Source organism: Pseudodonghicola flavimaris, assembly GCF_030164425.1.
GTDB classification, from domain to species: Bacteria; Pseudomonadota; Alphaproteobacteria; order Rhodobacterales; family Rhodobacteraceae; genus Pseudodonghicola; species Pseudodonghicola flavimaris.
This window is the reverse complement of sequence record NZ_JASNJD010000002.1, coordinates 110835-165157: the sequence shown is the minus strand read 5'-3', so window position 1 is coordinate 165157 and position 54323 is coordinate 110835. Positions and strand designations below refer to the sequence as shown.

59 protein-coding genes and 1 tRNA gene (2 of these 60 cut by a window edge) are annotated in these 54323 nt (G+C 66.1%); 36 read left to right on the top strand and 24 right to left on the bottom strand.

Going from position 1 to position 54323, the window contains the following annotated elements:
• Positions 1–183 carry the 5' portion of a response regulator transcription factor gene (locus QO033_RS03470; RefSeq protein WP_284479537.1) on the bottom strand. Its footprint begins 570 nt before the window's first position, so the window shows 183 of its 753 coding nt (coding positions 1–183); its start codon is at positions 181–183; its stop codon lies beyond the left edge, outside the window.
• Between the two features lie 249 nt (positions 184–432).
• Here QO033_RS03470 and QO033_RS03465 point away from each other — a divergent pair, with 249 nt between their 5' ends.
• The 4 genes from QO033_RS03465 (at position 433) to QO033_RS03450 (ending at position 3306) form a co-directional block, all read left to right on the top strand.
• The gene (locus QO033_RS03465; protein WP_284479742.1) at positions 433–1509 is read left to right on the top strand and encodes a flagellar basal body P-ring protein FlgI; all 1077 of its coding nucleotides are present in this window, start codon (positions 433–435) and stop codon (positions 1507–1509) included.
• On the top strand, positions 1509–1811 hold the full coding sequence (locus tag QO033_RS03460) for a rod-binding protein (RefSeq protein WP_284479536.1): 303 nt from the start codon (positions 1509–1511) through the stop codon (positions 1809–1811). Before QO033_RS03465 ends, QO033_RS03460 begins: the two co-directional genes overlap by 1 nt.
• Before the next feature lie 10 nt (positions 1812–1821).
• Positions 1822–2319, top strand: coding sequence for a flagellar biosynthesis protein FlgI (locus QO033_RS03455; RefSeq protein ID WP_284479535.1), 498 nt, complete (start codon positions 1822–1824; stop codon positions 2317–2319).
• Positions 2320–2484: 165 nt separating this feature from the next.
• Positions 2485–3306 (top strand): flagellin N-terminal helical domain-containing protein, encoded by an 822-nt coding sequence (locus QO033_RS03450; RefSeq protein WP_284479534.1) that lies wholly within the window; start codon positions 2485–2487, stop codon positions 3304–3306.
• Positions 3307–3364: 58 nt separating this feature from the next.
• Here the strand turns inward: QO033_RS03450 and QO033_RS03445 are convergent, their stop codons facing one another.
• Positions 3365–4789: a FliI/YscN family ATPase gene (locus tag QO033_RS03445; protein WP_284479533.1), complete on the bottom strand. Its 1425-nt coding sequence runs from the start codon at positions 4787–4789 to the stop codon at positions 3365–3367.
• 66 nt (positions 4790–4855) lie between these two features.
• On the opposite strand from QO033_RS03445, the gene QO033_RS03440 reads away from it, so the two are divergent.
• From QO033_RS03440 to flhB, 8 genes are read left to right on the top strand one after another with little or no spacing between them, the layout of a single operon-like run.
• Positions 4856–5209, top strand: a complete 354-nt coding sequence (locus QO033_RS03440; protein ID WP_284479532.1) for a flagellar basal body rod protein — start codon at positions 4856–4858, stop codon at positions 5207–5209.
• 11 nt (positions 5210–5220) lie between these two features.
• Positions 5221–5631, top strand: a complete 411-nt coding sequence (gene flgC / locus QO033_RS03435; RefSeq protein WP_284479531.1) for a flagellar basal body rod protein FlgC — start codon at positions 5221–5223, stop codon at positions 5629–5631.
• A 37-nt stretch (positions 5632–5668) separates the two neighbouring features.
• The gene (locus QO033_RS03430; protein ID WP_284479530.1) at positions 5669–5989 is read left to right on the top strand and encodes a flagellar hook-basal body complex protein FliE; all 321 of its coding nucleotides are present in this window, start codon (positions 5669–5671) and stop codon (positions 5987–5989) included.
• A gap of 51 nt (positions 5990–6040) precedes the next feature.
• Positions 6041–6310: a flagellar biosynthetic protein FliQ gene (locus tag QO033_RS03425; protein WP_284479529.1), complete on the top strand. Its 270-nt coding sequence runs from the start codon at positions 6041–6043 to the stop codon at positions 6308–6310.
• Between the two features lie 28 nt (positions 6311–6338).
• Complete coding sequence (locus QO033_RS03420) at positions 6339–7148, top strand: lytic transglycosylase domain-containing protein (RefSeq protein ID WP_284479528.1); 810 nt, start codon at positions 6339–6341, stop codon at positions 7146–7148.
• A gap of 7 nt (positions 7149–7155) precedes the next feature.
• Positions 7156–9255: a flagellar biosynthesis protein FlhA gene (gene flhA / locus QO033_RS03415; RefSeq protein ID WP_284479527.1), complete on the top strand. Its 2100-nt coding sequence runs from the start codon at positions 7156–7158 to the stop codon at positions 9253–9255.
• Position 9256: 1 nt separating this feature from the next.
• Entirely contained in the window at positions 9257–10012 is a 756-nt protein-coding gene (locus QO033_RS03410; protein ID WP_284479526.1) for a flagellar biosynthetic protein FliR, read from the top strand.
• Positions 10013–10015: 3 nt separating this feature from the next.
• The gene (gene flhB, locus QO033_RS03405; protein WP_284479525.1) at positions 10016–11143 is read left to right on the top strand and encodes a flagellar type III secretion system protein FlhB; all 1128 of its coding nucleotides are present in this window, start codon (positions 10016–10018) and stop codon (positions 11141–11143) included.
• Between the two features lie 107 nt (positions 11144–11250).
• On the opposite strand, the gene QO033_RS03400 is transcribed toward flhB, so the two are convergent.
• Genes QO033_RS03400 through QO033_RS03385 form a run of 4 tightly spaced genes read right to left on the bottom strand, consistent with a single transcriptional unit; the run spans position 11251 to position 13869 of the window.
• Entirely contained in the window at positions 11251–11913 is a 663-nt protein-coding gene (locus QO033_RS03400; protein WP_284479524.1) for a MotE family protein, read from the bottom strand.
• A gap of 2 nt (positions 11914–11915) precedes the next feature.
• On the bottom strand, positions 11916–12302 hold the full coding sequence (locus tag QO033_RS03395) for a flagellar motor switch protein (protein WP_284479523.1): 387 nt from the start codon (positions 12300–12302) through the stop codon (positions 11916–11918).
• Positions 12283–13236, bottom strand: coding sequence for a flagellar motor switch protein FliM (locus QO033_RS03390; protein ID WP_284479522.1), 954 nt, complete (start codon positions 13234–13236; stop codon positions 12283–12285). The genes QO033_RS03395 and QO033_RS03390 overlap by 20 nt, the downstream gene beginning before the upstream one ends.
• Positions 13237–13245: 9 nt before the next feature.
• Positions 13246–13869: a flagellar basal body-associated FliL family protein gene (locus tag QO033_RS03385; protein ID WP_284479521.1), complete on the bottom strand. Its 624-nt coding sequence runs from the start codon at positions 13867–13869 to the stop codon at positions 13246–13248.
• Between the two features lie 127 nt (positions 13870–13996).
• Between QO033_RS03385 and fliF the strand changes: the two genes are divergently transcribed.
• The 5 genes from fliF (at position 13997) to QO033_RS03360 (ending at position 18713) form a co-directional block, all read left to right on the top strand.
• Positions 13997–15688, top strand: coding sequence for a flagellar basal-body MS-ring/collar protein FliF (gene fliF / locus QO033_RS03380; protein ID WP_284479520.1), 1692 nt, complete (start codon positions 13997–13999; stop codon positions 15686–15688).
• A complete protein-coding gene (locus tag QO033_RS03375; RefSeq protein WP_284479519.1) occupies positions 15685–16359 on the top strand; it encodes a FliH/SctL family protein in 675 nt (224 codons plus the stop codon). The genes fliF and QO033_RS03375 overlap by 4 nt, the downstream gene beginning before the upstream one ends.
• The gene (gene fliN / locus QO033_RS03370) at positions 16360–16740 is read left to right on the top strand and encodes a flagellar motor switch protein FliN (RefSeq protein ID WP_284479518.1); all 381 of its coding nucleotides are present in this window, start codon (positions 16360–16362) and stop codon (positions 16738–16740) included.
• Between the two features lie 11 nt (positions 16741–16751).
• Positions 16752–17576, top strand: coding sequence for a flagellar type III secretion system pore protein FliP (gene fliP / locus QO033_RS03365; RefSeq protein WP_284479517.1), 825 nt, complete (start codon positions 16752–16754; stop codon positions 17574–17576).
• A gap of 114 nt (positions 17577–17690) precedes the next feature.
• Positions 17691–18713 carry a flagellar motor switch protein FliG gene (locus QO033_RS03360; protein ID WP_284479516.1) on the top strand — a complete coding sequence of 341 codons (1023 nt, stop codon included), beginning with the start codon at positions 17691–17693 and terminating at the stop codon, positions 18711–18713.
• Between the two features lie 30 nt (positions 18714–18743).
• Here QO033_RS03360 and QO033_RS03355 read toward each other — a convergent pair whose 3' ends face one another.
• From QO033_RS03355 to QO033_RS03340, 4 genes are all read right to left on the bottom strand, one after another.
• Positions 18744–19577: a DUF1217 domain-containing protein gene (locus tag QO033_RS03355; RefSeq protein WP_284479515.1), complete on the bottom strand. Its 834-nt coding sequence runs from the start codon at positions 19575–19577 to the stop codon at positions 18744–18746.
• 14 nt (positions 19578–19591) lie between these two features.
• Complete coding sequence (locus QO033_RS03350) at positions 19592–20020, bottom strand: flagellar biosynthesis repressor FlbT (RefSeq protein ID WP_284479514.1); 429 nt, start codon at positions 20018–20020, stop codon at positions 19592–19594.
• A 4-nt stretch (positions 20021–20024) separates the two neighbouring features.
• Positions 20025–20423 (bottom strand): flagellar biosynthesis regulator FlaF, encoded by a 399-nt coding sequence (gene flaF / locus QO033_RS03345; RefSeq protein ID WP_284479513.1) that lies wholly within the window; start codon positions 20421–20423, stop codon positions 20025–20027.
• Between the two features lie 251 nt (positions 20424–20674).
• The gene (locus QO033_RS03340; RefSeq protein WP_284479512.1) at positions 20675–21754 is read right to left on the bottom strand and encodes an alpha/beta hydrolase; all 1080 of its coding nucleotides are present in this window, start codon (positions 21752–21754) and stop codon (positions 20675–20677) included.
• 222 nt (positions 21755–21976) lie between these two features.
• Here QO033_RS03340 and QO033_RS03335 point away from each other — a divergent pair, with 222 nt between their 5' ends.
• Positions 21977–23170, top strand: coding sequence for an MFS transporter (locus tag QO033_RS03335; RefSeq protein WP_284479511.1), 1194 nt, complete (start codon positions 21977–21979; stop codon positions 23168–23170).
• Positions 23171–23172: 2 nt separating this feature from the next.
• Positions 23173–23628, top strand: a complete 456-nt coding sequence (locus QO033_RS03330; protein WP_284479510.1) for a cyclophilin-like fold protein — start codon at positions 23173–23175, stop codon at positions 23626–23628.
• Positions 23629–23633: 5 nt separating this feature from the next.
• On the opposite strand, the gene QO033_RS03325 is transcribed toward QO033_RS03330, so the two are convergent.
• Complete coding sequence (locus QO033_RS03325) at positions 23634–24401, bottom strand: SDR family oxidoreductase (RefSeq protein WP_284479509.1); 768 nt, start codon at positions 24399–24401, stop codon at positions 23634–23636.
• Between the two features lie 103 nt (positions 24402–24504).
• On the opposite strand from QO033_RS03325, the gene QO033_RS03320 reads away from it, so the two are divergent.
• A complete protein-coding gene (locus QO033_RS03320; protein WP_284479508.1) occupies positions 24505–25398 on the top strand; it encodes a LysR family transcriptional regulator in 894 nt (297 codons plus the stop codon).
• Positions 25399–25649: 251 nt separating this feature from the next.
• Here QO033_RS03320 and QO033_RS03315 read toward each other — a convergent pair whose 3' ends face one another.
• A complete protein-coding gene (locus tag QO033_RS03315) occupies positions 25650–26561 on the bottom strand; it encodes a LysR family transcriptional regulator (RefSeq protein ID WP_284479507.1) in 912 nt (303 codons plus the stop codon).
• Between the two features lie 120 nt (positions 26562–26681).
• Here QO033_RS03315 and QO033_RS03310 point away from each other — a divergent pair, with 120 nt between their 5' ends.
• Complete coding sequence (locus QO033_RS03310) at positions 26682–27677, top strand: hypothetical protein (protein WP_284479506.1); 996 nt, start codon at positions 26682–26684, stop codon at positions 27675–27677.
• 231 nt (positions 27678–27908) lie between these two features.
• Here QO033_RS03310 and QO033_RS03305 read toward each other — a convergent pair.
• Positions 27909–27985 (bottom strand) — tRNA-Pro (locus QO033_RS03305).
• A gap of 128 nt (positions 27986–28113) precedes the next feature.
• Here QO033_RS03305 and QO033_RS03300 point away from each other — a divergent pair.
• Positions 28114–29706, top strand: a complete 1593-nt coding sequence (locus tag QO033_RS03300; protein WP_284479505.1) for a Na/Pi cotransporter family protein — start codon at positions 28114–28116, stop codon at positions 29704–29706.
• A gap of 6 nt (positions 29707–29712) precedes the next feature.
• Here QO033_RS03300 and leuB read toward each other — a convergent pair whose 3' ends face one another.
• Positions 29713–30819, bottom strand: coding sequence for a 3-isopropylmalate dehydrogenase (gene leuB, locus QO033_RS03295; protein ID WP_284479504.1), 1107 nt, complete (start codon positions 30817–30819; stop codon positions 29713–29715).
• A 72-nt stretch (positions 30820–30891) separates the two neighbouring features.
• Entirely contained in the window at positions 30892–31791 is a 900-nt protein-coding gene (locus tag QO033_RS03290) for a LysR family transcriptional regulator (protein ID WP_284479503.1), read from the bottom strand.
• Positions 31792–31888: 97 nt separating this feature from the next.
• Here QO033_RS03290 and QO033_RS03285 point away from each other — a divergent pair, with 97 nt between their 5' ends.
• The gene (locus QO033_RS03285) at positions 31889–32758 is read left to right on the top strand and encodes an NAD-dependent epimerase/dehydratase family protein (protein WP_284479502.1); all 870 of its coding nucleotides are present in this window, start codon (positions 31889–31891) and stop codon (positions 32756–32758) included.
• On the opposite strand, the gene QO033_RS03280 is transcribed toward QO033_RS03285, so the two are convergent.
• The 6 genes from QO033_RS03280 to QO033_RS03255 form a co-directional block, all read right to left on the bottom strand.
• A complete protein-coding gene (locus QO033_RS03280; RefSeq protein WP_284479501.1) occupies positions 32741–33754 on the bottom strand; it encodes an endonuclease/exonuclease/phosphatase family protein in 1014 nt (337 codons plus the stop codon). The two genes, QO033_RS03285 and QO033_RS03280, sit on opposite strands and share 18 nt — an antisense overlap.
• Complete coding sequence (locus QO033_RS03275; protein WP_284479500.1) at positions 33751–34590, bottom strand: hypothetical protein; 840 nt, start codon at positions 34588–34590, stop codon at positions 33751–33753. Before QO033_RS03275 ends, QO033_RS03280 begins: the two co-directional genes overlap by 4 nt.
• 347 nt (positions 34591–34937) lie before the next feature.
• Positions 34938–35543, bottom strand: a complete 606-nt coding sequence (gene leuD / locus QO033_RS03270) for a 3-isopropylmalate dehydratase small subunit (protein ID WP_284479499.1) — start codon at positions 35541–35543, stop codon at positions 34938–34940.
• 134 nt (positions 35544–35677) lie between these two features.
• Entirely contained in the window at positions 35678–36196 is a 519-nt protein-coding gene (locus QO033_RS03265) for an HdeD family acid-resistance protein (protein WP_284479498.1), read from the bottom strand.
• A gap of 118 nt (positions 36197–36314) precedes the next feature.
• Positions 36315–37718 (bottom strand): 3-isopropylmalate dehydratase large subunit, encoded by a 1404-nt coding sequence (leuC, locus tag QO033_RS03260; RefSeq protein WP_284479497.1) that lies wholly within the window; start codon positions 37716–37718, stop codon positions 36315–36317.
• 60 nt (positions 37719–37778) lie between these two features.
• The gene (locus tag QO033_RS03255) at positions 37779–37877 is read right to left on the bottom strand and encodes an isopropylmalate isomerase (RefSeq protein ID WP_284479496.1); all 99 of its coding nucleotides are present in this window, start codon (positions 37875–37877) and stop codon (positions 37779–37781) included.
• Between the two features lie 120 nt (positions 37878–37997).
• Between QO033_RS03255 and QO033_RS03250 the strand changes: the two genes are divergently transcribed.
• The 3 genes from QO033_RS03250 (at position 37998) to rlmH (ending at position 40481) form a co-directional block, all read left to right on the top strand.
• The gene (locus tag QO033_RS03250) at positions 37998–39350 is read left to right on the top strand and encodes a mechanosensitive ion channel family protein (RefSeq protein ID WP_284479495.1); all 1353 of its coding nucleotides are present in this window, start codon (positions 37998–38000) and stop codon (positions 39348–39350) included.
• A gap of 167 nt (positions 39351–39517) precedes the next feature.
• Entirely contained in the window at positions 39518–39874 is a 357-nt protein-coding gene (gene rsfS / locus QO033_RS03245) for a ribosome silencing factor (protein WP_284479494.1), read from the top strand.
• A 136-nt stretch (positions 39875–40010) separates the two neighbouring features.
• Positions 40011–40481, top strand: a complete 471-nt coding sequence (gene rlmH / locus QO033_RS03240; protein WP_284479493.1) for a 23S rRNA (pseudouridine(1915)-N(3))-methyltransferase RlmH — start codon at positions 40011–40013, stop codon at positions 40479–40481.
• Between the two features lie 142 nt (positions 40482–40623).
• On the opposite strand, the gene QO033_RS03235 is transcribed toward rlmH, so the two are convergent.
• Complete coding sequence (locus QO033_RS03235; protein WP_284479492.1) at positions 40624–41355, bottom strand: DUF599 domain-containing protein; 732 nt, start codon at positions 41353–41355, stop codon at positions 40624–40626.
• A gap of 84 nt (positions 41356–41439) precedes the next feature.
• Between QO033_RS03235 and QO033_RS03230 the strand changes: the two genes are divergently transcribed.
• From QO033_RS03230 to QO033_RS03205, 6 genes are all read left to right on the top strand, one after another.
• On the top strand, positions 41440–42888 hold the full coding sequence (locus QO033_RS03230; RefSeq protein WP_284479491.1) for an FAD-linked oxidase C-terminal domain-containing protein: 1449 nt from the start codon (positions 41440–41442) through the stop codon (positions 42886–42888).
• 88 nt (positions 42889–42976) lie between these two features.
• Positions 42977–44089: an FAD-binding protein gene (locus tag QO033_RS03225; RefSeq protein ID WP_284479490.1), complete on the top strand. Its 1113-nt coding sequence runs from the start codon at positions 42977–42979 to the stop codon at positions 44087–44089.
• The gene (gene glcF, locus QO033_RS03220) at positions 44089–45420 is read left to right on the top strand and encodes a glycolate oxidase subunit GlcF (protein WP_284479489.1); all 1332 of its coding nucleotides are present in this window, start codon (positions 44089–44091) and stop codon (positions 45418–45420) included. Before QO033_RS03225 ends, glcF begins: the two co-directional genes overlap by 1 nt.
• A gap of 98 nt (positions 45421–45518) precedes the next feature.
• Positions 45519–46310, top strand: a complete 792-nt coding sequence (locus QO033_RS03215) for a trypsin-like serine peptidase (RefSeq protein WP_284479741.1) — start codon at positions 45519–45521, stop codon at positions 46308–46310.
• Positions 46311–46476: 166 nt separating this feature from the next.
• Positions 46477–46953, top strand: coding sequence for an Hsp20 family protein (locus tag QO033_RS03210; protein WP_284479488.1), 477 nt, complete (start codon positions 46477–46479; stop codon positions 46951–46953).
• A 596-nt stretch (positions 46954–47549) separates the two neighbouring features.
• Complete coding sequence (locus tag QO033_RS03205; RefSeq protein WP_284479487.1) at positions 47550–47939, top strand: globin; 390 nt, start codon at positions 47550–47552, stop codon at positions 47937–47939.
• A 4-nt stretch (positions 47940–47943) separates the two neighbouring features.
• Here the strand turns inward: QO033_RS03205 and QO033_RS03200 are convergent, their stop codons facing one another.
• Positions 47944–49419 carry an NAD-dependent succinate-semialdehyde dehydrogenase gene (locus QO033_RS03200; RefSeq protein ID WP_284479486.1) on the bottom strand — a complete coding sequence of 492 codons (1476 nt, stop codon included), beginning with the start codon at positions 49417–49419 and terminating at the stop codon, positions 47944–47946.
• A 264-nt stretch (positions 49420–49683) separates the two neighbouring features.
• On the opposite strand from QO033_RS03200, the gene QO033_RS03195 reads away from it, so the two are divergent.
• Positions 49684–50892 carry an aminopeptidase P family protein gene (locus tag QO033_RS03195; RefSeq protein WP_284479485.1) on the top strand — a complete coding sequence of 403 codons (1209 nt, stop codon included), beginning with the start codon at positions 49684–49686 and terminating at the stop codon, positions 50890–50892.
• Positions 50893–51091: 199 nt separating this feature from the next.
• Complete coding sequence (locus tag QO033_RS03190) at positions 51092–52771, top strand: bifunctional protein tyrosine phosphatase family protein/NAD(P)/FAD-dependent oxidoreductase (RefSeq protein WP_284479484.1); 1680 nt, start codon at positions 51092–51094, stop codon at positions 52769–52771.
• Between the two features lie 65 nt (positions 52772–52836).
• Here QO033_RS03190 and QO033_RS03185 read toward each other — a convergent pair whose 3' ends face one another.
• Positions 52837–53400, bottom strand: a complete 564-nt coding sequence (locus QO033_RS03185; protein ID WP_284479483.1) for a hypothetical protein — start codon at positions 53398–53400, stop codon at positions 52837–52839.
• Positions 53401–53626: 226 nt separating this feature from the next.
• Between QO033_RS03185 and QO033_RS03180 the strand changes: the two genes are divergently transcribed.
• Both QO033_RS03180 and QO033_RS03175 read left to right on the top strand, forming a co-directional pair.
• Complete coding sequence (locus tag QO033_RS03180; RefSeq protein WP_407682087.1) at positions 53627–53884, top strand: hypothetical protein; 258 nt, start codon at positions 53627–53629, stop codon at positions 53882–53884.
• 10 nt (positions 53885–53894) lie between these two features.
• A protein-coding gene (locus QO033_RS03175) for a DUF1523 family protein (RefSeq protein ID WP_284479481.1) crosses the window boundary here: on the top strand, positions 53895–54323 show its 5' portion. 207 nt of this gene lie beyond the right edge of the window; only the first 429 of its 636 coding nucleotides appear in the window; the start codon lies at positions 53895–53897; its stop codon lies beyond the right edge, outside the window.

The following is a 54323-nucleotide window of genomic DNA, read 5'->3' as shown; positions in this document are numbered from 1 at the left end:
GTGGGTGTCCGGGGATTCTCCGATCAGAATCGGCCGCGCCTCTCCGCCCGGCTGGGTCAGCGGGGCGAGCCCGGTCTCGAAGAAATCCTCATCGACGAAAAAGGGTTCGATGCCGGCGTTCTCAAGCTCGGTGGCCAGCGATTTCTGGCGCTTCTCCCGGGGTTCGAAAACATAGGCGCGCATGAACACCTCCGTTCCCGCCGTTATCCATATCTATTCTTAATGGCTAGCAAGGAAAGATGGGTGTTACAACAATAAAATACCCAAGCGTCCAAGTTTAGACTGGGCTTTATATGGACTTCACAAAAACAAACCGTTAGTCTGTGGCTATCGGCCAGGGGTAATGTCATGACCGGACAACGGGCTCACAGAGCGGATCGGGGGACGGGCGGCGCAGCATGGCGCCGCGCGCGCGGCTTTGTCGCGGCGCTGATGCTGTCCCTGCCGCTGGCGGCGCCGGCAGCCCGGGCCGAGGTGCGGATCAAGGATATCGCCAGTTTCGAAGGGGTGCGGGAAAACCACCTGATCGGCTACGGGCTGGTGGTGGGGCTGCATGGCTCCGGCGACAAGATGGCCAACAGCCCGTTCACCCGCGAGGCGGTCAAGGGCATGCTGGAGCGGCTGGGCGTCGGCAATCTGGACGGCGATCTGCTGAAGACCAAGAACACCGCCGCGGTGATGGTCACCGCCAAGCTGCCGCCCTTTGCCCGTCGGGGGGCGCCGATCGATGTGGTGGTCTCGTCGCTGGGCGACGCCACCAGCCTGCGCGGCGGCACCCTGCTGGTGACGCCGCTCTCCGGGGCTGACGGAGAGGTCTATGCCGTGGCGCAGGGGCCGATGGCCGTGTCCGGCTTCATGGCGCAGGGCAATGCCGCCAGCGTGGTCGAGGGGGTGCCGACCATCGCCCGGATCGACAACGGCGCCATCGTCGAGCGTGAGGTGGATTTCGAGCTGCGGGAGCTCGACAGCTTCCGGATCTCGCTGAGGATGCCGGATTTCACCACCGCCGCGCGGATCGAGGATGTGATCAACCTGACCCTGGGCGGCGGCGCGGCCCGGGCGCTCGACCCGGCGACGGTGGAGGTCGATGTGCCGGGCAAGGGCGATGTGGCCGAAACCATGGCTGCCATCGAGAATCTGACGGTGCAGCCCGACAGCACTGCGCGGGTGGTGGTGGACGAGAAATCCGGCACGATCGTGATCGGCGCCAACGTGCGCATCGGCCAGGTGGCGATCAGCCAGGGCGGGCTGACGGTGCGGGTCCGCGAGCGCTATAACGTCAGCCAGCCGAATCCGATCTCCATCGGCGGGACGGCTGTGGTGGTGCCCGAGACCAATATCGATGTGGAGGAGCGCGAGAGCCGCTTCACCATTCTGGAGGGCGATGTCAGCCTGCAGGATCTGGTCGACGGGCTGAACGCCATCGGTGTCGGTGCCCGGCAGACCATTTCGATCCTGCAGGCGATCAAGGCCTCCGGCGCCCTGCACGCCGATCTGGAGATCATCTGATGACGGATATCGCGGCACCAAACCCGGCGCTGGCGGCTGGCATCGCACAGCAACGCAGCGACGAGACCCCGGCCCTGAGTGCGCAGGAAAAGGAAACCGCCGAGGCCTTCGAAGCGGTCTTCATCAGCCAGTTCGTGGATCAGATGATGAAGACGGTGGACTATGGCCCCGCCGCCGGCGGGCAGGGGGCGGAGATCTGGCGATCCTTCCTGTCGGAGGCGATGGCCGAACAGCTTGCCGAGCGCGGCGGGCTGGGGCTGAGCGACAATATCGGGCGGATGCTGGCCGCCTATCGCGACTGAGGAGCGGCAGATGCGCGAAGGGCGGAAATTCCGGATCGGACGGCGGCAGGAGGCCCGGCGCAGTCAGGCCGATGGCGCCGGGCCGGTGCTGACCGAGGAGGACGAGGCGAATATCGACGCGTTTTCCGCCAAGGTGGGCGAGGCCGTCAGCCTGCTGAACGAGGAGATCGCTGCCATCCGCGCCGGCCGGTTGCAGATCGTCGGAGAGCTGTTCGACCGCAAGGCGGCGCTGCTGAAGTGGCTGGAACTGCGGATGCCGCTGATCGAGCCCTTTCTGCGGCATGAAGCCGTGCGCGCCCGCGGTCTGCCGGTGCAGCTGGCGCAGCTGCAGAAGGCGGTCAGCGAAGACAGCGCGCTGCTGCAGCGCATGGCGCGCGCCGCCGGCACCATCGTGCGCGAGCTCAAGAAGGCCTCGGAACGCAACGGGCTGAGCGGCCTGTACGGGAAATCCGGCCAGAAAATCGGCAATTCCACCGGTGGGCGTTTGCGCATCGATCGGGAATTTTGATGCACTGACAGGGAGAAAAGGCGGAAACTTAAACCGCTCTTTAACCTGGCTCTCTCTATCTTCCGCCTTAGCAGCACGGCCGGAGTCTCTCCGGTCCTCAAGGTGCTGTCAGATCACAGTCAGAAGACTGGGCTTACAAAAAACGAGAACTGAGGAGAGCATTAAATGTCGTCCATTCTCACCAATTCCTCCGCAATGGTCGCTCTGGCGACGCTGAACCAAGTCAACAAGGGCCTGGAAGAGACCCAGAACCGCGTTTCCAGCGGTCTGGCGATCAGCTCGGGCAAGGACAACGCCGCCTATTTCGCGATCTCGGAAACGATGTCGGGCGACAGCGGCATGTTCAGTGCCATCAACGAAGGTCTGACCTCGACCAAGAACTCGGTTTCGACCGCGCGTCTTGGGGCCGAGACCGTCTCCGACCTGGCCGAGCAGTTCGCCGAGCGTGTGGCTTTCGCCCAGGGCAGCGGGATCGATCTGGAAGACGTCCAGTCCGAGCTCGACGCGCTGGTCGATCAGATCGGTGCCGCCATCGATCAGTCGACCTTCAACGGTGACGACCTCGTGACCTCGGCCGCTGCGGTGACCGTGGTGACCGGGATCAGCCGTTCGACCGGCAGCTTCGCCACCACCACCATCACTTTCAACTCGGTGGACCTGTCGGCGATCAAGACCACGCTGGAAGGCATCGACCTGACGAGCTCGGCCGACCTGGCCGCCGATCTGTCGACGGCGGAAGGCGCGCTGGCCGATGCGATCACCGCAGCGACCTCGCTGGGTGTGACCGAAGACACGCTGGAAGGTCAGCAGGACTTCCTGTCCGCCCTGACCGACACGCTGGATTCGGGCATCAGCGCCATGGTCGATGCGAACATGGAAGAGGAAGCTGCGCGTCTGCAGGCCTATCAGGTCCAGCAGCAGCTCGCGACGCAATCGCTGTCGATCGCGAACCAGTCGCCGCAAAACATCCTGAGCCTGTTCCAGTAACGGGTCTTGCCGTCGGGGGGTAAAACCCCTGGCGGCGCTTTGGTTTCCGAACCAGTACTCAGGCGCGATACCCTCCAGTCGTCGCCCTGGGCCGGCCGCCCGATCCCCGGGGGGCCGGCGGTTGTGCCGCCGCCTGGGCGGGCAGTGCCACCTCGATCCCCGCCTCCAGCAACATGCGGTAGAGCTCAGCAAAGCTCTGGTCCGCGGCCAGGGTTTCGGTCCGGCTCTGCGCCAGGAAGGCATTGGCGCTGCGGAAGAATGTCGCCGCCGCGTCGGTTTCCGGGTCCGAGCCGGCGCGATAGGCGCCGACGCGGATCAGCTCTTCCATATCGGCGTAGCGGGCCAGCGCCCGGCGGGCGGCCTGCATGATGGCGTATTCCTCGGGGCTGTGGCAGTCGGGCAGCATGCGCGAGATCGACTTCTGCACGTTGATCGCCGGGTAGCGGTCCTGTTCGGCGATGCGCCGGTCCAGCACGATATGGCCGTCGAGTATGCCGCGCACCGCATCGGCGACGGGTTCGTTCATGTCGTCGCCATCGACCAGCACGGTATAGATGCCGGTGATATCGCCTTCGCCAGGCCGGCCGGGGCCGGCGCGTTCCAGCAGATGCGGCAATTCGGAAAACACCGTCGGAGGATAGCCGCGGGTGGTCGGGGGTTCGCCGCTCGACAGGCCGATCTCGCGCTGCGCCATGGCGAAGCGGGTGACGCTGTCCATCATCAGCAGCACCTGTTTGCCCTGGCTGCGGAAATGTTCGGCCACGGCTGTGGCGGTCCAGGCGGCCTGACGGCGCAGCAGCGGTGCCTCGTCCCCGGTCGCCACAACCACCACGGAGCGGGCCATGCCCTCCGGCCCCAGGTCTTCGGCGATGAAATCCTGCACCTCGCGGCCACGTTCGCCGACCAGGCCGATCACGATGACATCGGCATTGGTGTTGCGCGCCAGCATCGCCATCAGGGTGGATTTCCCCACCCCAGATCCGGCGAAGACCCCCATCCGCTGGCCGCGGCAAAGCGGGGTGAAGAGATCGACGCATTTGATCCGCGTTTCCAGCTTGGCACCGACCCGGCGGCGTTCATAGGCCGGCGGCGGGCTGTTGCGGCCACGCGCGCGGCGGGCGCCGCGCCGGAACCCGGGGGCAGGGGACAGCGGTCGCCCCAGCGCGTCGATCACGGTGCCGATCCAGCTGTCGTCGGGGCGGATGCCGTCCTCGGTCTGGATCAGTTCGACGGTGTCGCCGACGGTGATCCCGTCCCAGGTTCCGAACGGCAGCAGGTGCAGCCCTTCGGCGCTGGTGCCGACGATCTCTCCGGTCACCGGCCCGTGCAGCCCGTGCACCCGGCAGCGCTGGCCCAGCCCGGCGGCACGCTGCAGCCCGGCCACCGTCAGCGTCAGCCCGACGACGGAATGAACGCGTCCTGTAATTCTTGTGGCTTCCAGGTTTGAAATCTTTTGTTTCACACTGGAAAATACAGTAGTCACAAGAATAACCCCTGTTAATCTTTGTACTGTTTGGTATCATCGACAAGAATTGTTCCGGAGTCCATGATGAATCACGAGTCCCTCAATCTGTTTCAGCTGGCCTCGCGTCGTCTGCAATGGCTGTCGGACCGTCAGCGCACGGTGTCCGAGAATATCGCCAATGCCGATGTCGCGGATTACCGTGCCCGGGAGGTGGAGAGCTTCGCCTCCTATCTCGACAGCACCGAGGGGGTCGCGGTCCTGCCAGAGGCGCAGGTGCGCGAGGTCGAGGGTGAGAATGGCGAGACGATTTCGGGCAACACCGTCGTGCTCGAGGAGCAGATCCTCGAGGCCGCCAATACCTCCGGCCAGTATCGGCTCGCGTCCAATCTCTATCGCAAGGCGCATGAGATGGTGCTGACCGTGGCCGGCGGCAGCTGAGGACGGGGCCGATGGATACGCTTTCTTCGATCGTCAAGATTGCCGCCAGCGGCATGCGCGCCCAGGGTGAGCGGTTGCGGGTGGTGTCGGAAAACGTCGCCAACTCCGCCACCACCTCGCAGGAGCCGGGCGGCGACCCCTATCGCCGCAAGGTGGTCAGCTTCGGCGAGCTGACGGATGAGGCAACCGGCGCCGCGATGGTGCAGGTCAGCGACATCACCCGCGATCAGGGTGAATTCCTGCTGCGCTTCGATCCGGCGCATCCGGGCGCCGACGAGAACGGCTATGTCAAGCTGCCGAACGTCAACCCGCTGATCGAGATGAGCAACATGCGCGAGGCGTCGCGCAGCTATGAGGCTAACCTCACCATGCTGGAGAACGCCAAGGAAATGCGCGGCGAGTTGATCGATCTTCTGAAATAGGTCCGGCGACTGGATGCCGGTGAAACAGGACTGACCCATGACCGACGCGAGCTTTATCCGTCCCGAACTGGCCATCGAGGCGGCCTATGGCAAGGCCAAGTCGCTGAGCGGCGACGCCGCCGCCGTCGCCCCCGCCGAAGGGCCGAGCTTCGGGGACATGATCCGCGACGCCGCCAGTTCGGCGGCGCAGACCGTGCGCCTGGGCGATGCCACCGCCGCCGCCGGCCTGACCGAAAAGGCCGGGCTGCAGCAGGTGGTCGAGGCGACGATGGCGATGGAAAGCACCGTCCGGGTTTCGGTGGCGCTGCGCGACAAGCTGGTCGATGCCTACAAAGACATTATGAACATGCCGATCTGACATCATTGATCGGGGCGGGTGCCGCCCCGGCCCGCGGGAGAGAGTCGACGTTTGGACACGCTCAGCACATATGAGGTCATTCGGCTGACGCTGAATACCGTGCTGCTGGCCTCGGCCCCGGTGATGGGGGTGGCGCTGCTGGTCGGGCTGATCGTGTCCTTCGTGCAGGCGCTGACCCAGATCCAGGAGATGACCCTGACCTTCGTGCCGAAGATCGTGGCGATCTTTCTGGCGCTGGCGCTGACGCTGCCCTTCATTTTCGGGATGCTGACCCGGCTGTCGAACCAGGTGTTCGACCTGATCGTCAGCGGCGGCGTCTGAGGTGGCCGGTATCCGGCACAGGGGCGCAATGGGCGTGGCGACGGTGGCGATCGTCGCCGGGGCCGGGGGCTGGGGTGGTCTGCCGGCGCGGGCGGAGTTCTTTTCGGGGTTCTACACATCTTCCGCGCCGCAGCCCGAGCCGGTGGCACGCGCGCCGCAGGCCGCGGCAGTGGCGGAGACCGGGGCGGATTGCATTGCCGCGATCCTTGATGCCCAGGCGCGCTACGGCATTCCAGACAATCTCTTGCTCGCCATCGGCGTGCAGGAGGCAGGCCGGCGCGGGGCGCAGGGGCTGACCGTCTGGCCCTGGACCGTGAATGCCGAGGGCGAGGGCGCGTTTTTCCGCAACAAGCAGGAGGCTATTGCCTGGGTCCGGGCGCGGCAGGCCGCCGGCCAGAGCTCGATCGACGTCGGCTGCATGCAGGTGAACCAGCGCTGGCACGGGGAGGCCTTCACCTCGCTGGCGGAGGCCTTCGATCCTCAGGCCAATGTGGATTACGCGGCGCGCTATCTGCGGTCGCTCTTCGATCAGACTGGCACATGGTGGGCCGCCGCCGGGCGATATCATTCGGCGACCGAAGGGTATCAGACCCGCTATCTGACCGGGCTGCGGCGCAATCAGGCGGCGGTTCAGGCCGACCTGGGCCGGCTGATCGCACAGGCGCGCGGCGCAGCGATGTTCAATGTCGCCGCCACTGCCGAGCCGGTGGCGCCGCTGCCGCTGCCGCCGGTCTACTGGGGCAGCGCCGGCGGGGATGGCCGCAGGGGCGAGCGGTTTTCGATCTATTCCAGCCATCCGATCCGCGCCGTGCTGCCGGATTACAAAGTGGTGAATTGAGGGGCGGATGAGCGCTAGGGACATCACTGTGCCGAAATCGGTTTCCGGCCTCTGGGCGCAGACCGGGCTGGCCAACCGCGACGTGGGCTTCGCCATTGGCGTGGTGCTGATCCTCGGCATGCTGTTCGTGCCGATGCCGCCTTTCCTGCTGGATTTCGGGCTGGCAATCTCGCTGTCGCTGGCGGTGCTGATCCTGATGGTGGCGCTGTGGATCCCGACGCCGCTGGAATTCAACTCCTTTCCCACCGTCTTGCTGGTCGTGACCATGCTGCGACTGGCGCTCAACGTCTCCTCCACCCGGCTGATCCTGAGCCGCGGGCACGAGGGGTCGGAGGCCGCAGGCAAGGTGATCTCCGGCTTCTCCCGCTTCATCGTGGGGGGCGATTTCATCATCGGGATCGTGATCTTCGCCATCCTCGTAATCATCAACTTCGTGGTGATCACCAAGGGCTCCACCCGCATCGCCGAGGTGGCGGCACGGTTCTCGCTGGATGCGATGCCGGGCAAGCAGATGGCGATCGACGCCGATCTGGGCGCCGGGCTGATCAACGAGGAGCAGGCCCGCGAACGTCGCCGGGTGCTGGAGGAGGAAAGCGCGTTTTTCGGGGCGATGGACGGGGCGTCGAAATTCGTCCGTGGTGACGCGGTGGCCGGGCTGATCATCACCCTGATCAACGTGGTCGGCGGCATCCTGATCGGTATCGCCAGCCACGGGCTGAGCGTGATGCAGGCGGCCGGCAATTACACCGCGCTGACCATCGGCGACGGGCTGGTCACCCAGATCCCGGCGCTGGTGGTGTCGCTGGCCGCCGGGCTTCTGGTGACCAAGGGCGGCACCCAGGGGGCGGCGAACGAGGCGATCCTGAAACAGCTGAGCGGGTTTCCCAAGGCGCTCTACATGGCGGCGGTTCTGGCCTTCATGATCGGTTTCCTGCCGGGCTTTCCCTTTCTGATCTTCACCGCCCTGGCGGCGGGGATGGCGGTGCTGGGTTATATCATGCAGACCCATCTGCGCGATCAGGATCGCGCCAAGGCCGCCGCCGCCCGTGCCGAGGGCAAGAGCAAGAAGGCCGAAGACCCGATCGCCGAGGCGCTGAAGCTGGACGACCTGCGGCTGGATCTGGGCGGCGCGCTGGTGCCGCTGATCGCCTCGCCCGACGCGGCGCTGCCGGGCAAGGTGAAGAGCCTGCGCAACCTCTTCATCAAGGATTTCGGCTTCGTCATGCCGCCGGTGCGGATCAAGGACGACAGCGCGCTGCCGGCGATGACCTATGCGATCTCGCTGCAGGGGGTGGAGACCGCCCGGGGCGAGGTGCGCCCGGGGTCGATGATGGTGATCGATCCGGGCGGCAAGGACAGCGATCTGGTCGGCGAGCGCACCCGCGAACCCACCTTCGGGCTGAACGCGGTCTGGGTCGATCAGGCCCGCGCGTCCGAGGCGGAGATGCGCGGGCTGACCGTGGTCGACCCCGAAAGCGTGATCACCACCCATCTGACCGAGGTGATCAAGGAATACATGCCGGAGCTCATGACCTATGCCGCAACCCAGGAACTGATCGGCGGGCAGAGCAAGGAATACCAGAAGCTCCTCGGCGATATCTCGAACAAGTCGCCCTCGGTCCTGTTGCAGCATGTGCTGCAGGCGCTCCTGGCCGAGCGGGTGTCGATCCGCAACCTGTCGCGGATCATCGAGGCGGTGGCCGAGGCGACCGCCACCACCCAGAACCTGCGCGCCGTGGTCGAGCATGTGCGCGGCCGGCTGGCCAAGCAGATCTGCCAGTCGCTGGCCGATGCCAAGGGCTATGTCCCGGTCATCGTGCTGAGCCCGGAGTGGGAGCGCGAGCTGAACACCGCCGTCTCTCCCGGCGGCGAGGAGAACGCCTTTCTGATGTCGCCGGCGCGGGTGCAGGACTTCGTTCTGGCGGCACGGAAGGAAATCCAGAAATTCGCCGAGGGCGATCAGTGGCCGGCATTGCTGGTGACCCCGGATGTCCGCCCCTACGTGCGCCAGATCCTGGAGCGCGTCAGCCCGATCACCCAGGTGATTTCCCACAACGAGGTGCACCGCAAGGCGTCGTTGCGCACGGTGGCGACGATCGGCGGCTAGCATGGGGCTGGAGGAGTATAGCGCCGGTCTCATCTTCGGCTATTTCGTGGTGGTGGCGCGGATCGGTGGCGCGCTGATGTTCATGCCGGGATTTGGCGAGACGCAGATCCCGCTGCGGGCGCGGCTGATCTTCGCGCTGGTGCTCTGTGCCGCGCTCTATCCGGCGACACCGGTGCGGCCGGATCTGCCGGAGACGCCAGTGGCCATGGTGCTGCTGCTGGGGCTGGAGCTGACCATCGGGGTCTGGATCGGTCTCTGTGCCCGGGTGCTGCTGGCGGCGATGGATTTCGCCGGCTATCAGGTCGGTCAGGTCTCGGGCCTTGCCAATGCCTTCGGTCCGGCGCTTGGCGCTTTCGAGGGGGCGACGCTGGTGGCGACGCTGCTGATCCTGGGGGCGGTGGCGGGGATCTTCGCCTCCGACGCGCATCACCTGATCCTGCGGGCGCTGCTGGACAGCTACAACGTGTTTCCCGTCGGCCTGGTGATGGCGGGCGATCTGGCCGAGCAGATGGTACGGGCCGGCGGGCACAGCCTCTATATCGGGATGTCGATCGCGGCGCCCTTCTTCGTGATGGGGGTGATCCTGAATCTGGGGATGGGGCTGGCCAACCGGATGATGCCGCAGCTGCCGGTGTTCTTCGTCGCCGCCTCGATCCTGATCGCGGCGGGGCTGCTGGTGCTTTCGGTCGCCACCCCGGCGATGATCGACCATTTCCTCGGCCAGTTCACCGACTGGCTGGGCCTGATGCGGTTCTGAGCCATGGCGGAGGATCAGGACAAGAGCCAGAAGACACAGGAGCCGACCGAGAAGAAGCTGCGCGACGCGCGCAAACAGGGCGATGTGCCGTCTTCGCGCGAGACCGGCAACATGATGGTGGTGCTGTCGCTGTTCGGGGTGAGCGCGCTGATCCTGCCGTGGCAGGGGCCGCGTCTGGCCGGGGCGCTGTCGGCGCTGATCGACGGTGCCGGGCAGGTGGTGGTGGGCGAGGGGCGATCGGGCCTGGCGGCGCTGGGGCTGGTGTTGCGCGAGGCGCTGCTGAGCCTGGGGCTGGTGCTGGCGCCGTTGTTCCTGCTGATCATGGCCGGCGGCGTCTTCGGCGTGCTGATCCAGGGCGAGACGGTGGCGGCGCTGGACCGGGTGAAGCCGAAGCTGTCGAAAGTGTCGCCGGTGCAGGGGCTGAAACGGCTGTTCTCGGCCAATACGCTGGTGGAATTCGTCAAGAGCCTGATCAAGGTGCTGGTGGTCGGCGGCCTGGCGATCTGGGTGACGCTCTGGGCGGTGGAGGGGATCTGGGAGGCGCCGGGGTTCGTGCCGGAGAGCCTGCCGGCCTATCTGCTGCTGGCGGCGCGGCGGCTGTTGCTGGCGGCGACCGTCTTTCTGGTGCCGGTGGCGGTGCTGGACATCCTGTGGCACCGGTTCGAGTGGCGCCGGCGGCAGATGATGACGGTGCAGGAGGTGCGCGACGAGCTGAAGGATTCCGAGGGCGATCCGCAGATCAAGGGGCGCCGCGCCATGTTGCGCCGGCGCCGAGCCCAGCAGCGGATCGCCGCCGCGGTGCCGACCGCCAGCGTCATCCTGACCAACCCGACCCATTACGCGGTGGCGCTGAAATACCAGCAGGGCAGCGATGCGGCGCCGGTCTGCGTCGCCAAGGGGGCGGATCTGATGGCCCGGCGCATCCGCGAGATCGCCTTCGAGCATGATGTGCCGATCATCGAGAATAAGCCGCTGGCGCGGATGCTTTACGATCAGGTCGAGGTCGACCAGATGGTGCCGGTGGAACATTGGCAGGTGGTGGCGGAGATCATCGGCTTCGTCTTCGATCTCAAGCGCAACCGGACGCGCCCGCCGCCCGCCGGATCGGTGCTGCGCCGTTCCCCCGAGTAAGCGGGACGACGTGCGGGAGGGGGGCTGCCCCCATGGCCGGCCTGCGGCCTCTCCCCCGGGATAGTTTCAGCCAGAAAAAGACCGATCTGGTCGGCGTCCGGCGAAGCTTACTTGAGGCGGACGCCGACCAGATCCTGATCGCCGGGCAGCTGCGAGCGTTCGAGGATGATCTTCGATACGGCGCGGGCGCGGACCGGCGACATCTTGGCCAAAATCGGCGCCGCGGCACGCGGTTTCATCTGGGCCAGCACCAGGATCGTCACCTCGATATCCAGATCGTCCATGATCCGCGCGGCCTCGGCCGGTTTCATGTTTTCGTAAAAGGCGATCAGCCGGTCCAGATCCTCGGTCTGTGCCGCCTTGGCGCGGGCCAGCAGATCCTCGATCGAGGCCTTGAGCTCCAGCAGCGCCTGTTTCTCGATCTCCAGCTTCTCGCGGGCGAGGGACAGTTCGGACTGGCGGCTTTCCAGATCCGCGCGCTGCGCCGCGATCAGGTCGCGTTCGCGGTTGAGCGATTGCAGCACTTCCTCCGGCGTTTCACAGACCTGCGGTCGCGCCGGCGCCTCGGCCAGCGTCGCGGTGGAGTGGATCACCCGGCCGTCTTCGGCGGCGGGCTGGTCCTCGGCATGGACGGCGGCGGCGGTGATCCGGTCGGGGCGGGCCATCTCCTCGGCGGGCAGCGACAGGGTGGGAAAGGAGATTGCCGCCTTGGCGAAAGCGGTGACGGCGAGGCCGCCCAGCAGCAGTTTGCCGCCCCATGCGCGCGCCATGATCAGGCCCTCGATTCGGTGCGGGAGGTTTCGAAGAAGCGGCGCACCAGGTCCTGTTTGTTGCGCACCACCTGCACCCCGGGCAGCCGCGGCCGGGCGGGCTCTGTCGCGTGGCGGCGCGAGGCGAAGGCGGGTTCGGCGTCGGGGGCGGCAGCGGGTTCCTCCGGGGTGGCCTCGGTGGTGGCAGCCTGCCGGGCGTCGAGGTTCTGGCGCAGCGCCGCCACCGAGGTTTCGGATTTGTCGACCGCCTCGGAGAAGGCGCGGACCAGCGGTTCCAGTTCCTGCAGCGAGGTCATCAGCCGCTGCACCCGGCGGGAAATCATGATGCCGTAGCCGATGCCGCCGATCAGCAGCAGGATGATCAGGAGATCAGTGATCATGGCAGCCATTGGGGGTCTCCTCTTCGGGGTCGAGTGCTTCGGTGATGCGGATCGCGGTATTGCCGTTGTTGCGTTTGCCGAGCGCGGCACGGAACATCGGGGTGTCGGCGCAGATCACCGTGGCGGGGTGATCTTCCTCGATCCAGAGATCGACGGTCTCGCCGGTCTGCCAGCGCATGATCTGCTGGATCGGCAGTTGCACCTGGGTCAACACCGCCTCCAGTTCGACGGTGGCGCGCTCGATCTGGCTGGCGAGCTGGTCGCGCCACAGGCTGTTGTCCTCGCCGGGGCCGCCGAAATGGATGCGGCTCAGCTTCGGGCGGATCGGTTCCAGCGCGTCATAGGGCAAGATCACCTCCAGCGTGCCGGTGTGACCGGCGAGCGCGACGGTCATCTGCAGCCGGACGCAGAGGCTGGCGGGCTGGGCGATGGCGGCGGAATCTGGATCGGTTTCGATCCGGTCGAGCTCGATCTCAAGTTCGCCGAACTGGGCCATGTTGCGCTGCAGCTCGCGGGCGACGAGCAGGGCCAGACGCTTGCCGACGCCGCGTTCGATGCCGGTGAAGCTGGTCGGGGTCTGCGGCGCCTCGCGCCGGGCGCTGCCGCCCAGCATCAGTTCCAGCGCCGTCAGCACCAGGGCGCTGTCCAGCGCGAAGAGGATCTGGCCGTGCAGCCCGGGGCAGGCGCAGATCGCCAGCAGCACCGGATCGGGCAGGGTTTCGGTGACCTGCGCCATCGGCACGTAATCGAGCTGGGTCAGCGAGGCCTCGCAGAAGGTGCCGGTCAGGTCGGGCAGGGCGAGGGCGATGGAATCGGCCAGCCGTTCGCCAATGATGTCCAGCATCGGCAGCCGTTCGAAGCTGAAATCCGACATCCGGATGATCTCGTCGATCAGGCCGGTGTCGTCGGCGTCCCGCGCGTCCTGGTTGAGAGATGCGTTCATGCCGGCCCCTTACTGCACGATCAGGTCGCTGATCAGGATTTCCTGCGGCAGGTCGTTGCCGGCCGCGGCGCGGGCGCGTTTCAGCAGCTCGGCCTTCACCGTCAGTACTCCGGCCATGCCGCGCACGTCGGTTTCGGTCAGGCTGCGGGCGTAGCCGGTAAAGAGATCGCGCATGAAGGGCTGGCGCGAGGCCATCAGATCGGCGGCACCGGCCTCGGGGCGGTAGACCAGCACCAGGTTCAGTTTGAGAAACGCCTTGGTCGGATTGCCGCGGGCATCGAAGCTGTTGATATTGGTGACGATCTCTTCGAAGGGCAGCAGGCCTTCGAGCTTACCCTCGCCGTTGCCGCCATGGCCGGCGGTGGCCTCGGGCTCTGCCGCGGCATGTTCGGGTTCGGCGCCCTCGGTCCCGGCCTCTGCGGTGGCCTCGCTCTCGGGCAGATACTCGGGCTCATAAGAGGCGGCATCCTGCTGGAAGGCCATGCGCGCCAGAACGAACCCGCCACCGAGGGAGCCCACCGACAGTAAGGCCGCCGCCATCAGCAAGGTCCGGGCAGAGCGGGCCTTGGTGGCGGTCTTGGCCCCGGTGTCAGGGCTCGCATCGCTGGGTTTCTTGGTCGTGGGTCGCGCCATGCTCGGGTTCTTCTGGTTGCATGGATATAATCTGCGGTTTTTCTTTTTAATGCAAGTATAGACCGGTGGTATTTACTTGAGATACAAAAATAGAATAGCGTGTTTGAAGAACAGTTAAGCATACCCGGTGAGGTTCGGCGTGCAGGACGTGATCAACAATCTCAGGGCGCTGGGTCAGCGCCGCCTGATGATCCTGGGCGGCGTGGCGCTGGGGGTGGTCCTGGCGCTGGTTCTCGGTCTTGCGGCGGTGTCGCAGCGGGAGTTCGCGCCGCTCTACACTAAGCTGTCGGTTTCCGCCGCCACCTCGATCGAAACCACTCTGGCCGGTGCCGGTTTCGAGACGCGGATGGCAGACGACGGGTCCAGCGTGGCGGTGCCGCGCAACGATCTGGCGCGGGCCCGGATGGTGCTGGCCGAGGCGGGCCTGCCGATAGAGGGCGACCCGGGTTGGGAACTGTTCGACGAAAGCGGCAGCCTGGCGATGAATTCCTTCATGCAGAAGGTGAACCGGCTGCGCGCGATGGAGGGCGAGCTGGCGCGGTCGATCCAGACCATGGACGGGGTACAGAGCGCGCGGGTGCATCTGGTGCTGCCCGAGCGCGAGGCGTTTTCGCGCGAACGGCCCGAGCCGCGCGCCTCGGTCATCGTGCGGCCGCTGCCGGGGCGGACCATCACCCGCAAGCAGGCGGTGTCGATCCGCAATCTGATCGCCTCCTCGGTGGCGGAGCTGGAGCTGGGCCGGGTCACGGTGTTGTCGGCCAGCGGCGAAACCATCCTGGCCGAGACTGCCGATGGCGACGGGCAGGCGACGCTGCAAACCGCGCGGGCGGGGATCGAGGACCGGCTGGCGCAGCAGATCCAGAACATCCTGACCGCCCGGGTCGGTGCCGGCAATGCGCGGGTGAAGGTCAACGTCGATCTCTCCACCGCCCGTGAGGTGATCGTCGAGCAGAGCTATAACCCGGATCAGCAGGTGGTCCGTTCGACCGAGAGCCGGGCGGAGCAGCAGGCCGGCAGCGACGGCGGCGGCAATGTCGGGGTGGAGAACAACATTCCCGCCGCGCTGGCAGAGCCGGGTGGCGGCGCCAGTTCCAGTCAGTCGAAAAGCGGCGAGTCGGTGCAATACGAGATCGGCAATACCCGCCGCGAGGTGGTGCGCGAGGCAGGCGAGGTCCGTCGCATCTCGGTGGCGGTGCTGGTCAACGGGATCTACACCGTCGACGGGTCGGACGTGACCTATTCCGAGCGCAGCGAACAGGAGCTGGCGCGGCTGACCGAGCTGGTGAAGACCGCCGTCGGCTTCGACGATGGGCGTGGCGACAGCGTCTCGGTCGACAGCCTGCGGTTCATGGACTACTCGATGGAGGTCGGCGACCCGGTGACCGAGACGCTGGGGCAGCGGATCCGCGACAATATCGTGCCGATCCTGCGCGGTGTGCTGGCGCTGATCATCGTGGCGCTGGTGATGCTGCTGGGGGTGCGGCCGCTGCTGCGCCAGCTCAACCCGCATCAGACCCCGGAGCTGCCGGAGGGCGAAAGCGCCGCCGCGCTAACCGGGCCGGAGGGCGAGGGCGATGCCGGGGTGCCGGCGCTGGCGGGTGCCCATATGGCCGAGGCGCTGCCGGCCGAGGACGGCGGGCGCACCAGCCTGTTCGACCCGGAGGAGGACGAGGGGCCGCACGAGTATATCGAGGCGATGGGCGTGCGCGGCAATCTGATCAAGGCGCGGGTGGAGGCGATCCAGACGCTGGCCGAGGAGAAGCCCGAAGAGGTCCTGCGCGTGCTGCGCGGCTGGCTGGTCAGTGAGGCCGACGCATGATGACGCGGCTGTTCCTGCGCGATTTCGATGCCGAGGACGCGGAGCTGGGGGCCGAACCGGTAATGCCGGCGCAACAACCCGAGGGTCTGCGCAATTTCTCCGCCGCCGAGGTGGAGCAGATGCTGGCGGAGGCGCGTGAAACCGCCTGGACCCGCGGGCATGAGGAGGGCGCCGCCGCCGCCCGGGCCGAGGCCGAAACCGGCCAGAGCGCCCGCGCCGCCGCCGCGCTGGAGGCGTTGCAGGGGCAGATCACCGACCTCTCGGCCGAGCTGGCGGCGGGGCGGGCGGCGCTGGAACGCGACCTGCTGGATATGGTCCTGGACATGGCGGAGCGGATCGCGCCGGAACTGCTGGCGGACCTCTCCGTCGATCTGGCGCGCAGCCGCCTGCGCGAAGGGCTGCGCATGGCCATGGGCAGCCGCCGGCTGCGGATCGGGCTGTCGCCGGCGGTGGCCGAGGCGCTGGCTCCGGAGATCGCCGCCTGGGCGGAGGAGGGGGCGACCCCGGAGCTGGACCTGCGTCCCGATCCGGCGCTGCCCGATGGCGCCGCGCGCATCGGCTGGGACGATGGCGGGCTCAGCTACAATCTGGATCGCAGCTGTGCCGCGGTGCTCGATGCGCTGCGTGAGGCGGCCGGGAAACTCAAACACGATCAGGAGAAGGTCGGATAGATGTCGGACAGCGAAACCCAGACCCCCGCCGGCGCGGCCGGGGACGGCGCCCAAATCGCAGACCAGCCGGGGACGGAAGAGACCTCCGCCACGCTGAAGGATGTCGCCGCCGCCGCGGCGCAGGGCGGGCGCAACATCGATGCGCTGCTGAACGTGCGGCTGGATGTGCGGGTGGTGCTGGGACGCAGCCGGATGCCGATCTCCGATCTGCTGGAATTGTCCAAGGGGTCGGTGATCGAGCTTGACCGCAAGGTCGGCGATCCCGTCGACATCATGATCAACGACCGGCTGGTGGCGCGTGGCGACCTGGTCAAGGTGCAGGGTGACCGGATCGGCGTGGCGCTGCGCGAGATCGTCAAAGACTTCATCCCCGAAGCTTGAGCCCGCCGCCGATGCGCCGCCCCGCTCTTGCCCCGTTTCTGCGCTGCCTGGCCGTGGCGGCGCTGGTCGTCCTGGCGGCGGGCGGCGTGGCGCAGGCGCAGCAGACCGATCTGGGCGGGCTGATCCGCGATCTGTCCTCCGGCCTTGGCGGCGCGGCGCCGGGCAGCAACGACAGCGCCAGCCTGTCGGGCCGGCTGATCCAGCTTTTTGCACTGGTCACCGTGCTCAGCATCGCGCCGGGGCTGTTGGTGGTGACCACCAGCTTTACCCGGTTCGTCATCGTCTTTTCGATGCTGCGGTCGGCGCTGGGGTTGAACCAGACACCGCCGAACATGGTGCTGAACGCCATGGCGCTGTTCATGACCTTCTTCGTCATGCAGCCGGTGCTGGACGATGCCTGGACCGGCGGGTTGCGGCCGCTGATGCAGAACGCCATCACCGAGGAGCAGGCCGTGGTCAATATCGCCGAGCCGTTCCGCACCTTCATGTTCGCCAACACCCGCGACAAGGATATCGCGCTGTTTCGCGACATCGCCGGCGAGGAAAACCCGGATATCGCACCGGAGGCGGCGGAAGAGGTCAGCTGGCGGGTGCTGGTGCCGGCCTTCATGATCTCGGAGCTCCGGCGCGCCTTCACCATCGGTTTTCTGCTCTATCTGCCGTTCATCGCCATCGACCTGATCGTCGCCTCGGTGCTGATGAGCGCGGGCATGATGATGCTGCCGCCAGTGATCGTGTCGCTGCCGTTCAAGGTGATCTTCTTCGTGCTGATCGACGGCTGGTACATGCTGGCGGGGTCGCTGATGCAATCTTACTCTGCCGTAGGTGGCGGTTAGATCAGAAAGAAATAATCGGCATGTTCTGCCGGTTATCCTTGCGTCCCATGAACAGTGGGCGCTATTTTATCAACGACCAGTTAACCCCGAACCCTCTGCGGCAGGCATGTGGCGATGAATCACTTTTCTCCCCTGCGCAAGCACCGGCCGTTGAGCGGCGCGGAGAAATCCGCGATCCTGTTCCTCTGCCTGGGGGAGGAGCGCGGCGGGGCGCTGATGCAGCAGCTCGATGTCGGCGAGATCCGCAAGATCACCCGGGCGATCTCGGCGATGGGCGAGGTGCCGGCCGAGGTGGTCGAGGAGGTGATGCGCGAGTTCGGCGAGAAGATGTCGAGCTATGGCGGCATCACCGGCTCGGTCGAGGCGGCGCGCGGGCTGCTCAAGGGCTTCCTGCCGGAGGATCGGGTGGCGGAAATCCTCGATGAGATCGAGGACAGCGCCACCGGCAATCTCTGGGGCGACCTGTCCGAGCTGGACGAGAAGATCCTGACCGATTTCCTGCGCAAGGAACACAATCAGACCGTGGCGGTGATCCTGACCCGCATCCGCGCCGACACGGCAGCCAAGGTGCTGCCGCTTCTGGGGCAGGACCGCGCCGTCGATCTGATCGAGCGGATGGTGGCAATGGAAAGCCTGCCGGCCGAGGCGCTGCGCAGCATTGAGGAAAGCCTGCGGCGGGAAGTGCTGGCCAAGGCCGGCCGCAACGCCGGTGCAGAGACCGAGAAACAGCTGGTGATGATGTTCAACAAGCTGGACTCGAAGGTGTTCGAGGGGCTTTCGCGCGAGCTGGAGCGCAAGATCCCCGCGGAGTTCCGCACCATCAAGCAGAAGATGTTCGTCTTTGGCGACCTGATAGAGCTGAAGCCGGCGACGCTGGCCAAGGTGATGCGCGAGGTGAGCGGCAAGACCCTGCCGCTGGCGCTGCGGGGTGCCGAAAAGGAGCTGCGCGATCATTTCCTCGCCTCGTTGCCGGCGCGGTCGCGCGACATGCTGGAAGAGGAAATGCGCAGTATGGGGCCGGTCAAGACGCGCGATGTCAAACAGGCGCAGTCCGAACTGGTCGAGGCGGCGATCCGTCTCGCTTCCGAGGGGGAGATCGAACTGCCCAGCGGCGACGAAGAGGATATGATCGACTGACCGGACGGCGCGCGCGCCATCCGGCCGCGATCAGCGGTTCAGCGAATAGGTCGACACCCCCACAGGCGTCATGTCCCAGGTGATCTCGATGATCGAAGAGGTCAGGGAGGTCGAATTCTGCAGCATGCTCAGCGCCGGGCTGTCCACCGCCGTGGCCTGCGGATTCTGGATGTCGGCGATGGCCAGATAGGTGGTCAGCAGCCGCTCCCGTTCTGCCGGGTCGGCCAGCTTGTCCAGATCGTAGGATTTCGACAGCAGCGACACCTGCTTGTCGACGTCGATCGCGGCCATCTCCTCCGGCAGTCCCAGCGCGGTCAGGAAGAAATCGGTCAGATCCTCGTTGGCCAGCACATCGTACCAGGATTCGATGTCATCGACGGCGTTGCGGAACTCAAGCGCGACGCCGACGTTTTCGTTTTCTTCCGAGTAGCTGTTGATCAGGGTCTGTTCGTAATACTGGTTGACGATGCTGTCCTGCCAGGCGGTGTCGTTGAAATCGGGCACCACGGGTTCGCCGCCGGCGGCAGTGAACCCCAGCGCCTCGTTCAGATCGATGAAGCGGTCGTCGGTCAGCCGGTTGACCAGAGAGGTCTTGTCGTCGGGGTCGCTTTCCAGAACCTTGCGGATCATCGCCTTGCCGAAGATCTGATCTTCGAGATCGAAGGCCTTCATCACGAAGCTGTAGACCTCGTAATCCTTCACCAGATCCTCGGCCGAGGTGATGGAGCCGATCCGGTCGCGAAACGCCTCGACCGCGCGCTCGTGCTGGCCGGAGTTCGCCAGCGTCTCGATCTGCGAATCGTGGGTGCTGTCGATCAGCTTCAGCGCGATCTGGCTGCTCAGCCCGGAAATGCTCAGGACCATGGGGTTTCCTCGATCTATTCGGCGGCCTGGGGTTCGCTCTCGGGCGCGGTGCCGGCCAGCAGGTTCAGCAGTTCGTCCTCATAGCGCATGACTTCGCGCAGCGCGCGCATCGCCTTGTAGTAATTGCGGGCTGACACGTGATTGGCCGCCTCGAAGATATGGCCGGCGATCTGCTGGTTGAAGATCGGCACCAGCTCGGCCAGGTTCTTCTGGATGATCGGCGTCAGGTCCTTGCGGATTTCCGGCCGCAGCAACGCCGACTGGATGAAGAAATAGGCCTTCTTCACCGGGGTGGCGGCCTCGTGTTCGTCCAGCAGATCGATACCCCGCACCACATCGGCATAATTCTCGATGGTCAGGGTCTGGCGCCGGTCCGCGTTGCGGATGACGCAGCCGTTGATTACGATCTTCTCGTTCGGTTTCAGGGTCAGCCGCAGGGCCATGGCGCTACTCCATCACCTGCAGCGGGTTGCCTTCCAGCGCCCGGATGATGCTGCGGTTGATGTCCACCAGCGGCCGGACCCGGTTCTGCCCCTTCATCACCGCCTGGGTGTGGCGATTGACCCAGACCGACAGCGACAACAGCCCGGCGCGCAGGTCAGCGGGAAGCTGGTTGCCCGGTTGCGACAGGTCGGTCTGCAGCGCCAGCCACAGGCGCTGGTTTTTCCAAAGCGCGTCGCGCAGGCCGCCGGCCAGCGCGGTCAGCTTGTCGGATTTCTGCTCCGCGGTGTCGAAGGCCGGGCCGTAATGCTCAAGCTCGGCGGTGACCTGCGACAGCACGCGGCGTTCGATCTGACGCGGAGACTCGGTCTGCGCGATCGTCCGCTTGTAAGCGGTTATGCTCATTCGGGGACTTCCGGTGTTTTTTATGAACTGCCTCGTTCACCATCCTATCCCATCGCGGTTAAAGCCAGTTAAATCCCTGACGGTTTTCGAATCGGCGGGGGGTGTTTTGCGCCCTGCTGCGGCTTTGCATCGCGCCGGCCGTCGTCCTTCCGCGCCGGGAGGGCCCTTCACGACCCTCTTGCGCGGACCGGAGCGGGGGATCGCCACCGGTTGAAAGGGCGAAGCCCGCCGGGGGCGGGCTTCAACCAGGGTTATGCGAGGTTCTGATCGAAGAACGACTGCAGCTTGTCGAAGGGGATGATGTCCACCTGATCGTAGAGGTCGACGTGATCGGCGCCCTCGATGATCATCATCTCTTTCGGCTCGGCGGCGGCGGCATAGGCATCTTCGGTGAAGTAGCGCGAATGGGCCTCGGACCCGGCGATGACCAGCATCGGGCGCGGCGCGATCTCGTCCACATAGGTCAGCAGCGGCATGTTCATGAAGGACAGCGGGTTGGTCACCGTCCAGCCGCCGTTGGAGTTCACCGAACGCGGGTGATAGCCCCGGTCGGTCTTGTAGTAGCCGTAGTACATCCGGATCACCGGGTCATCGATGCCGTCGAGGCTGTCGGGCAGGCCGCCCGCCATCGCCGGCGCGCCGTTTTCGACATCGCTCCAGCGCTGGCGGCTCATCTGCTCCAGGGCCGCGGCGCGCTGTTCGGCGGTCATCGCGTCGTAATAGCCTTTCGCCATCACCCGCGACATGTCGTACATGCTGGTGGTGGCCACCGCCTTCACCCGCTTGTCGGCGGCGACTGCGTTCAGGGCCATGCCGCCGAAGCCGCAGATGCCGATGATACCGATCCGCTCCTGATCGACGGCATCATGCAGGCCGAGGAAATCGATGGCGGCCATGAAATCCTCGGTATTGATGTCGGGCGACGCCACGTCGCGCACCGCGCCGCCGCTTTCCCCGACGAACGACGGATCGAAGGCCAGGGTGACAAAACCGCGCTCGGCCATCGTCTGGGCATAGAGTCCGGCGGCCTGTTCCTTCACCGCGCCGAACGGGCCGGCGACGGCGATCGCGGGCAGCTTGGCGGCCGGGCGGTCGGCCGGCTGGTAGAGGTCGCCAACCAGCGGCACGCCATAGCGGTTGGTGAAGGTGACCTTCTGGTGATCGACCGCGTCGCTCTTGGCAAAGGTCTTGTCCCAGTCATCGGTGGCCTGTGCCAGCACAGGTGCCGCGGCGGCAGAGACCGCACCGAAGGCGGCGGCGCCGACACCGGCCATTTTCAGCAGGGTGCGGCGGTCCGCGTTCGGGGTGTCGGATGCGATGGTTCCGGTCATGTCGTTTCTCCTCATCAGGTAACGTCTGACCGGGATGTGGGGGCACCCGGGCGGCGGGATTAGACCGGCGATTTCGTTTGTCGCGATGAGCAGAATTCATGAATGATCCGGGCGCGTCGCGGGGTTGATCGACACTGCTCATGACTGCATGCGGATATTGCGCATTATCCGCAGCGGGCCACCGGGGTAGGGAGCCGGCAAGACGGCAAGCGGAGCAGAACGATGACGGATCTGACCCAGGGCGAACAGCGACGGGAGACAGAGGCGGCCTGGGGTGCGGTGCTGTCGATGTCGCTCTGCGTGGCGATGCTGATCGCGGCGGAATTCATGCCGGTCAGCCTGCTGACCCCGATCGCCCGGGGATTGGGCGCCACCAGCGGCCAGACCGGCCAGGCGATTTCCATCAGCGGCTTTTTCGCCGTGGCGACCAGCCTGCTGATCACTACTGTCGCGGGGCGGCTGAACCGCAAGGCGGTGCTGATCGCGATGACGGCGCTGATGCTGATATCACTGGCGATGGTGGCGATGGCGCCGTCCTTCGCGGTGCTGATGCTGGCGCGGGCCTTGCTGGGCATCTGTGTCGGCGGCTTCTGGTCGCTGGCGACCTCTGTGATCATGCGGCTGGTTCCGGCGACGGCAGTGCCCCGCGCGTTGGGGCTGATGTATGGCGGCCAGGCCATCGCGGCGGCCTTTGCCGCCCCCATCGGCAGCTATCTTGGCGAGATCATCGGCTGGCGCGGCGTCTTCTGGGCGCTGACCCCCATCGTCGCCGTCAACCTGGTCTGGCATGTCGTCGCTCTGCCGTCGCTGCCGGCGCGGTCACGGCAGAGCTTCGGCGCCTTCATCGGGTTGCTGCGCCGCGGATATTTCCGGCGCGGCCTGTTGGCGGTGACCTTCAGCTGGGGCTCTGCCTTCACGATGTTCACCTACCTGCGGCCGTTTCTGGAGCAGGTCACCGGTGTCGGGGTGGAGGCGTTTTCGCTGATGCTTCTGGGTCTGGGCTGTGCCGGTTTCGTCGGCTCCGCGTTGTCCGGGCGTCTGGTCGGGTCGCGGGTGGAGCGGCTGCTGTGTCTGCCGGCGCTGATCATGGGCGGCTGCACCGCCGCCCTGCTGCTGGCCGGCCAGTCGCCGGTTGCGACCGGGCTGCTGCTGTTTGTCTGGGGCGCGATGAACACCGCCATGTCGGTGATCTGGATGAGCTGGATGGCCCGGACCGTCGCCGATCAGCCCGAGGCCGCCGGTGGGCTGATGGTGGCGGCGATCCAGGCCTCTATCCTGCTGGGGGCGCTGATCGGGGGCCTGCTGCTCGACGTCTTCTCGGTGACCGCTACCTTCACCGGGAGCGTGATCCTGGCCGGTGTCGCCGTGGTACTGGCGGGCAACGGCAAACGGCTTCTGAACCCTGTGCGGAGATGACGATGACCCGATTCACCCCCCTGAGCCGCCCCAGCCGCCGCGGTTTCCTAAGCGCTGCGGCGGCCTCTGCGGTGCTGCCCGTCCCCCTGCGGGCGCAGCGCGGGCCGCTGCGGATGCGTTGCCGTTTCGACGATCAGGTCGTCACCTATGCGCTGCGGGACAATCCCACCGTGCGCGATCTGGTGTCGCTGCTGCCGCTCGATCTGACCATTGAGGATTTCTCCACCAACGAGAAGATCGCCCATCTGCCGCGCCGGCTGGACGAAGGTGGTTTTGCCCCCTTCGATGACGAGAGGCCGGGCGATCTGTGCTACTTCCTCGGCTGGGGCAATCTGGCGCTGTTTCACGACGACTACACCTTCCGCGGCGATCTGATCCGGCTGGGCCATATCGAAGGCGGCGTCGCCCCCCTGCGGCACAGGGGAAAATATCCGCTGCGGATCGAGCTGATCGACTGAGCCGGTCAGTCGCCGGGCAGGGCGACACCGGTGACCTCGGCGAACCGGGCGATCACCGCATCCTGAAACGCCGGGTCGGTGACCTTCGGATCGGGCGTCTGGCGCCGCATGTGCAGCCAATAGCCGCCGTTGTCGCCCAGCTCTGTCTCCTCCGCCGTGGCCAGCCAGCATTGCGTGACATGGGCCAGTTCCAGCGGGTCGCTGGCTGCGGCACCGCCCATGCGGGTCGGCACCCAGCCGGGATCGACGGTATGGCACAGGGTCCGGGGCAGATGCCGCGCCAGCCCGGCCGACAGGGCCGCGACCAGCAGCTTGCTTTCGCCATAGGCAGCGCTGGCGGACCAGGCGCGGCGGCGCCAGTCCATATCCTCCAACACGCCGGCATGGCCACGATGCATCGAGCTGCCGGTGAAGATCAGCCGCCGTGGGCGATCCGCCTGCAGGCTCAGCACATAGGGCGCGATGGCATTGACCATCAGCACCCGCAGCAGCCCGTCGGGGGTTTCTGCGCGGGGTTCGTCGATGATGCCGGCGTTGTGCAGGATCGCATCCACCGGGCCGATGGCATTCAGCGCCTGCGCCAGCCCCCGGGTGTCCGACAGCAGGCCGAGATCGCCGGTCAGCACCCGCGCACCCCGGGCCAGTTGCCCGAACCGCTCTGCCCGGGCGGCGTTGCGGGCGTGCAGGATTACCTCATGCCCGGCGTCGCGCAGCGCCTGGGCCGCGTTGCGTCCGACGCCTTCGGTCGACCCCGTTACGAATATGCGCGCCATGTCATGCTCCGTCTTCGGATCGTGGCGCTTTGGCCTTCGATCTAGTGGAAATCCAGTATAATCTGACTGTATCAATTGACTGAGATAATCAATAGCGCATCCCATGCCCCGCGAGAACGTCAACGACCTCAGAGCTTTCATCGCCGTTGCGCAGGAACGCAACTTCACGCGCGCGGCGGCGCGCATGGGGGTGTCGCAATCGGCGCTCAGCCACACCATCCGCCAGTTGGAGGACCGGCTGGGCGTGCGGTTGCTGACCCGCACGACCCGGTCGGTCGCCCCGACCGAAGCAGGGCAGCGGCTGCTGGATGGCATCACCCCGCATTTCCGCGAGATCGACGCCCATGTCGAGGCGTTGGGCGCGCTGCGCGATGTGCCGGCGGGCACCGTGCGGCTGGTGTCCTCGGATCTGGGAATCAGCCAGATCCTTTGGCCGAAGCTGATCCCCTTCCTGAAGGCACATCCCGACATCCGGGTCGAGATCACCCAGGACAACGGGCTGAACGATCTGGTGGCAGAGGGGTATGACGCGGGGGTGCGGCGCGGAGAGCATCTGGCCCGCGACATGATCTCGGCCCGGATTGGCCCGGATCTGCATTATGTCGTTGTTGCCGCACCGGAGCTTTTCGACCGCTGGCCGCGCCCGGAGCATCCGCGCGACCTCGCGACGCTGCCCTGCATCAATTTCCGGCTGCAATCAGCGGGGACGAATTTCGCCTGGGAGTTTCGGGAGGATGACCACATCCTGCGGCTGAAGGTCGAGGGGCAGCTGGTTTTCAACAATATCTTCTACTGCCTGGAGGCCGCGCTGGAAGGATTCGGCCTGACCTACATGGCCGCCGATCTGGCCGCGCCACATCTGCAGGCCGGGCGGCTGGTGCAGGTCCTGGACACCTATTGCCCGGTCTGGGACGGCTTCCACCTCTATTACCCGAACCGCCGCCAGGCCTCCCCCGCCTTCCGCGCCGTCCTCAACGCGCTGCGCCACAGGGGGTGACAGGGGTGAGATGTCGGGAAAGGGCGCGGGTGGGACACCAGGCCTCCGGCGCATCTTTGCAACGTGCCCTGCGCAGCGTAGAGAAAACAACAAAGGCGCCCGAGGGCGCCTTGTTTGTCGAGAGTCACCGGATTTGTCCTTTTGGTCCGTGCTAACACCTTGAAAACACGCGGCCAGATTTTGGATCGGCAACGACAGCACCCTCTTTCATCACTGGTTTTGTCCGGGGCAGGCACGGCCCGAAGGGGCAACTATGCGGACCTTCCCGCCATTTTTCGCCCATTTTCCAGCGTCCGCTCTTGTTCAAACTCCGAGGCGATCCAGTCCACGACCCGAAGCACGACGGGTTGTCTGACATGCTCCTGCGACCAAGAAACGAAGAGCTGCTCAGTCGGCGGTGATGGGCTGACCCACAGCTCTACCAGGCGTTTCCTCAATACATCGTTTTCGACGATGTAGGTCGGAGCGATTGCGACGCCGTGCCCCTCTATCGCCGCGTCCAGAGCCAGCGCGGACCGATCGAAATTCAGCAGCTTGTGCAAGGCGCGGTGCCCGGCCCCCTCAATCAAAGACTCCCATGTGCGATGTGCATCCTGAAGCAGCGGTAAGTTTAGCACTGTCTCCAGTTCCATCGGCCAATCGGGTCTTGGGAAGTCCGGGCTGCATACGGCAACAAGGCGGATGTCGGTCAGTCGTCGGGCATTTTGAAACGGCTTTGGATCGGAGACTTTGCCCGGCCAGATGGCAATCTCGTTGCGGGCCAGATCGCGGGACAACTGCCGTGTGTGAACCTCGGTCCTCAGCGAGATACGAGGAAACCGGGTGGCGAAATCTTCCATGCGCGGCATCAGCCATTTCGCCGCCGTCGAGGAGCCAAGATGAAGCGTGATTTGCCCTTCATCCTGCTCAAACTCGGTGAACACTGTTTCGAGCGTGGCCAGCGCTTTGTCGACGGCGTCCCGGCAGCGTAGGCCTTCGGGGGTCAGCGAGACGCCCCGCGCCTGACGTTCCAGTAGGATCACTCCGAGATCAATTTCCAACTGCTTGATCCTTTGGGACACCGCGCCGCGCGTCAGGTTCAGCACCTCCGCTGCACGTTGAAGGTTGCCGTGTTGCGCCACGCAGGCGAACACTCGAAGGGAATTCAGATTTATTGGTTTCATCTACTGGCCTCAAGGCATTAGATTTTCTAAATGCTTGCGCAGATATGCTGTTTTGTCAAACGGACGGACTGTGGCGATAAAGGGTCAAAGTTCCACGTGAGACTTTCAAGGATCAATCAGATGTCACACACCGTTCGCAACGCCACCACCGGCGACATTCCCCGCCTTGTCGATCTTCTTCTTCTGGACGCCGAGGACCGTCATGCCGCCGACCCGACCCTTTGGAAAATGGCTGAGGACGCGCCGGCGCAGATCGAAAAGGCATTGACCTTCGCGCTGACAGCCGAACAGCAGTCGTTCCGCCAGATATGGCAGGTTTCCGAACATGATGGCGCGATCACCGGGGTGATTCACTCGATGCGTCTTCCGGTGCCGCCGATCTATGCGGGCCAGCAGGGCGATCCAGGACTGATCCTGCCTGACAGCGCCGTGGCACCGGGTGCGCCGGAAGGCACGGTAGAGGCCCTAGTGGCTGCGGCGGAAGCTGCCCTGAGGGAGACCGGGGCAAAGATACTTCTGTCCACTTATGTCACCGGCGTGCCCTGGCGAGACGTTTTTCGGGATCATGGCTACGATCCGCTGACGCTCTACCTCTCGCGTACCGATCTTGGCGATGCCGGGCGCCCTCGGACAGTCCGGCCGGCCACCGAGGCGGACGTTCCCGGCATCGTCACGCGGGCAGCGGAAAACAAGCAGATCCTGTTCGAGATCGACACGTTCTGGGAGCAGCATCCCGAGGCAGACACCAGATTCACCGGCTGGATGACCCGAAGCCTTACACTGCGCGACCGGGACATGATCGTCATGGGGCCGCCGGAAAACCTTAGCGGCTATGTGATCGCGCAGCCTGCTTCACGGCTGCATTTTCCGCCGGCGCACGACATCACCGGCACCGGGGTCACCGACGACTATTACCACACGGACCTTGCCGATCCAGCGGGTCTTGCAAACGATGGCGCGGGCGCGAGCGCGCTTCTGCACGCCGCCGAGGCCGCACTGGCGGACAGGGGCACCGGGGCCGCGTTCGTGGTCTGCCCGGCCGGGTGGCCGTCGAAGATCGAAATGCTCGAAGCCGCAGGATACGAAACAGCCATGGTTTGGTCTATTAAGCGGTAACGCGCGACAAGATACACGTTGAAATAGCCGCCGGTCATGCGCGGTGCAGCATTCGGTAATCTGGGCTCCAAGCCGATCTCTAGGTTTTCATGAAGCGGCGCATCCGCGCGGTGTGTGCAGATAAGGTGTTTGCCCTCTAGCGGCGGGCAAACCGAGCCAGGGCGCAGTGGCACCAAAAGGACATTTCGTGACCCGAAAGGGCAAATGCCCTGACTATCGACATTGTTCTATTGGTCGGAGTGAGAGGATTCGAACCTCCGGCCCCTGCCTCCCGAAGACAGTGCTCTACCAGGCTGAGCTACACTCCGACCGTGCCGCGTGGGGTATACGCGCGCTGCGGGATTTGCAAGCGGATAATGACGGGAAAATCCGCCTTCTGTCATGCTTGCGTCAGCGCGGGGACCGGGGCAGTCTCTCGCTTCTGGGAGAGTGGGCGATGACAGCGAATTTCTTTTTCCTCTTCGGCGGCGTTGGCATGTTCCTGATGGGGATGGAGGCGATGACCCGGGCGCTGAAGGAGCTGGCGGGATCGAACCTCAGGGCGGTGCTGGCGCGGTTCACCACCACGCCGCTGCGGGGGGTGGCCTCTGGGGCGGCGGTGACGGCGCTGGTGCAATCCTCCTCTGCCACCACGGTGATGACGGTGGGATTCGTCGGCGCCGGGCTGATCAGCCTGCCGCAGGCGATGGGGATTCTCTTCGGGGCCAATATCGGCACCACGGCGAACGGCTGGCTGGTGTCGATCCTGGGGATGAAGTTGCAGCTGGGATCGCTGGCGATGGCGGCTCTGCTGCCGGCAAGCCTCAGCACGCTGCTGGGTCGCGGTGCCTTTGCCCGGGCCGGGCAGGTGGCGGCGGGGCTGTGCCTGCTGTTGTCGGGACTGGAGCTGATGCAGACGGCGATGGAGGCGGCCACCGGCCTGCTGCGCCCGGAGATGCTGCCGCAGCACGGTGTGCTGGGGATGCTGGGGTTGATGCTGATCGGGCTGGTGATGACCGTCATCGTGCAAAGCTCCGGTGCGATGGTGGCGCTGGCGCTGGTGCTGTTGCAGGGCGGCGCCATCGGGCTGGAACAGGCGGCGGCCATGGTGCTGGGGATGAACATCGGCACCACCTTCACCGCGCTTCTGGCCTCGGTCGGCGGGTCGCGGCCGATGCGGCAGGCGGCGGTGGCCAATCTGGCGTTCAACGTGATCACCACGGCCCTGGCCTTTCCGTTGTTGATGCTGCTGGCGCCCGGGCTGCTGCGGCTGGGCGCGACGATCGGGCCGCTCAACACGCTTTTGTGCTTTCACACCGGGTTCAACCTGGCCGGCGCGGCGCTGTTCCTGCCGGTCACCACCCGGTTTGCCGAACTGATCGAACGCCTGGTCCCCGAGCGCGAGGCCGACCGGCTGCGGCTGGGGCTGGACCGGGCGCTGTTGTCGGATGCGCGGGCGGCGCTGGTGGCGGCACAGGGCGGCGCCGCGGTGATCGCCGGGCGGCTGTTCTCCGCCCTCGCCGCGGCGATGCGGCCGGAGCCGGATTATCGCAAGCTGGCGGCGCTGGCGCCGGTGATGCCCGATGCGCTGGACCGGCTGGAACGCTATCTGGCGGCGATCCGGCTGCCGGCGGATCTGCGGGCGGAGGAAGAAGCCTATTCGGCGCTGCTGCACGAGGCTGACCATCTGCGCCGGTTGCTGGAGCGGGCCGAGCAGCACGGCAATATCCAGACGCTGTTCGAGGATCGCAGCCTGCGCCGGCCGGCGGCGCTGATGGGAGCATTGCTGGGACGGGTGGCAGAGGCCGGCAGTGACCGCGATCCGGCCCGCTTCGCCTGGCTGGAGGAGATCGTCGATCATCGCGCGGCGCGGCACCGGCGCGGGCTGTTGCTGGGGGAGCACGCCGGGCTCTATTCCCTGGCGGAGGTCTTCGCGCATACCGATGCGATGCGCTGGCTGCAGCGCAGCCTGCATCACGCGGCGCGGATCAGCCATTACGATCAAGTGGCGCGGCGGGGGGTGTTGCAACAGCCCCCGCCGGCCGGGTGAGCCCGATCAGAGGCTGGCGTCGAGCGCGGCGACGATCGCATCGCCCATTTCGCTGGTCGAAACCGGCTGCACGCCTTCTTCGCCCAGCAGGTCGGCGGTGCGCAGACCGTCTGCCAGCACTTTCTCAACCGCTTTTTCCAGCCGGTCGGCCTCGGCGCCCTGATCGAAGCTGTAGCGCAGCGCCATGGCGAAGCTGAGGATGCAGGCGATCGGGTTGGCCTTGCCCTGGCCGGCGATGTCGGGCGCGGAGCCGTGCACCGGTTCATAGAGCGCCTTGGGACGGCCGTTGGCCATCGGCGCGCCGAGCGAGGCCGAGGGCAGCATGCCGAGCGAGCCGGTCAGCATCGCCGCGAGGTCGGACAGCAGGTCGCCGAACAGGTTGTCGGTGACGATGACGTCGAACTGCTTGGGCCAGCGGGTCAGCTGCATGGCGCCGGCGTCGGCATACATGTGGGTCAGCTCGACGTCCGGGTAATCCTCGTCATGCACCTTCTGGACGACTTCGCGCCACAGGATGCCGGATTCCATCACGTTGGCCTTCTCCATCGAGCAGACCTTGTTGTTCCGCTTGCGGGCCAGTTCGAAGGCGGAGCGCGCAACGCGGTCGATCTCGCTCTCGGTATAGCGCTGGGTGTTGATACCGACGCGCTCGTTGCCTTCTTCGAAGATGCCGCGCGGCTCGCCGAAATAGACGCCCGAGGTCAGCTCGCGCACGATCATGATGTCGAGACCCGCGACCACGTCCTTTTTCAGCGACGAGAAATCGGCCAGCGCGTCAAAGCACTGGGCCGGGCGCAGGTTGGCGTAAAGGTCCATCTCCTTGCGCAGGCGCAGCAGGCCGCGTTCCGGCTTCACGCTGAAATCGAGGTTGTCGTATTTCGGGCCGCCGACGGCACCCAGCAGGACGGCATCGACTTCCTGCGCCTTGGCCATGGTCTCATCCGCCAGCGGCACACCGTGCTTGTCGTAGGCGCAGCCGCCCACCAGATCGGTGCTGACATCGAATTTCAGACCACCCTTGGTGCCATACCAGTCGATGATCTTGGTGACTTCCGCCATCACCTCGGGGCCGATGCCGTCGCCGGGCAGGATGAGAAGCGAAGGATTGGACATGCGCAGACTCCTTTAAATACGTTGCGCAGGGCGTAGCGCGGCCATCAGGTGCGGTCAATAACGCCGGCGGATTCAGCGCGTCAGGACACGGCGCAGACCGTCGTGCAGCAGCTCCCAGCTGCGGGCGATACGGGGGCTGCGGCGCATCAGCTCGGGCGCGGTCAGCCAGACCGGCAGGCGCGGCAGGTCGATGCCCAGCTCCAGCTCCTCCACCAGTGGATCGGCGCGGCCCACCGGCGCCTGGGTGAAGCCGATGCCGCAGCCGGCCCGCACCAGTTCCCAGTAGGTGGCCTGATTGTCGCAGCGCAGGGCGAAGAAGTCGCGGTCGACCGGCTGCCCCAGCGCCCGCATCGCGTCGAGGATCAGCGGATTGCGGTCGAAGCCCACCACCGCATGGCGGCGCAGGTCCTCAGCACGGTGGGGCCGCCCGGCACGCTCCAGATAGTTGCGCGCGGCGAAGACACCCATCGGCACCTCGGCGACCGGGCGGGCGATCAGCTCGGGGTGGGTGGGGCGGTACATCCGCACCGCGATGTCGGCCGCGCGGAACAGCAGGTTTTCGCTGTCGTCGCTGGGGATCAGCTCGATCTGGATCGCCGGTTCGGCCTGGCGCATCGCCGCCAGCACCGTTGGCAGCACGTAATGGGCGGCAAAGACGCTGGCGGTGATCCGGACGGTGCCGGCCAGATCCTGGCGTTCGCCGGCGGCGGTCAGGCTCAGCGCCTGCATCGACCGGCGCATCTGCTCGGCGTGGGGCAGCAGCCGCGCGCCGGTTTCGCTGAGCCTGAGACCGCGGGCATGGCGATCGAAGAGCGTGGCGCCCAGCTGGGTTTCGAGCAGCCGGATATCGCGCCCGAGGCTGGGCTGGCTGCGCCCCGTCGCCCGCGCCGCGGCCGAGAGCGAGCCGCCGTCGGCCACCTCCAGAAAGCTCTGGATCAGCGACCAGTCGGGCAGGGGGCTCGGTATATCCATTCATATATGAATACAGGATGGTCAAATCCCCGCAATATCCATTGCGGTTCTGACTGGCTATCTCCGCCACAGGAAATGCCGGAGACAGGAGGCCGAGATGGCGGAAGTGGCACTGATCCTCGGGGCGCAGGGGCGCTTCGGACGCAATGCGGCGCAGGCGCTGGCCGAGGCGGGGTGGGATATCCGCCGCTTCGACCGTGCCCGCGACAGTCTGGACCGGGCGGCGCGGGGGGCGGATCTGATCGTGAATGGCTGGAACCCGGCCTATCCCGATTGGGCGGCGCAGGTGCCGCGGCTGACGGCGGATGTGATCGCCGCGGCGCGGGCCAGCAATGCCACCGTGGTGGTGCCGGGCAATGTCTATGTCTTCGGGCCGACCACGCCGCCGCCCTGGTCGGAGCATTCGCCGCAGGCGGCCCGCAATCCGCTGGGCCGGATCCGGGTGGAGATGGAGCAGGCCTATCGCAGCTCCGGCGTTCGCACGATCCTGCTGCGGGCGGGGGATTTCCTCGACACCGAAGCCTCCGGCAACTGGTTCGACCGGATCATGATCCCGAAACTGGCCGATGGCCTCTTCACCTCTCCCGGCGATCCGTCGGTGCCGCGCGCCTGGGCGTTCCTGCCCGATATGGCGCGGGCGGTGGCGGCACTGGCGGCGCGCCGGGCAGAGCTGCCGGCCTATGCCGAGATCCCCTTTCCCGGCTACACGCTGAGCGCGGCGGAGATTCTTGGGCGGCTGGAGGCGATCACCGGCCGGTCGCTGCGGTTGAAGCGGATGTCCTGGTTGCCATTGCAGCTGGCACAGCCGGTCTGGCCGATGGGCCGCAAGCTGGTCGAGATGCGCTATCTCTGGGATTTGCCGCACTGGCTGGACGGGCGCCTGTTTACCCATCTGCTGCCGGAGTTCACGCCGACGCCGGTGGACAGGGCGCTGGCCGCGGCGATTCCCTCAGCCCTGGTCCGGTAACGCCAGATCGACCCAGATCAGCCGGTGGCGGCTGGCGGCCGGATCGGCAGGGGCCAGGCCGCTGTCCAGCACCTGCCAGCCGGCCGCCGGCAGCAGGTAATCGACCCGGAGCGGTCCCGGCCCGGCAAACTGTGCGGTGGGCTCTGGCGGCAGCGGATCCTGCAGCCGCGGATCGGCCAGCAGATCGCGGATCGCCTGATGCCGTCCGGCGCCGCGCTCCGGATCCAGATTGGCGCCGCCGGCCAGCACGACGGGATCCGTCGGTGCCGGGCCAAAGGCACCGTCGAGGTAGAGCCGCCAGAAGCGGATCTCATCGGCATTGCGCCGCCCGTTGCGATCTTCCGGCCCGTCGAACACCGGCGGGCCGGCCTGGAAGGTCAGCAGACGCAGTCGCGTCCCATCGGGCAGGGCGATGGGCACCGCCCAATGTGCAGTCGAAGACAGCCGCTGCGCGGCCTGCGCCGCTTCGGAGGGGAAGGGGGTCCCATCGGGGTGGGTGGGCAGCTCCGCCCCCGGCAGATCGTGCCAGAGCAGGGCGGAGAAATCCTGGGTCTCCGCCGTCAGGATCGGAAAGCGGGACAGCACGGCGATTCCGCCCTGGCCGCTGAACCGGCCCCAGCCCTGCGAATCTCCGGGCCCGCCGATGCGGCCGTCGCCATCGAGGTCCTGGCCGCTCTCCCAGCCGCTGTTGGGGCGCCGTGTCAGCCGGTGGGGGAAAGCGATGCCGGCCTTTTCCAGGCGCGTGGCCAGCGCGTCGAGCGTGCGCCCCTCAAGATCCCAGTCGATGCCCTGCAGGGCGAGGATATCGGGATGCGCGCGGAGGATGACCCCGATCACCGCGTCGATCCGGGCATCCCCCTCGCGGGTGAGATCACGCAGCAGAAGGCCCGGCCCCTGACGCGAGAGTTCGGTGTTGAAGCTGGCGATCCGGATCGGATCGGCGGACAGCGGGGTAGCGAGGGTCAGGCAGATCAGGAGGGCGACAAGCCGCCTCATGCCGCCTGCGCGGCCTCGGCATCGGCGTCGGCATAGGCGCGGCGCCGCTTCTGCGCGATCAGCGCGGCGATCCGCAGCATGGCGATGCCGCGCATGATCATGCTGGCGGGCAGGAAGGCCCAGGCGCTGATCACCCAGATCATCGTCTGCGCCTCGTCGAAGGGCAGCGGCCGGATCAGCTCTGACGCGGCCTTGATCACGGCGGGGATGGCGAAGGGCAACAGCACACCCAGAACCACATTGATCTGGCCGTCGCGCTGCAGGCGGTGCACCACGTCGCCGCCTGCTGTCGGGTCGAACAGCGGTAGATTGGTCCAGACGTTGAAGGCGCCATGGGCGGTGGGCCAGCCCAGCACGCGCACCGCAAAGAGAAACAGCGCCACTGTGATCAGCGCGATCACATAGCTGATGCCGGCGGCGATGCGCATGGCGGTCACCGTCCAGGGCGCGGCATCGGCCGGCAGCATCAGCACCACCAGCCTCACCGGCGAATAGGGGAAATCGGTCAGATCGCCGACCCGCTGACCGAGACCGAAGACCAGCGTGGTCAGGTTGGTCGGCTCCACCGCGTGTTTGGCGATCAGCGTCAGCGTCAGCACCATCGCCAGAACAGCGCCATAGCGCAGCCGGTTCAGCGGCGGGGCGGAGCGGAACTCGACAATGCTGGGGTAGGAGGAATTGTATTCGACCAATGTCAGCAGCGCCGCGACCAGTGCCATCAGGGTCACAATCTCAGGTGTGCCGCTGGCAGAGCCGGGCAGCAGCAGCGAGGGTATCGCCACGACGAAAGCCACGAGGAGTCCCCGCAAGGCCGCACCTGTGAAGCGTGCAAACACTGTTCGATCCCTTCAAACTGGACAGGTCCGATACGTTGCCGGGCCCTTGTTCCAACTTGATGCCGCCGCCGGATGGGCCGGGACGGATTGCCTCATTTAAGCCACATTTGTGCCGGGATTTTCGCGACGGCTCAAGCGTCGGCGGTGCAGAAGGCTGAAATCGCGACGAAAAAGCGCAAGAACTGGTGCGATCTTGCATCAATGCCGGCGCCGTTGCGGGGCGAATTGCCGGGTTTTCTATCACCTGCCCGGGATCGTGACGCCGGTGGGGACGGGCTGAAACAGATGGGGCGGCCGATGCTGCGGCCGCCCCGAAAGGATGCGTTAGGCAGAGGCCCGGGGCCGGATCAGACCCAGGGACGTTCCATCGCCATGGCCGATTCGAAGCTGCTGATCTCCGAGGCCTTGGCCATGGTCAGGCCGATATCGTCCAGACCTTCGAGCAGGCAGTGCTTTTTGAAGGCATCGACCTGGAAGGGGATGACCTCGCCGTCGGAGGTGGTGATTTCCTGCTTTTCCAGATCGACGGTCATGCGGGCGTTCTCGCCCTTCTCGGCGTCCTTCATCAGCAGGTCCACCTGCTCCTGCGGCAGGGCGATCGGCAGGATGCCGTTCTTGAAGCAGTTGTTGAAGAAGATGTCGGCGAAGCTGGGCGCGATGACGCAGCGGATGCCGAAATCCTTGATCGCCCAGGGCGCGTGTTCGCGTGACGAGCCGCAGCCGAAGTTGTCGCCGGCGACGAGGATCTCCGCACTGCGATAGGCGGGCTTGTTCAGCACGAAGTCCGGCTTTTCGCTGCCGTCGTCGTTATAGCGCATCTCGTCGAACAGGTTCACGCCCAGACCGGAGCGTTTGATGGTCTTCAGGAACTGCTTGGGGATGATCATGTCGGTGTCGACGTTGATCAGGGGCAGCGGGGCGGCAACGCCGGTGAGTTTTTCGAACTTATCCATGAAGCTCTCCATATACGGGGCCCTGGCGGGCATGGCCCGGCGGGGACGCGGGCCAGGGGTGAAAACGACGGGGCGCGCGGGCAGCGTTCTCACTGCGGTTGCGTGTGCGCCCCGGAGGACCTTGTGCGGCCGGCTCAGCGGCTGGCGCTGCGGATGAACAGCGCCAGCGCGATCAGACCCGCGCCATTGAACAGAAGCTCGATCCCGAGCAGCAGCCCGAGAAGCTGAACCGAGATGGCGGCGAAATTCGTGCCGATATAGGCGGCCAGGATGATGGTGAGCGCGCCCGACAGCAGCATCGGCCAGAAATAGGCGGTCTGCCGCATCATCCAGGCGAAGCTGAGCCGCAGGATACCACCGGCGGCCAACAGGATCAGCACCAGCATCGCCAGCGAAATCGCCCCTTCCAGCGGATTGGACAGGAAGGAAAAGCCCAGAAAGGCCATCAGCAGCCCCATCAGCACCGCCACCAGACGGTTGCCGATCACCATGCCGGACAGCCCGGCAACGGTCTGGGCGACGCCGGCGATCAGGAACAGCACGCCGGTGATGGTTGTCACCGCCAGCGAGGCCGCCACCGTGTTCCCCAGCGCGATCACGCCGAAGACCAGCGAAAGAAGGCCAAGCAACAGCCATTTCGTCCAAGCGCTCATCTCGAATACTCCTGTTCAGGTTGTCCGCGAGGCTGACATCAATCCCTTAGCCTGTAAAGCGAAGCCGGGGCGTCGCCCTCAGGCGGGGTGGCCCTGCGCGGGACGCAGGGCCGGGGGATCACATCAGCTCACGCACATCCGTCAGGTGGCCGGTCACCGCGGCGGCTGCGGCCATCGCCGGGCTCAGCAGGTGGGTGCGCCCGCCACGGCCCTGACGACCCTCGAAGTTGCGGTTCGAGGTCGCGGCGCAGCGTTCGCCCGGGCTCAGCTGGTCGGGGTTCATCGCCAGGCACATGGAACAACCGGCAAGCCGCCATTCGAAACCGGCCTCGATGAAGATATCGGCCAGGCCTTCCTCTTCCGCCTGGGCGCGGACCAGGCCGGAGCCCGGCACGATCATCGCCCGCATGCCGTCCTTGACCTTCTTGCCCTTCACGATCTCGGCCACGGCGCGCAGATCCTCGATCCGGCCGTTGGTGCAGGAGCCGATGAACACCGTGTCGATCTTGATGTCGGTCAGCTTCTGGCCGGGCTCCAGCCCCATGTATTCCAGCGAGCGGCGGGCCGCGTCGACCTTGCCGCCGGCGAAATCCTCGGGCGCCGGCACGGTCGCGGTGATCGGCAGCACGTCCTCGGGCGAGGTGCCCCAGGTGACGACGGGCGCGATTTCCGAGGCGTCGATGGTGACCACCTTGTCCCAATGCGCGTCGTCATCGGAATAGAGCGTCTTCCACCAGTTCAGCGCGGCCTCCCACTGCGCGCCTTTCGGCGCATGGGGGCGGCCCTTGATATATTCGAAGGTGGTTTCGTCCGGTGCGATCAGACCGGCGCGGGCGCCCCCCTCGATCGCCATGTTGCAGACGGTCATCCGGCCTTCCATGCTGAGCGAGCGGATCGCCTCGCCGCAATATTCGATGACATAGCCGGTGCCGCCGGCGGTGCCGGTCTTGCCGATCACGGTCAGGGTGATGTCCTTGGCGGTGACGCCCGGGTGCAGTTTCCCGGTGATCTCCACCTTCATGTTCTTGGATTTCTTCTGGATCAGCGTCTGGGTCGCCAGCACGTGTTCCACCTCGGAAGTGCCGATGCCGTGGGCCAGCGCGCCGAACGCGCCATGGGTGGCGGTGTGGCTGTCGCCGCAGACCACGGTCATGCCCGGCAGGGTCCAGCCCTGTTCCGGGCCGACGATGTGGACGATGCCCTGACGGATATCGTTCACCGGGTAGTAGTTGATCCCGAAGTCCTTGGCGTTCTTGTCGAGCGCCTCGACCTGGATGCGGCTCTCCTCGTTCTCGATCCCTTTTTCGCGGTCGAGCGTGGTGGGCACGTTGTGATCCGGAACCGCGATGGTCTTGTCGGGCGCATGTACGCCGCGACCGGCCATCCGCAGCCCTTCGAAGGCCTGCGGGCTGGTCACCTCATGGACCAGGTGACGGTCGATATAAAGCAGGCTGGTGCCGTCTTCGTCCTCATGCACGAGGTGGGCATCCCAGATCTTGTCATAGAGTGTCTTGGGGGACATCTGTCCTCTCCCGTTCTTGCTGTCTTGCTAAGTCGTTGGCGTGCGCGGGCTGGCGGCCGCTTATAGGCGGGCCAGAACGGTACGGGCAGCCCCGAAGAACCGTTCGCGCAGACGCGCACGGTCCTGAAGATCGAAATAGGGGGCGAATTCCGGTTTCATGCCGGATCAGATACTCCCCGCAGGGCCTGCAATCAAGGCAGGAAACCCCGGCGCCGACGGGGGCGGGCGCTTGCCAAGCGCGGCCGAACCGGTCCACCCTGCAGGGCAAGGAGGGCCGCGATGGACAAGGAACTGCTGCCGCCAGAGGTGGAAACGCTGATCACCGGGCTTTGGGGCCGGGCGCTGCACCTGGCCGAAATGGTGCTGACCCCGGGCTGGCGGCAGAACCAGGTGCTGATCATCCTCGGGCTGATCGGCCTGTCCTGGCTGCTGCGGATCGTCACTTCCTCCTGGGTGCAGGAATGGACCCGCGCGCGCGAAGGCTGGCCGAAATGGCGGCTGCGGATGATGGTGCAGATCCGCCAGCGGCTGTCGCTGATCTATTTCACCTTCGGGGCCTGGGCGGTCTACGTGGTGATGCAGCAGATCACCTGGCCTTCGCGCAGTTACCTGATCGGGATCGCGGCGACGCTTTCGACCGCCTGGCTGGTCATCGCGCTGCTGTCGCGGCTGGTGCAGAACCGCACCCTGCGCCGGCTGCTGACCTGGGCCTCCTGGATCTATGCCACGCTCTATGCGCTCGAGTTGATCGACGATGTCGAGGGCTTCCTGGCTTCGCTGGCGCTGCAGGTGGGCGGGCTTAAGCTGAGCGCGCTGACCGCGATCAAGTCGCTGCTGCTGGTCTCTGCCCTGCTGGTGGCGGCGCGGCTCGGGACCCAGGCGGCCAGCCGCAGCCTCACCGACAACGACGATATCTCGCCCTCGATGCGGGTCCTGGCGATCAAGGCGGTGCAGGTGGTGCTGTACGGGCTGGTGCTGATGATCGGCATCCGCGCGCTGGGCTTCGATCTGAGCGGGCTGGCGCTTCTCTCCGGGGCGGTCGGCGTCGGCATCGGTTTCGGCCTGCAGAAGGTGGTGTCGAACCTGGTCTCGGGGATCATCATCCTGCTCGACCGTTCGATCAAGCCGGGCGATGTGATCAGCCTGGGCGATACCTTCGGCTGGATCGATTCGCTCGGGGCGCGCTATGTCAGCGTCGTGACCCGCGACGGCAAGGAGTATCTGATCCCGAACGAGGACCTGATCACCAGCCAGGTGGTGAACTGGTCCCACACCAATAAATTCGTCCGGCTCGACCTGCATTTCGGCACGTCCTACGGCGACGATCCGCATCTGGTGCGGCGGGTTGCGGTGGAGGCGGCGAAAGGCGTCAAACGGGTGCTGAGCCAGCCGACGCCGCCGGTCTGTCATATCGTGGGTTTCGGTGACAGCAGCGTGGATTACGTGCTGCGGTTCTGGATCACCGACCCCTCGGACGGGCTGACCAATATCCGCGGCAATGTGTTCCTCGCGCTCTGGGACGCGTTCAAGGCCGAAGGCATTTCGATCCCCTTCCCGCAGCGCGAAGTGCGGCACCTGAACGACCCTTCGACGGCCCTCCGGACGCCGGGGGTGGAGGAGGGGACCAGGTGATTCCACCCATGTACCGCGGCCCGATGCGGTTTCATTGAAATTTCCGTTTCGGCTTGCTACCTTTAAAGAACCCCGCGCCGGGGGTCAGGCCGGCGCATCAAACGGAGGACACAGTCCTGTCACCCCACGCAGAAGCGGCTCTTTCCGCTGATGATCGGGCCGGCGTCATGGCGGCCCAACCCCTGCCTTCCAGCGATGCTCAGCTGGCGCGTATCCTTTCCTCTCTCGAAGATGACAAGGCCGAAGACATCGTGCAGGTCGACCTGCGCGGCCGGTCCTCGATCGGCGATTACATGGTGATCGCTTCCGGTCGGTCGACCCGTCAGGTCGCTGCCATCGCCGAGAAGCTGGTGGAACGGCTGAAGCGCGACTGTGGTATCGTTGCCAAGGTCGAGGGCAAGGACATCGGCGATTGGGTGCTGATCGATACCGGCGACGTGATCGTGCATCTCTTCCGTCCGGAAGTGCGCGAATTCTATCAGCTGGAAAAGATGTGGGTGCCGCAGAGCCCGGCTAGCCGCTGAGGCCTGAGGCCCGCCCGCAGGGCAGACCCGGTGTGCCCGGGCCATATCGGGTGTATGCCCGGGACCGGAGTTTGCCGGACCCAGACGGCGCTGAGCCCCGATCTGCCCGATTTGCCCGTTCTTAAGGATCCTCCTCATGCGTATCCGCATCTGCGCGGTCGGCCGGTTGCGGGCCGGCCCCGAGAAAACCCTGATCGACGATTACCTGACACGGTTCGACCGCACCGGGCGGGCGCTGGGTCTGGGCCCGGCGGAGATTGTCGAGGTCGAGGACCGCAAGAATGCCGGCATGGCGGCGGAGGCGCAGTTGTTGCGCCGGGCGCTGCCGACGGGGGCGGTACTCTGTACCCTCGATGAACGCGGCAAGCTGATCTCCTCGCCGGAGTTCGCCGACCGGATCGCCGGCTGGCGCGATCAGGGCCGTGGCGATCTGGCGCTGGTGATCGGCGGCGCCGATGGCATCGACCCCGGCCTGCGGGCCGAGGCCGACTTCAGCCTGTCCTTCGGCAAGATGGTCTGGCCGCATATGCTGGCTCGGCTGATGCTGACTGAACAGCTTTACCGTGCCGCCACGATTCTGGCCGGCTCCCCCTATCATCGGGTTTGATTTCGGCGTCTGATTCTGGCTGATTCTGGCGTTTGAATCTGGGGTCTGTTTTTGGGGCCTGATCCTGGCGCCGGATATCGGAGCTGGAACGCGGGCGGGGCCCGCGTGCCTCCGGCGGGAGTATTTGGACAGAGAAGAAGGCTCAGGGCCGGTTGGAAAGGTCCCGGTCCGCGAGGTCCAGGGGCATGCGCAGCAGCACCCCGCGCGAGGCGGAGCCGAATTCGCGCCGGTAGATCATGGTCAGTGTCAGCAGCGTGGCGAGAATCAGCGCCTGGGGGCCCATCAGCCAGGTGGCGGCGGTCAGGGCGAAATAGGTGGTGCGCAGGCCGCGGTTGAAGCTGCGCGCGGCGCTGATGCAGAGTTCGGCTGCCTGATCGGCGCGCGGATAGGCCATCGGATCCAGCGGATCGTTGGGCACCGCGCCCATCACCACCGAGCAATAGCCGAACAGCCGGTTGGCCCAGACGAACTTCAGGAAGGCGGCGGTCAGGAACAGGAGCGCCAGCAGCAGCTTGATTTCCCAGACCACCGGCGGCGCGGGGGAAATCGCCAGATCGCTGGCCAGCCCCTCGACCGGGTCCGGGTTGCGGACCAGCGCCATGCCGCCGCCGAGGGCAATCATTGTCGCCGAGGCGAAGAAGGCGGTGCTCTGCCGCAGGTTGCCGATCAGGTTGGAATCGAAGATCCGCGGCTGCCGCGTCACCAGCTGCCGCATCCATTCGCGCCGGAAATCCGCCATCAGTTCGGCCACCGAGGGCTGCTTCGGCGAGGGGTTTTCGATTCGCCAGCCGATGCCGATCCAAGCGACCAGCAGCAGGCCGAGGGCGGCGTAATCCAGTGCGGAGAACAGGGTGAACGGGGCGATCCAGGTCATGTGCCAGACCCTGAGGCAAAGCGCGGCCCTTGTCATCAGGGCAAATTGGTCATATGAATTTACCAAAAGGGAGGAGCCAGCGCCATGCAGATGCCACAGCCCGACTCTGCGGTCATCGCCCGCAAGGACCGTCTGATCGCGCGCCTGTCGCAGGTTCTGCCGGCGGATGCGGTGATCCATGACCCGGCGGAGACGCGGGCCTATGAATGCGATGCGCTGACCGCCTACAAATGCCCGCCGCTGATGGCCGTTCTGCCGGGATCGACCGCGGAGGTCGCGGCGGTTCTGAAGATCTGCCATGAGGAAGGCGTGCCGGTGGTGCCGCGCGGTTCGGGCACCTCGCTGGCCGGCGGGGCGCTGCCGACGGCGGATTGCGTCATCCTGGGCGTGGCGCGGATGAACCGGGTGCTGGAGACCGATTACGCCAACCGCGTCATTCGCGTCGAGACCGGGCGCACCAACCTGAGCGTCACTGGCGCGGTGGAGGCGGAGGCGTTCTTCTATGCTCCCGATCCGTCGAGCCAGCTGGCCTGCGCCATCGCCGGCAATGTGGCGATGAACTCCGGTGGGGCGCATTGCCTGAAATACGGGGTGACCACCAACAACCTGCTGGGGGTCACCCTGGTGCTGATGGATGGCACCGTGGTCGAGATCGGCGGCGCGCATCTGGATGCCGGCGGTCTCGATCTCCTGGGGGTGATCTGCGGCTCCGAAGGGCAGCTCGGGGTGGTGACCGAAGCCACGCTGCGGATTCTGCGCAAGCCCGAGGGGGCGCTGCCGGTGCTGATGGGCTTCGACAGTTCCGAGGTGGCGGGCGCCTGCGTGTCGGACATCATCAAGGCCGGGGTGCTGCCGGTGGCGATCGAATTCATGGACCGCCCCTGTATCCGTGCCACCGAGGCCTTCGCCCATGCCGGATACCCCGATTGCGAGGCGCTGCTGATCATCGAGGTGGAGGGATCTGAGGCCGAGATCGCGCATCAGCTGGATCTGATCAAGGCGATCGCGGCGCGCCACGATCCGGTGGAGATCCGCGAGGCGGCGGATGAGGACGAGGCAGCGCGGATCTGGCTGGGCCGCAAGTCGGCCTTCGGCGCCATGGGGCAGATCAACGATTACATGTGCCTCGATGGCACCATCCCGGTGTCGTCGCTGCCGATGGTGCTGCGGCGGATCGGCGAGCTGTCCGAGAGTTTCGGGCTGGAGGTGGCGAATGTGTTCCATGCCGGCGACGGCAACATGCATCCGCTGATCCTGTTCGACGCCAATACCCCCGGCCAGCTGGAACTGTGCGAGGCGCTGGGGGCGGAGATCCTGAAGCTCTGCGTCGAGGCGGGCGGCTGCCTGACCGGGGAGCATGGGGTCGGGGTCGAGAAACGCGATCTGATGGGGCATCAATACGGTCCCGGCGATCTGGAGGCGCAGCTCTGGGTGAAGGATGTCTTCGACCCGGCGTGGCTGCTGAACCCGGCGAAGGTGTTCCCGCTGGAGGTGACGGCCAGCCGGCGGCAGCCGCGGCTGGCGGCGGAGTGAGGGGGCGTTGCCCGCGCCGCGCGCGGTCGCGCGCGACTCCCCCGGGATATTTTGAGCCAGAAAAAGACGATTTGGGCGGGATGAGGACATGAGGCCGGAAACGGAAGCGGAGCTGGCGGAGGCGATCCGCGACGCGGCGGGGCCGCTGGAGATACGCGGCGGTGGCACCCGGGGGGTCGGTGCAGCGGGCGCGCGCCTGGAAACCGGCGGGCTGGCGGGGATCAGTCTCTACGAGCCCGGGGCGCTGACCCTGGTGGCCGGGGCGGGGACGCCGCTGGCCGAGGTAGAGGCGGCGCTGGCGGCGGAGAATCAGCGGCTGGCCTTCGAGCCGATGGATCATCGCGGGCTGATGGGCACGGCGGGGGCGCCGACACTGGGCGGGATCTTCGCCGCCAATATCTCGGGCCCGCGGCGGATCCAGGCGGGGGCGGCGCGGGATTTCCTGCTGGGCGTGCGTTTCGTCGACGGGGCCGGGCAGATCCTGCGCAACGGTGGTCGGGTGATGAAGAATGTCACCGGCTACGATCTGGTCAAGCTGATGGCCGGGGCCCATGGCACGCTGGGGGTTCTGAGCGAGGTGGCGCTGAAGGTGCTGCCTCGGCCGGAGACCGAAGCCAGCCTGGAGATCGCGGTGCCGGATGCGGCGGCGGCGGTGGCGCTGCTCTCCGCGGCGCTGGGGACGCCCTATGAGGTGTCGGGCGCCGCCTATGATCCCGGGCGCGGTCTGGCGCTGCTGCGGGTCGAGGGGTTCGAGGCTTCGGTTGGCTATCGGCTGGAGCGGCTGGCGGCGGAGCTGGCCGGCGATCTGGCGGGGGAGGCGCAGCGGCTGTCGGCGGCGGCGTCGGCCCGCCTGTGGCAGGGCATTCGCGATGTGGCGGCGTTTCACGGCCTGCCGGGGGATGTCTGGCGGATCTCGTGCAAGCCGTCGGAGGCGCCGGCGCTGGCGGCGCGGATCGGGGCGGAGCGGCTGCTGTTCGACTGGGGCGGCGGGCTGATCTGGGCGCTGACGCCCGAGGGCGACGATCTGCGGGCGCGGGCCGGGGCCTATGACGGTCATGCCACGCTGGTGCGGGCGTCTGCCGAGACACGGGCGCAACTGGGCCGGGTGGAGCCGCAGCCGGCGCCGCTGGCGATGCTGGCCCGGGGGCTGAGGGCGAAATTCGATCCCCGCGGGATCCTCAATCCGGGGGTGATGGGCTGATGCAGACTGTATTCACGGAAGAGCAGCTGAAGGATCCGGGCACCGCGCGGGCCAATGAGATTCTGCGGGCCTGCGTGCATTGCGGGTTTTGCACCGCCACCTGCCCGACCTATCAGGTGCTGGGCGATGAGCTGGACAGCCCGCGCGGCCGCATCTACCTGATCAAGGATATGCTGGAAAATGCCCGTGTGCCGGATGAGAAGACGGTCAAGCACGTGGACCGCTGCCTTTCGTGCCTGTCCTGCATGACGACCTGCCCCTCGGGGGTGCATTACATGCATCTGGTAGATCACGCGCGCGCCTATATCGAACAGCATTACCGGCGGCCGTTTTCCGACCGGGCGCTGCGCTGGCTGCTGGCGCGTATCCTGCCCTATCCGGGGCGGTTCCGGCTGGCGCTGCGGGCGGCGCGGCTGGGGCGGCCGTTGCGGGGGCTGATGCCGGATCCGCGGCTGAAGGCGATGCTGGACATGGCGCCGGCGACGGTGCCGCCGGTCAGCCCGAACGATCGGCCGCAGGTTTTCGCCCCGCTGGCGCCGCGCCGCAAGCGGGTGGCGCTGATGACGGGCTGCGCGCAGCGGGCACTGAACACCGATATCAACGATGCCACCATCCGGCTGCTGCGGCGGCTGGGGTGCGAGGTGGTGGTGGCCAGCGGGGCGGGCTGTTGCGGTGCGCTGACCCACCATATGGGGCGCGAGGAGGAGAGCCACGCGGCGGCGGCGAAGAACATCCGCGCCTGGAGCGCCGAGATCGCCGGGGACGGGCTGGACGCCATCGTCATCAATACCTCGGGCTGCGGCACCACGGTGAAGGATTACGGCCATATGTTCCGCAACGATCCGCTGGCGGCGGAGGCGGCGGAGATTTCGGCCCGGGCGATGGATATCAGCGAGCTTCTGATGACGCTGGATCTGCCGGCTGGGGCGGAGCAGGGGCTGACCGTGGCCTATCACGCCGCCTGTTCGCTGCAGCACGGTCAGAAGATCAAGGCGCATCCCAAGACTCTGTTGAAACGGGCGGGGTTCCGGGTGGTGGAGCCGGCGGACAGCCATCTGTGCTGTGGCTCGGCCGGGACCTACAACCTGATGCAGCCGGAGATCTCGACGGAGCTGAAGGCGCGCAAGGTGCAGACGCTGGAGGCCCGGTCACCCGATCTGATCGCCGCAGGCAATATCGGCTGCATGATGCAGATCGGATCGGCGACGGGGATTCCGGTGGTGCATACGGTCGAGTTGCTGGATTGGGCCACGGGCGGGCCGAAGCCGCCGGCGCTGACGCGCGGGGGCGGAAACAATCCCGCCTTATCGGTGCCAGATCTGCGCGGGTAATTGCCCGACAGCCGCCCTATTTTCGCCCTACCCCCTTCCTAGACCGGAAGGAGGTTACGACGGAGGGCAACGTGCGACATTGGTTGGTCGGAGTGGCGATGGCAGTGCTGCCGGTGGTGGTCGCCGCCGGGGATGCCCGGCCGCAGCGGCTCGACAGTCTGGAGGCCGGACGGGCCTGGCAGGCGGTGGGGCGGCTGAACATCGACGGCAAGGGGTTCTGCACCGGTACGCTGATCGATACCGATCTGGTCCTGACCGCGGCGCATTGCCTGTTCGACAAGAAGACCAAACAGCGGATCCGCCCCGAGATGGTGGAATTCCGGGCCGGCTGGCGCAACGGCCGGGCCTCGGCTTATCGCGGGGTGCGGCGCGCGGTGGTGCATCCCGATTATGTCTACGACGGCTCCGTCACCTCGGAACGGGTGCGCAACGATCTGGCGCTGCTGCAGCTGGCGCAGCCGATCCGCAATACCACGGTGATGCCTTTCCACACTGCCAGCCGCCCCGGATCCGGGGATGAGGTCGGCGTGGTCTCCTATGCCCGCGACCGGGCCGAGGCGCCGACGCTGCAGGAGGTCTGCGGTATCCTGGCCCGGCAGGAGGGTATTCTGGTGATGTCCTGCGATGTCGATTTCGGATCGTCCGGGGCGCCGATCTTTTCCTTTGCCGGTGGTGTGCCGCGGATTGTTTCCATCGTTTCGGCCAAGGCCGAGGTGCGCGGCGATCAGGTGGCGCTGGGGACCGAGCTGGGCGAACCGATGGAACTGCTGCGCGCCATCATGGACGCCGGCCGCGGCTATGCCGAGGCGCCGCCGCCGGGTGTCGGCCATGTGGTCGTGGGGGATGCCCGCAACGACACCGGCGCCAAGTTCGTGCGCCCCGGCGGCTGAGCGGATTTTCCGGTTTTCCGCAATGCTTCCGGGGGCTTGAAACCGCCCGGTCCTCTTCCCAAATGGATTCATGTTCGGGTCGCCTCTCGAGGGGCCCGGGATCATCTGCCCGTCCGGGACCCGGAGGGCGTTTCGTGAATCGCTCAAGAGATGAGGATGACGACCTATGCGTAGTTTTGACTTTGCCCCGCTGAACCGTGCCACCATCGGCTTCGACCAGATCGCGGACCTGATGGATCGCATCATGGCCAATGATGTCGGCCAGTCCAGCTATCCCCCCTACAACATCGAAAAGACCGCCGCGGATGCCTATCGCATCTCGATCGCGGTGGCCGGCTTCTCCGAGGCCGATCTGTCGGTTGAAATGCGCGATCATGCGCTGATCGTATCGGCGAAGAAGGCCGAAGAGGATCAAGAGCGCACCTATCTGCACCGCGGCATCGCCACCCGTGCATTCGAGCGGCGCTTTACCTTGGCCGATCATGTGCGTGTGACCGGCGCCACCCATGAAAACGGCATGCTGCATATCGACCTGAAGCGCGAGGTGCCCGAGGCGCTGAAGCCGCGCCGCATCGCGATTGCCTCCTCCCGTCCGGCGTCGTCCGCCGCCGATGAGGTGGTCGAGGCGCAGGCCGTGAACTGATCCCCGCCGGACCTGCGGACGCGCGACCTCTGTTTCCCTCGGGGGCGGCGCGGCGGGGTCCGGGGAGGTGTGTTGCCAGGGGCGCGAAGGATATCCTTCGCGCCGTTTTGCGGCCGGTGGCTCTGCGGGCTATCCCGTAGAGGATATCGCGTGGGGGTTGTGCGCCTCTGGGGTGATTTCCCGCCCGATGCCCGTCTTTCCATCAGGCTGCTCTCTCTCGTCCAGTTCCTGACATCCGGGAGGTGTCGAGCGTTGCGCCGGGGGCAGGCTTCGCCGGGGCGTGTGCCGCAGCGATGGGCGGACAGCGGCGGAGAAGGCCTCTAACACATCAATTTTGCTGAACTATATCCGGCGCTCTTTGTCCGGGAACTGTGTCATGGGCAGGCGGTGCGGCGGGCGGAATGCGCCGCTCCGAGTGATCAAAATTGAGTCGTTTCCGCAACGGTAGGCTGGCGCTGGCGGCAAAATACATCGAAAAAAAATTCGCCTGAAAACCTCAGGCGCGTTATGTTCTGTTTACCTCTTGTTATCTTGTTGCTCGCAAAAGTTGAGTCGAGAAGGGCACGACAAAGATGCTGACAAGGCAGACAAACGGATTGAGAAGCACCCTGCCGCAGGTCTTTGCGGAAAAGGCGGCTATTGCCGAGGCGTTTTTCACCGAGGCTTTCGCAAGCGATCCGGAGATGGAGCGGTTTTTTCCGCACAGCCGCGGACCGCGTAAGGAACTCTTCGTCACGCTGCTGACGAAAGTGGCGCAATGCGCGGAATGCCCCGCCAATCTTGAGGCGGTGGCGCAGCAGGTCTGGGCGGAGCAGCGCCCGCTTGGCATCACGCCGCAGCAATACCGGGCCGGTGGTCGGGCGATGTCCAAAGCGATCGAGGCGACCCTTTCGGATCGCCTCGACCAGGAAGATTTGCAGAGCTGGGCGGAAGTCATCGCCGCCTTTACCGGGCGGTTGGCGGTCCTGACCGAGGCCGCGGCCTGATTTCTCAAACCGCCATGCAGACGTATTTCATCTCCAGATAATCCTCGATCCCGTGGTGGCTGCCTTCACGGCCCAGGCCGGATTGCTTGACGCCGCCGAACGGCGCGACCTCGGTCGAGATGATGCCGGTGTTGACCCCGACGATGCCATATTCCAGCGCCTCGGCCACCTTGTAGACGCGGCTCAGGTCCTTGGCATAGAAATAGGCGGCGAGGCCGAAGATGGTGTCGTTGGCCATCTCGATGACCTCGTCGACATCCTCGAATTTGAACAGCGGCGCCAGCGGGCCGAAGGTTTCTTCCTTGGCCACCTTCATCGCCTGGGTCACGCCGGTGACGACGGTGGGCTCGAAGAAATTGGCGCCCAGATTCGACTGGCGGCCGCCGGTCAGGATGGTGGCACCCTTCTCGGTGACGTCGCCCAGATGTTCCAGCACCTTGTCGATGGCGCCCTGGTTGATCAGCGGCCCGGTGGTCACGCCCTCGTCCAGGCCGTCGCCCAGCGTCAGCTTCTCAACCGCGATCTTCAGCTTTTCGGCAAAGGCGTCATAAACGCCGGCCTGCACATAGATGCGGTTGGCGCAGACGCAGGTCTGGCCGTTGTTGCGGAACTTGCACATCATCGCGCCTTCGACAGCGGCGTCCAGATCGGCATCGTCGAACACGATGAAGGGCGCGTTGCCGCCCAGTTCCATCGAGCATTTCATCACCTGATCGGCGGCCTGGCGCAGCAGGATACGGCCCACTTCGGTCGATCCGGTGAAGGTCAGCTTGCGCACCTTGAAGTTCTCGCAGAACTCCTTGCCCACTTCCGAGGAACTGGTCGAGGGCAGCACGTTCAGAACCCCCGCGGGCAGACCGGCGCGGTCGGCCAGAACCGCCAGCGCGGTCGCCGACAGCGGCGTCTCCTCGGCCGGGCGGGCGACAAAGGCGCAGCCGGCGGCCAGCGCCGGGGCGGCCTTGCGGGTGATCATCGCGTTGGGGAAGTTCCACGGCGTGATCGAGGCGGCGACGCCGATGGGCTGTTTCATCACCGTGATGCGCTTGTCGCGCTGATGGCCGGGGATGGTCTCGCCGTAGATGCGCTTGGCCTCTTCGCCGAAGAATTCGATGAAGGAGGCGCCATAGACGATCTCGCCCTTGGCCTCGGCCAGCGGCTTGCCCATTTCGGCGGTCAGGATGGTCGCCAGATCGTCGGCGTTCTCCATGATCAGGTCGTACCACTTGCGCAGCACGGCGGCGCGTTCCTTGCCGGTCCAGCTGGCCCAGTCCTTCTGTGCGCGATAGGCGGCATCGATGGCGCCCGCGACCTGGGCGCGGCTCAGGTCGGCGACTTCGGCGACGACATCGCCGCGAGCGGGGTTGATCACCTCGAAGGTGCCGTTGTCACCGTCGACCCACTGGCCGTCGATATAGGCCTGGGTGGCAAGCAGCGAAGGATCCTTCAGCAGCGATTTCAGGTTGGTGGGCGCGTCCAGCATGGCGGTTTCCTCGGTCCTGTCGTGTCATGCGGCGGGCGGTTCGTGCCCACCGAGTCTGACGCATTAGGTAGAGCGTCACGCGGCAGGATGCAAAGGCTGTATCATATATCGCTCACAACGAAGGGGCTTGCGCCGGGTGGGGCAGCAGTCCAATCTTGCGCCGGGCCCGGCGATGGCGTCGCCGCCTTCCCGCTTGGACGGGCAGGAGCTGCCCGCAATTCCCAGTCCTGTACGCCGGGACCTTTCTGAAAAGGAGGGTCTTTGATGACCGCACGTCCGGAATTCTTCCGTTTTCACAATGGCGACAAGGCGCGGCTGCCTTTCGCCGACACCGAATATCAGGCCCGTCTGAACGGCTTGCGCGAGGCGATGGAGGAGCTGGGCGTGACCGCCGCTGTGCTGACCTCGATGCAGACGATCGCCTATTATTCGGGCTTTCTCTATTGCTCCTTCGGCCGTCCCTATGCGCTGGTGGTGACCGAGGATCAGGCGGTGACCATCAGCGCCGGGATCGACGCCGGCCAGCCCTGGCGGCGCGGCTTCTGCGACAACATCACCTATACCGACTGGGCGCGGGACAATTTCTGGCGCGCGGTGGCCTCGGTCACCGGCATCGGGGCGGTGATCGGTCATGAGGGCGATCACCTGACCCTGGCGCAGCGCGACCGGCTGGAGGATTTCCTCGACCCGATCACCATGGTCGATATCGCGCCGGCCAGCATGCGGCAGAGAATGCGGAAGTCGGCGGCGGAGATTGCCCTGATCCGCCACGGGGCGCAGGTGGCCGATGTCGGCGGCTATGCCATCCGCGAGGCGGTGAAGGAAGGCGCGCGCGAGATCGACGTCGCCATGGCCGGCCGCGATGCGATGGAGCTGGAGATCGCCAAACGCTTTCCCGATGCGGAATACCGCGACACCTGGGTCTGGTTCCAGTCGGGGCTGAATACCGACGGGGCGCATAATCCCGTCACCGGCCGGCGGCTGCAGCGGGGCGATATCCTTAGCCTGAACACCTTTCCGATGATCTCGGGCTATTACACCGCGCTGGAACGCACGATGTTCCTGGGCGAGGTGGATGCCGACAGCCTGAAGATCTGGGAGGCCAATGTCGCAGCGCATGAATATGGCATGTCGCTGCTGAAGCCGGGGGTGAGCTGTGCCGCGGTGACCGAGGCGATCAACGGCTTCTTCGCCGAGCGCGACCTGCTGCAGTACCGCAGCTTCGGCTATGGCCATTCCTTCGGCGTGCTCAGCCATTACTACGGGCGCGAGGCCGGGCTGGAGCTGCGCGAAGATATCGACACGGTGCTGGAGCCGGGGATGGTGATCAGCATGGAACCGATGCTGACGATCCCGCAGGGGCAGCCGGGCGCCGGCGGTTACCGGGAGCACGACATCCTGGTGATCACCGGCGAGGGGGCGGAGAATATCACCGGCTATCCCTACGGACCGGAGTTCAACGTCGTCGGCTGAACGCGGCGGGATGCCCCCGGTTTAGGGGGCCGATTTGCGGGGGCTATGGCCCTCGCATTCCGTTTTTCGCATGTGGTCTTGAACAAATATTTAATGTTGAATATGTGTTTCTGATCGGAGCGTGCCGAGCCGCAGGAGGAGCGCGCTCTCCGACACCGGACGGACGACGACCGGGCGCCCACCCTGTGAGGAGACACGCATGGATATCAAGAAAATCACCGACGGGCTGTCGGTCAGTCCGCAGATCGCGCTGGACGATATCGCCGCGATCAAGGCCGCGGGCTTCCGCGCCATCATCTGCAACCGGCCCGATGCCGAGGCCCCCGATCAGCCCGGTCAGGAGGAGGTCGAGGCCGCCGCGCAGGCGGCGGGGCTTGAGTTCCGGTTCCTGCCGGTGACGCCGGGGATCGTGACGGACGAGACCGCCAGCGCCTTCGGCACCGCGCTGACCGAGCTGCCGGGGCCGGTGCTGGCCTATTGCCGGACCGGCACACGCTCGGCGACGCTGTGGTCGCTGAGCCAGGCTCCGACCCGGCCGCTGCCCGAGATCCTCGCCGCGACCAAGGCGGCGGGGTACGACATGAACGGCGTGGCGCGGCGGATCGCCAATGGCGGCAAGACACCCACCGATACGGGGGACGCGAAATTCGACGTGGTGATCGTGGGCGCCGGTGCCGGCGGCATCGCGGTGGCGGCCAGCCTGAAGGCGCGCAAACCCGGGCTCGACATCGCGCTGATCGACCCGGCCGACATCCACTATTACCAGCCGGGCTGGACCATGGTCGGTGGCGGCATCTTCACCCCCGATCAGACCGCCAAGACCATGGGCAGCCTGATCCCCAAGGGGGTGCATTGGATCAAGTCCGCCGTCGCCGCCTTTGAGCCCGCCGACAACGCCGTGGTGCTGGATGGTTGCCGGGTGGTGAAATACGACCGGCTGATCGTTTGCCCGGGGCTGAAGCTGGACTGGGACCGGGTCGAGGGGCTGAAGGAAACCCTGGGCCGCAACGGGGTGACCTCGAACTACCGCTATGACCTGGCGCCCTATACCTGGGAACTGGTGCAGGGGCTGAGCCGGGGCCGGGCGATCTTTTCCCAGCCGCCGATGCCGATCAAATGCGCCGGGGCGCCGCAGAAGGCGATGTATCTGTCCGGCGACGCCTGGCTGCGCCGCGGTGTGATCAAGGATATCGACATCCAGTTCAACAATGCCGGTGGCGTGCTCTTCGGGGTGAAGGACTATGTCCCGGCGCTGGAGAAATATGTCGAGAAATACGGCGTCAACCTGAACTTCTTCCACAACCTGATCGCGGTGGACGGGCCGGCGAAGAAAGCGACCTTCGCGGTGCAGAAACCCGACGCGGAGCCTACCACTGTGGTGACGGACTTCGACATGCTGCATGTGGTGCCGCCGCAATGCGCCCCCGATTTCATCCGGGTGTCGCCCCTGGCCGACGCCGCCGGCTGGGTCGATGTCGATCAGGCGACGCTGCGGCACAAGAGCTATGACAACATCTGGTCGCTGGGCGACGTGATGAATGCGCCCAACGCCAAGACCGCCGCTGCGGCGCGGATCCAGGCGCCGGTGGTGGCGGAGAACGTCGCTGCCGACATCGATGGCCGCTCGCCGGTGGCGCAATACGACGGCTATGGCTCCTGTCCGCTGACAGTGGAGCGCGGCAAGATCGTCCTGGCCGAATTCGGCTATGGCGGGGCGCTGAAGCCGTCCTTCCCGAAATGGCTGGTCGATGGCACCAAGCCGACCCGGGCCGCCTGGCTGCTGAAGGAGAAGATGCTGCCGCCGATCTACTGGAAGGGCATGCTGCGCGGCAAGGAATGGATGGCGAAACCCGAAAAGATCACGGTGAGTGGGGGATAAGACTGACCGGGATCGTTGTGGAGGGCGGGGGCCGGGACGCCGGCCGCCGCCCTTTGCATGCGGGCTTAGCGGCCGAAGGCCGTCAGCGCCCGGAAATCCAGCGTTTTCAGCACGTCGAGCATCAGATCGGTGTTCTCGCCCTGGGCCTGGACCAGGATGCGGTTGTCGACCAGCCCGGTGATCTCGCCGTCCTGCACCATCATCTTCTGGCGGCCGACCCGCTCGATCTTGGCGCCGATGGCGGCGGCATTCGACAGCATGCCGGCCATGGCGCCCACCATCGGATTGTCGGCGATCAGCGTGACGGTGAAACTGTCGTCGCCGTTGGAATACTCCGCCTCCGCGCCGGTGCCGCCGCCCATCAGGCTCAGCCCGGCGCCCATTTCGGAATTCATCTCGCGGCTGTATCCGGCCGGCGGCTCTGGCAGGAACTGCGCCAGTTCGTCGACCTGCAGCCCGGTCAGCAGCTGTTTGGCGAACTCCAGCTCCTCCAGCGCGTACTTGATATCGCCCTCGCCATAGGCCGACAGCGCGGAATTCAGCGCATCGCTGATCTCATCGGCGCGGGCCGGGGCGGCGAAGGCCAGGCTCAGGGTCAGGGCGGCGGGCATCAGGCTCTGCCGGATCATGGGAAACCTCCAATGGAAATAGCTTGTTAAAACGCGGGCAGCATGCCGGGGCCGGAGCCCGGAGACAAGCGCCGCTCCGGGGGGAAGACTTCCCCCCGGGCGATGCCGCCCCCATATCCGTCGGGGCGCTGCGGGCCGGTTGCCCCGGGCGGCGCCCGCGCGTATCACGGAATAGGGGCCAGGACCCCGGCACAGGAACGGCGGAAGAGGCAAAGAGATGATCGCGATGCTGCGCCTTCTGATCCCGCTGCTGCTGGTGCTGAGCGTGGCCTATGTCGCGGTGTCGATCTATTCCCGCCAGCGCCGCCGCGCCAAGCTGATCGCGCATTGGCGCCGCAAGGGGCTGACCGGCGACCGCGAGGCCTTCGTGCGTCGGGGGCTGGCGCAGTACGACCGGTCGTTCCGGCGCAGGCTGATCCTGGCCATCTACGCGGTGCCGCTGGGGCTGATCGCGATCATCGTCTATTACACGAATTTCACATGAGGGTGCCGGCATGGGCTATGTCAAATGGGCAATTATCCTGATCTTCTGGGGGCTGGTGGCGTCGGCGCTGCATTACACCCTGCCGCAGACGGATATCGTCCGCATCACGGACACCTATGAAAAGCGGATCGATCCGGGCGAAAACAGCCTGTTCTGGGCGCAGCACGATGTGGGCAGCGATCCGACGACGACCAACCGGGACGTGTTCTTCATCCAGACGCGGATGACCAACGGCAAGATTATGGTTTATCGCAACGAGGACACCGGCTGGTCCTGGCCACCGTATTTCAAGGTCAACAGCTCGAACCTGCAGGCCGAGGCGGCGGATATGAAATCCACCGCCGAGGCGCCGAAATGGGTGGCGCTGCGGCACTACGGCTGGCGCAACGAATTCCTGTCGATCTTTCCCAACGCGGTGCGGATCAAGCCGGTCGCGGGG

What these genes read in the sequence shown, in the direction of transcription:
- QO033_RS03465 (WP_284479742.1), top strand. Translation starts at nt 433, where the DNA reads ATGCTGTCCCTGCCGCTGGCGGCGCCGGCAGCCCGGGCCGAGGTGCGG.
- QO033_RS03460 (WP_284479536.1), top strand. Translation starts at nt 1,509, where the DNA reads ATGACGGATATCGCGGCACCAAACCCGGCGCTGGCGGCTGGCATCGCA.
- QO033_RS03455 (WP_284479535.1), top strand. Translation starts at nt 1,822, where the DNA reads ATGCGCGAAGGGCGGAAATTCCGGATCGGACGGCGGCAGGAGGCCCGG.
- QO033_RS03450 (WP_284479534.1), top strand. Translation starts at nt 2,485, where the DNA reads ATGTCGTCCATTCTCACCAATTCCTCCGCAATGGTCGCTCTGGCGACG.
- QO033_RS03440 (WP_284479532.1), top strand. Translation starts at nt 4,856, where the DNA reads ATGAATCACGAGTCCCTCAATCTGTTTCAGCTGGCCTCGCGTCGTCTG.
- flgC (WP_284479531.1), top strand. Translation starts at nt 5,221, where the DNA reads ATGGATACGCTTTCTTCGATCGTCAAGATTGCCGCCAGCGGCATGCGC.
- QO033_RS03430 (WP_284479530.1), top strand. Translation starts at nt 5,669, where the DNA reads ATGACCGACGCGAGCTTTATCCGTCCCGAACTGGCCATCGAGGCGGCC.
- QO033_RS03420 (WP_284479528.1), top strand. Translation starts at nt 6,339, where the DNA reads ATGGGCGTGGCGACGGTGGCGATCGTCGCCGGGGCCGGGGGCTGGGGT.
- flhA (WP_284479527.1), top strand. Translation starts at nt 7,156, where the DNA reads ATGAGCGCTAGGGACATCACTGTGCCGAAATCGGTTTCCGGCCTCTGG.
- QO033_RS03410 (WP_284479526.1), top strand. Translation starts at nt 9,257, where the DNA reads ATGGGGCTGGAGGAGTATAGCGCCGGTCTCATCTTCGGCTATTTCGTG.
- flhB (WP_284479525.1), top strand. Translation starts at nt 10,016, where the DNA reads ATGGCGGAGGATCAGGACAAGAGCCAGAAGACACAGGAGCCGACCGAG.
- QO033_RS03400 (WP_284479524.1), bottom strand. Translation starts at nt 11,913, where the DNA reads ATGGCGCGCGCATGGGGCGGCAAACTGCTGCTGGGCGGCCTCGCCGTC.
- QO033_RS03395 (WP_284479523.1), bottom strand. Translation starts at nt 12,302, where the DNA reads ATGGCTGCCATGATCACTGATCTCCTGATCATCCTGCTGCTGATCGGC.
- QO033_RS03390 (WP_284479522.1), bottom strand. Translation starts at nt 13,236, where the DNA reads ATGAACGCATCTCTCAACCAGGACGCGCGGGACGCCGACGACACCGGC.
- QO033_RS03385 (WP_284479521.1), bottom strand. Translation starts at nt 13,869, where the DNA reads ATGGCGCGACCCACGACCAAGAAACCCAGCGATGCGAGCCCTGACACC.
- QO033_RS03375 (WP_284479519.1), top strand. Translation starts at nt 15,685, where the DNA reads ATGATGACGCGGCTGTTCCTGCGCGATTTCGATGCCGAGGACGCGGAG.
- fliN (WP_284479518.1), top strand. Translation starts at nt 16,360, where the DNA reads ATGTCGGACAGCGAAACCCAGACCCCCGCCGGCGCGGCCGGGGACGGC.
- fliP (WP_284479517.1), top strand. Translation starts at nt 16,752, where the DNA reads ATGCGCCGCCCCGCTCTTGCCCCGTTTCTGCGCTGCCTGGCCGTGGCG.
- QO033_RS03360 (WP_284479516.1), top strand. Translation starts at nt 17,691, where the DNA reads ATGAATCACTTTTCTCCCCTGCGCAAGCACCGGCCGTTGAGCGGCGCG.
- QO033_RS03355 (WP_284479515.1), bottom strand. Translation starts at nt 19,577, where the DNA reads ATGGTCCTGAGCATTTCCGGGCTGAGCAGCCAGATCGCGCTGAAGCTG.
- QO033_RS03350 (WP_284479514.1), bottom strand. Translation starts at nt 20,020, where the DNA reads ATGGCCCTGCGGCTGACCCTGAAACCGAACGAGAAGATCGTAATCAAC.
- flaF (WP_284479513.1), bottom strand. Translation starts at nt 20,423, where the DNA reads ATGAGCATAACCGCTTACAAGCGGACGATCGCGCAGACCGAGTCTCCG.
- QO033_RS03340 (WP_284479512.1), bottom strand. Translation starts at nt 21,754, where the DNA reads ATGACCGGAACCATCGCATCCGACACCCCGAACGCGGACCGCCGCACC.
- QO033_RS03335 (WP_284479511.1), top strand. Translation starts at nt 21,977, where the DNA reads ATGACGGATCTGACCCAGGGCGAACAGCGACGGGAGACAGAGGCGGCC.
- QO033_RS03330 (WP_284479510.1), top strand. Translation starts at nt 23,173, where the DNA reads ATGACCCGATTCACCCCCCTGAGCCGCCCCAGCCGCCGCGGTTTCCTA.
- QO033_RS03325 (WP_284479509.1), bottom strand. Translation starts at nt 24,401, where the DNA reads ATGGCGCGCATATTCGTAACGGGGTCGACCGAAGGCGTCGGACGCAAC.
- QO033_RS03320 (WP_284479508.1), top strand. Translation starts at nt 24,505, where the DNA reads ATGCCCCGCGAGAACGTCAACGACCTCAGAGCTTTCATCGCCGTTGCG.
- QO033_RS03315 (WP_284479507.1), bottom strand. Translation starts at nt 26,561, where the DNA reads ATGAAACCAATAAATCTGAATTCCCTTCGAGTGTTCGCCTGCGTGGCG.
- QO033_RS03310 (WP_284479506.1), top strand. Translation starts at nt 26,682, where the DNA reads ATGTCACACACCGTTCGCAACGCCACCACCGGCGACATTCCCCGCCTT.
- QO033_RS03300 (WP_284479505.1), top strand. Translation starts at nt 28,114, where the DNA reads ATGACAGCGAATTTCTTTTTCCTCTTCGGCGGCGTTGGCATGTTCCTG.
- leuB (WP_284479504.1), bottom strand. Translation starts at nt 30,819, where the DNA reads ATGTCCAATCCTTCGCTTCTCATCCTGCCCGGCGACGGCATCGGCCCC.
- QO033_RS03290 (WP_284479503.1), bottom strand. Translation starts at nt 31,791, where the DNA reads ATGGATATACCGAGCCCCCTGCCCGACTGGTCGCTGATCCAGAGCTTT.
- QO033_RS03285 (WP_284479502.1), top strand. Translation starts at nt 31,889, where the DNA reads ATGGCGGAAGTGGCACTGATCCTCGGGGCGCAGGGGCGCTTCGGACGC.
- QO033_RS03280 (WP_284479501.1), bottom strand. Translation starts at nt 33,754, where the DNA reads ATGAGGCGGCTTGTCGCCCTCCTGATCTGCCTGACCCTCGCTACCCCG.
- leuD (WP_284479499.1), bottom strand. Translation starts at nt 35,543, where the DNA reads ATGGATAAGTTCGAAAAACTCACCGGCGTTGCCGCCCCGCTGCCCCTG.
- QO033_RS03265 (WP_284479498.1), bottom strand. Translation starts at nt 36,196, where the DNA reads ATGAGCGCTTGGACGAAATGGCTGTTGCTTGGCCTTCTTTCGCTGGTC.
- leuC (WP_284479497.1), bottom strand. Translation starts at nt 37,718, where the DNA reads ATGTCCCCCAAGACACTCTATGACAAGATCTGGGATGCCCACCTCGTG.
- QO033_RS03255 (WP_284479496.1), bottom strand. Translation starts at nt 37,877, where the DNA reads ATGAAACCGGAATTCGCCCCCTATTTCGATCTTCAGGACCGTGCGCGT.
- QO033_RS03250 (WP_284479495.1), top strand. Translation starts at nt 37,998, where the DNA reads ATGGACAAGGAACTGCTGCCGCCAGAGGTGGAAACGCTGATCACCGGG.
- rsfS (WP_284479494.1), top strand. Translation starts at nt 39,518, where the DNA reads ATGGCGGCCCAACCCCTGCCTTCCAGCGATGCTCAGCTGGCGCGTATC.
- rlmH (WP_284479493.1), top strand. Translation starts at nt 40,011, where the DNA reads ATGCGTATCCGCATCTGCGCGGTCGGCCGGTTGCGGGCCGGCCCCGAG.
- QO033_RS03235 (WP_284479492.1), bottom strand. Translation starts at nt 41,355, where the DNA reads ATGACCTGGATCGCCCCGTTCACCCTGTTCTCCGCACTGGATTACGCC.
- QO033_RS03230 (WP_284479491.1), top strand. Translation starts at nt 41,440, where the DNA reads ATGCAGATGCCACAGCCCGACTCTGCGGTCATCGCCCGCAAGGACCGT.
- QO033_RS03225 (WP_284479490.1), top strand. Translation starts at nt 42,977, where the DNA reads ATGAGGCCGGAAACGGAAGCGGAGCTGGCGGAGGCGATCCGCGACGCG.
- glcF (WP_284479489.1), top strand. Translation starts at nt 44,089, where the DNA reads ATGCAGACTGTATTCACGGAAGAGCAGCTGAAGGATCCGGGCACCGCG.
- QO033_RS03215 (WP_284479741.1), top strand. Translation starts at nt 45,519, where the DNA reads ATGGCAGTGCTGCCGGTGGTGGTCGCCGCCGGGGATGCCCGGCCGCAG.
- QO033_RS03210 (WP_284479488.1), top strand. Translation starts at nt 46,477, where the DNA reads ATGCGTAGTTTTGACTTTGCCCCGCTGAACCGTGCCACCATCGGCTTC.
- QO033_RS03200 (WP_284479486.1), bottom strand. Translation starts at nt 49,419, where the DNA reads ATGCTGGACGCGCCCACCAACCTGAAATCGCTGCTGAAGGATCCTTCG.
- QO033_RS03195 (WP_284479485.1), top strand. Translation starts at nt 49,684, where the DNA reads ATGACCGCACGTCCGGAATTCTTCCGTTTTCACAATGGCGACAAGGCG.
- QO033_RS03190 (WP_284479484.1), top strand. Translation starts at nt 51,092, where the DNA reads ATGGATATCAAGAAAATCACCGACGGGCTGTCGGTCAGTCCGCAGATC.
- QO033_RS03185 (WP_284479483.1), bottom strand. Translation starts at nt 53,400, where the DNA reads ATGATCCGGCAGAGCCTGATGCCCGCCGCCCTGACCCTGAGCCTGGCC.
- QO033_RS03180 (WP_407682087.1), top strand. Translation starts at nt 53,627, where the DNA reads ATGCTGCGCCTTCTGATCCCGCTGCTGCTGGTGCTGAGCGTGGCCTAT.